Annotated in this window: 57 protein-coding genes and 3 tRNA genes (2 of these 60 running past the window's edge); 22 read left to right on the forward strand and 38 right to left on the reverse strand. The window is 68.3% G+C overall.

All coding sequences use genetic code 11. The features are described 5' to 3' along the window. The 6 genes from FB464_RS10375 to FB464_RS10400 all read right to left on the reverse strand — a co-directional run. Positions 1-469, reverse strand: partial view of an ABC transporter ATP-binding protein gene (locus FB464_RS10375; RefSeq protein ID WP_116413926.1) — the 5' portion only. It extends 290 nt beyond the left edge of the window; only the first 469 of its 759 coding nucleotides appear in the window; its start codon is at positions 467-469; its stop codon lies beyond the left edge, outside the window. After that, positions 466-1,233: an ABC transporter ATP-binding protein gene (locus FB464_RS10380; protein ID WP_116413925.1), complete on the reverse strand. Its 768-nt coding sequence runs from the start codon at positions 1,231-1,233 to the stop codon at positions 466-468. The genes FB464_RS10375 and FB464_RS10380 overlap by 4 nt, the downstream gene beginning before the upstream one ends. Further along, positions 1,230-2,204: a branched-chain amino acid ABC transporter permease gene (locus FB464_RS10385; protein ID WP_116413924.1), complete on the reverse strand. Its 975-nt coding sequence runs from the start codon at positions 2,202-2,204 to the stop codon at positions 1,230-1,232. Before FB464_RS10385 ends, FB464_RS10380 begins: the two co-directional genes overlap by 4 nt. Then, a complete protein-coding gene (locus FB464_RS10390; protein WP_116413923.1) occupies positions 2,201-3,076 on the reverse strand; it encodes a branched-chain amino acid ABC transporter permease in 876 nt (291 codons plus the stop codon). The genes FB464_RS10385 and FB464_RS10390 overlap by 4 nt, the downstream gene beginning before the upstream one ends. Positions 3,077-3,097: 21 nt before the next feature. Continuing rightward, positions 3,098-4,321, reverse strand: coding sequence for an ABC transporter substrate-binding protein (locus FB464_RS10395; RefSeq protein ID WP_116413922.1), 1,224 nt, complete (start codon positions 4,319-4,321; stop codon positions 3,098-3,100). A gap of 81 nt (positions 4,322-4,402) precedes the next feature. After that, a complete protein-coding gene (locus FB464_RS10400) occupies positions 4,403-5,473 on the reverse strand; it encodes an LLM class flavin-dependent oxidoreductase (protein WP_116413921.1) in 1,071 nt (356 codons plus the stop codon). Between the two features lie 225 nt (positions 5,474-5,698). On the opposite strand from FB464_RS10400, the gene FB464_RS10405 reads away from it, so the two are divergent. The 3 genes from FB464_RS10405 (at position 5,699) to FB464_RS10415 (ending at position 9,485) form a co-directional block, all read left to right on the forward strand. Continuing rightward, a complete protein-coding gene (locus FB464_RS10405; RefSeq protein WP_142206664.1) occupies positions 5,699-6,688 on the forward strand; it encodes an LLM class flavin-dependent oxidoreductase in 990 nt (329 codons plus the stop codon). Then, positions 6,685-7,158: a MaoC/PaaZ C-terminal domain-containing protein gene (locus tag FB464_RS10410; RefSeq protein ID WP_211327307.1), complete on the forward strand. Its 474-nt coding sequence runs from the start codon at positions 6,685-6,687 to the stop codon at positions 7,156-7,158. The genes FB464_RS10405 and FB464_RS10410 overlap by 4 nt, the downstream gene beginning before the upstream one ends. A gap of 707 nt (positions 7,159-7,865) precedes the next feature. Then, entirely contained in the window at positions 7,866-9,485 is a 1,620-nt protein-coding gene (locus tag FB464_RS10415; protein WP_116413919.1) for a hypothetical protein, read from the forward strand. 110 nt (positions 9,486-9,595) lie between these two features. Here the strand turns inward: FB464_RS10415 and FB464_RS10420 are convergent. Continuing rightward, positions 9,596-9,668: transfer RNA gene (locus FB464_RS10420), tRNA-Glu, on the reverse strand. Between the two features lie 36 nt (positions 9,669-9,704). Between FB464_RS10420 and FB464_RS10425 the strand changes: the two genes are divergently transcribed. Then, positions 9,705-10,193, forward strand: a complete 489-nt coding sequence (locus FB464_RS10425) for a hypothetical protein (RefSeq protein WP_116413918.1) — start codon at positions 9,705-9,707, stop codon at positions 10,191-10,193. 33 nt (positions 10,194-10,226) lie between these two features. Here FB464_RS10425 and FB464_RS10430 read toward each other — a convergent pair whose 3' ends face one another. Further along, a complete protein-coding gene (locus tag FB464_RS10430; RefSeq protein ID WP_116413917.1) occupies positions 10,227-11,699 on the reverse strand; it encodes a CitMHS family transporter in 1,473 nt (490 codons plus the stop codon). A gap of 120 nt (positions 11,700-11,819) precedes the next feature. Here FB464_RS10430 and FB464_RS10435 point away from each other — a divergent pair, with 120 nt between their 5' ends. Genes FB464_RS10435 through FB464_RS10450 form a run of 4 tightly spaced genes read left to right on the forward strand, consistent with a single transcriptional unit; the run spans position 11,820 to position 15,425 of the window. Then, positions 11,820-13,688, forward strand: coding sequence for a sensor histidine kinase (locus FB464_RS10435; RefSeq protein WP_116413916.1), 1,869 nt, complete (start codon positions 11,820-11,822; stop codon positions 13,686-13,688). After that, entirely contained in the window at positions 13,685-14,353 is a 669-nt protein-coding gene (locus FB464_RS10440; protein WP_116413915.1) for a response regulator, read from the forward strand. Before FB464_RS10435 ends, FB464_RS10440 begins: the two co-directional genes overlap by 4 nt. A 28-nt stretch (positions 14,354-14,381) precedes the next feature. Beyond that, positions 14,382-14,972 carry a DoxX family membrane protein gene (locus FB464_RS10445; RefSeq protein ID WP_116413914.1) on the forward strand — a complete coding sequence of 197 codons (591 nt, stop codon included), beginning with the start codon at positions 14,382-14,384 and terminating at the stop codon, positions 14,970-14,972. Between the two features lie 6 nt (positions 14,973-14,978). Then, positions 14,979-15,425, forward strand: coding sequence for an EVE domain-containing protein (locus FB464_RS10450; RefSeq protein WP_116413913.1), 447 nt, complete (start codon positions 14,979-14,981; stop codon positions 15,423-15,425). A 25-nt stretch (positions 15,426-15,450) separates the two neighbouring features. On the opposite strand, the gene FB464_RS10455 is transcribed toward FB464_RS10450, so the two are convergent. Beyond that, positions 15,451-16,359 (reverse strand): diacylglycerol/lipid kinase family protein, encoded by a 909-nt coding sequence (locus FB464_RS10455; protein WP_246093015.1) that lies wholly within the window; start codon positions 16,357-16,359, stop codon positions 15,451-15,453. Positions 16,360-16,468: 109 nt separating this feature from the next. On the opposite strand from FB464_RS10455, the gene FB464_RS10460 reads away from it, so the two are divergent. From FB464_RS10460 to FB464_RS20230, 4 genes are all read left to right on the forward strand, one after another. Next, a complete protein-coding gene (locus FB464_RS10460; protein WP_116413911.1) occupies positions 16,469-17,104 on the forward strand; it encodes an MBL fold metallo-hydrolase in 636 nt (211 codons plus the stop codon). Between the two features lie 96 nt (positions 17,105-17,200). After that, positions 17,201-17,524, forward strand: a complete 324-nt coding sequence (locus FB464_RS10465) for a DUF4190 domain-containing protein (protein ID WP_211327305.1) — start codon at positions 17,201-17,203, stop codon at positions 17,522-17,524. 65 nt (positions 17,525-17,589) lie between these two features. Further along, the gene (locus tag FB464_RS10470; protein ID WP_142206665.1) at positions 17,590-18,426 is read left to right on the forward strand and encodes an META domain-containing protein; all 837 of its coding nucleotides are present in this window, start codon (positions 17,590-17,592) and stop codon (positions 18,424-18,426) included. A 76-nt stretch (positions 18,427-18,502) separates the two neighbouring features. Next, positions 18,503-19,186: an aggregation-promoting factor C-terminal-like domain-containing protein gene (locus tag FB464_RS20230; RefSeq protein ID WP_246093016.1), complete on the forward strand. Its 684-nt coding sequence runs from the start codon at positions 18,503-18,505 to the stop codon at positions 19,184-19,186. A gap of 83 nt (positions 19,187-19,269) precedes the next feature. Here FB464_RS20230 and FB464_RS10480 read toward each other — a convergent pair whose 3' ends face one another. The 7 genes from FB464_RS10480 to FB464_RS10510 form a co-directional block, all read right to left on the reverse strand. Further along, positions 19,270-19,932 carry a histidine phosphatase family protein gene (locus tag FB464_RS10480; protein ID WP_116413909.1) on the reverse strand — a complete coding sequence of 221 codons (663 nt, stop codon included), beginning with the start codon at positions 19,930-19,932 and terminating at the stop codon, positions 19,270-19,272. A gap of 81 nt (positions 19,933-20,013) precedes the next feature. Continuing rightward, on the reverse strand, positions 20,014-20,961 hold the full coding sequence (gene bsh, locus FB464_RS10485) for a choloylglycine hydrolase (protein WP_116413908.1): 948 nt from the start codon (positions 20,959-20,961) through the stop codon (positions 20,014-20,016). Positions 20,962-21,127: 166 nt separating this feature from the next. Next, positions 21,128-21,199 (reverse strand) — tRNA-Gln (locus FB464_RS10490). Positions 21,200-21,291: 92 nt separating this feature from the next. Beyond that, a complete protein-coding gene (locus FB464_RS10495; RefSeq protein ID WP_116413907.1) occupies positions 21,292-21,708 on the reverse strand; it encodes a VOC family protein in 417 nt (138 codons plus the stop codon). 284 nt (positions 21,709-21,992) lie between these two features. Continuing rightward, positions 21,993-23,471, reverse strand: a complete 1,479-nt coding sequence (locus FB464_RS10500; RefSeq protein ID WP_342780687.1) for an NAD(P)/FAD-dependent oxidoreductase — start codon at positions 23,469-23,471, stop codon at positions 21,993-21,995. Positions 23,472-23,473: 2 nt separating this feature from the next. Continuing rightward, positions 23,474-25,063, reverse strand: a complete 1,590-nt coding sequence (gltX, locus tag FB464_RS10505) for a glutamate--tRNA ligase (RefSeq protein WP_116413906.1) — start codon at positions 25,061-25,063, stop codon at positions 23,474-23,476. A gap of 104 nt (positions 25,064-25,167) precedes the next feature. After that, the gene (locus FB464_RS10510) at positions 25,168-25,821 is read right to left on the reverse strand and encodes a TetR/AcrR family transcriptional regulator (RefSeq protein ID WP_116413905.1); all 654 of its coding nucleotides are present in this window, start codon (positions 25,819-25,821) and stop codon (positions 25,168-25,170) included. Positions 25,822-25,899: 78 nt separating this feature from the next. Here FB464_RS10510 and FB464_RS10515 point away from each other — a divergent pair, with 78 nt between their 5' ends. Then, entirely contained in the window at positions 25,900-26,277 is a 378-nt protein-coding gene (locus FB464_RS10515) for a VOC family protein (RefSeq protein WP_116413904.1), read from the forward strand. A 104-nt stretch (positions 26,278-26,381) separates the two neighbouring features. Continuing rightward, on the forward strand, positions 26,382-28,019 hold the full coding sequence (locus tag FB464_RS20235; RefSeq protein ID WP_116413903.1) for an MFS transporter: 1,638 nt from the start codon (positions 26,382-26,384) through the stop codon (positions 28,017-28,019). A 282-nt stretch (positions 28,020-28,301) separates the two neighbouring features. Here FB464_RS20235 and FB464_RS10525 read toward each other — a convergent pair whose 3' ends face one another. From FB464_RS10525 to FB464_RS10545, 4 genes are all read right to left on the reverse strand, one after another. Further along, positions 28,302-29,060, reverse strand: a complete 759-nt coding sequence (locus tag FB464_RS10525; RefSeq protein ID WP_116413902.1) for a fumarylacetoacetate hydrolase family protein — start codon at positions 29,058-29,060, stop codon at positions 28,302-28,304. Positions 29,061-29,177: 117 nt separating this feature from the next. Beyond that, positions 29,178-30,284 (reverse strand): branched-chain amino acid aminotransferase, encoded by a 1,107-nt coding sequence (locus tag FB464_RS10530; RefSeq protein WP_116413901.1) that lies wholly within the window; start codon positions 30,282-30,284, stop codon positions 29,178-29,180. After that, on the reverse strand, positions 30,281-31,369 hold the full coding sequence (locus FB464_RS10535; protein ID WP_116413900.1) for a 3-isopropylmalate dehydrogenase: 1,089 nt from the start codon (positions 31,367-31,369) through the stop codon (positions 30,281-30,283). Before FB464_RS10535 ends, FB464_RS10530 begins: the two co-directional genes overlap by 4 nt. Before the next feature lie 217 nt (positions 31,370-31,586). After that, a complete protein-coding gene (locus FB464_RS10545; RefSeq protein ID WP_116413899.1) occupies positions 31,587-33,152 on the reverse strand; it encodes an MFS transporter in 1,566 nt (521 codons plus the stop codon). A gap of 110 nt (positions 33,153-33,262) precedes the next feature. Between FB464_RS10545 and FB464_RS10550 the strand changes: the two genes are divergently transcribed. Continuing rightward, positions 33,263-33,817 carry a TetR/AcrR family transcriptional regulator gene (locus FB464_RS10550; protein WP_116413898.1) on the forward strand — a complete coding sequence of 185 codons (555 nt, stop codon included), beginning with the start codon at positions 33,263-33,265 and terminating at the stop codon, positions 33,815-33,817. A gap of 169 nt (positions 33,818-33,986) precedes the next feature. Here FB464_RS10550 and serA read toward each other — a convergent pair whose 3' ends face one another. Further along, entirely contained in the window at positions 33,987-35,576 is a 1,590-nt protein-coding gene (gene serA, locus FB464_RS10555) for a phosphoglycerate dehydrogenase (protein ID WP_116413897.1), read from the reverse strand. Positions 35,577-35,659: 83 nt separating this feature from the next. Between serA and FB464_RS10560 the strand changes: the two genes are divergently transcribed. Further along, positions 35,660-36,058 carry a DoxX family protein gene (locus FB464_RS10560; RefSeq protein WP_116413896.1) on the forward strand — a complete coding sequence of 133 codons (399 nt, stop codon included), beginning with the start codon at positions 35,660-35,662 and terminating at the stop codon, positions 36,056-36,058. An 89-nt stretch (positions 36,059-36,147) separates the two neighbouring features. Here the strand turns inward: FB464_RS10560 and FB464_RS10565 are convergent, their stop codons facing one another. Beyond that, positions 36,148-36,576 (reverse strand): hypothetical protein, encoded by a 429-nt coding sequence (locus tag FB464_RS10565; protein ID WP_116413895.1) that lies wholly within the window; start codon positions 36,574-36,576, stop codon positions 36,148-36,150. Between the two features lie 2 nt (positions 36,577-36,578). Next, complete coding sequence (locus tag FB464_RS10570; protein ID WP_116413894.1) at positions 36,579-37,289, reverse strand: hypothetical protein; 711 nt, start codon at positions 37,287-37,289, stop codon at positions 36,579-36,581. Positions 37,290-37,408: 119 nt separating this feature from the next. On the opposite strand from FB464_RS10570, the gene FB464_RS10575 reads away from it, so the two are divergent. After that, a complete protein-coding gene (locus FB464_RS10575) occupies positions 37,409-37,786 on the forward strand; it encodes a hypothetical protein (RefSeq protein ID WP_142206666.1) in 378 nt (125 codons plus the stop codon). A 197-nt stretch (positions 37,787-37,983) separates the two neighbouring features. Here FB464_RS10575 and ilvC read toward each other — a convergent pair whose 3' ends face one another. The 7 genes from ilvC to FB464_RS10610 form a co-directional block, all read right to left on the reverse strand. Further along, complete coding sequence (gene ilvC / locus FB464_RS10580; RefSeq protein WP_116413892.1) at positions 37,984-39,009, reverse strand: ketol-acid reductoisomerase; 1,026 nt, start codon at positions 39,007-39,009, stop codon at positions 37,984-37,986. 55 nt (positions 39,010-39,064) lie between these two features. Further along, complete coding sequence (gene ilvN / locus FB464_RS10585) at positions 39,065-39,571, reverse strand: acetolactate synthase small subunit (protein ID WP_116413891.1); 507 nt, start codon at positions 39,569-39,571, stop codon at positions 39,065-39,067. 4 nt (positions 39,572-39,575) lie between these two features. Then, the gene (locus FB464_RS10590; protein WP_116413890.1) at positions 39,576-41,411 is read right to left on the reverse strand and encodes an acetolactate synthase large subunit; all 1,836 of its coding nucleotides are present in this window, start codon (positions 41,409-41,411) and stop codon (positions 39,576-39,578) included. A gap of 70 nt (positions 41,412-41,481) precedes the next feature. Further along, positions 41,482-43,176: a dihydroxy-acid dehydratase gene (ilvD, locus tag FB464_RS10595; RefSeq protein ID WP_116413889.1), complete on the reverse strand. Its 1,695-nt coding sequence runs from the start codon at positions 43,174-43,176 to the stop codon at positions 41,482-41,484. Between the two features lie 45 nt (positions 43,177-43,221). After that, on the reverse strand, positions 43,222-44,217 hold the full coding sequence (locus FB464_RS10600) for a MauE/DoxX family redox-associated membrane protein (protein WP_116413888.1): 996 nt from the start codon (positions 44,215-44,217) through the stop codon (positions 43,222-43,224). Positions 44,218-44,254: 37 nt separating this feature from the next. Beyond that, a complete protein-coding gene (gene otsB / locus FB464_RS10605; RefSeq protein WP_116413887.1) occupies positions 44,255-45,049 on the reverse strand; it encodes a trehalose-phosphatase in 795 nt (264 codons plus the stop codon). Then, a complete protein-coding gene (locus tag FB464_RS10610; protein ID WP_116413886.1) occupies positions 45,046-46,620 on the reverse strand; it encodes an alpha,alpha-trehalose-phosphate synthase (UDP-forming) in 1,575 nt (524 codons plus the stop codon). Before FB464_RS10610 ends, otsB begins: the two co-directional genes overlap by 4 nt. Before the next feature lie 85 nt (positions 46,621-46,705). On the opposite strand from FB464_RS10610, the gene FB464_RS10615 reads away from it, so the two are divergent. Then, positions 46,706-47,584 (forward strand): sugar phosphate isomerase/epimerase family protein, encoded by an 879-nt coding sequence (locus FB464_RS10615; RefSeq protein ID WP_116413885.1) that lies wholly within the window; start codon positions 46,706-46,708, stop codon positions 47,582-47,584. Between the two features lie 9 nt (positions 47,585-47,593). Continuing rightward, complete coding sequence (locus FB464_RS10620; RefSeq protein WP_116413884.1) at positions 47,594-47,788, forward strand: hypothetical protein; 195 nt, start codon at positions 47,594-47,596, stop codon at positions 47,786-47,788. A 36-nt stretch (positions 47,789-47,824) separates the two neighbouring features. Here FB464_RS10620 and FB464_RS10625 read toward each other — a convergent pair whose 3' ends face one another. Then, complete coding sequence (locus tag FB464_RS10625; protein WP_116413883.1) at positions 47,825-48,625, reverse strand: gamma-glutamyl-gamma-aminobutyrate hydrolase family protein; 801 nt, start codon at positions 48,623-48,625, stop codon at positions 47,825-47,827. Between the two features lie 152 nt (positions 48,626-48,777). Here FB464_RS10625 and FB464_RS10630 point away from each other — a divergent pair, with 152 nt between their 5' ends. Further along, positions 48,778-49,422, forward strand: a complete 645-nt coding sequence (locus FB464_RS10630) for a hypothetical protein (protein WP_116413882.1) — start codon at positions 48,778-48,780, stop codon at positions 49,420-49,422. Between the two features lie 173 nt (positions 49,423-49,595). Here FB464_RS10630 and FB464_RS10635 read toward each other — a convergent pair whose 3' ends face one another. The 5 genes from FB464_RS10635 to FB464_RS10650 all read right to left on the reverse strand — a co-directional run bounded on the left by FB464_RS10635 (position 49,596) and on the right by FB464_RS10650 (position 53,833). Further along, complete coding sequence (locus FB464_RS10635; RefSeq protein WP_116413881.1) at positions 49,596-50,969, reverse strand: glucose-6-phosphate dehydrogenase; 1,374 nt, start codon at positions 50,967-50,969, stop codon at positions 49,596-49,598. Between the two features lie 110 nt (positions 50,970-51,079). Continuing rightward, on the reverse strand, positions 51,080-51,979 hold the full coding sequence (locus tag FB464_RS10640; protein ID WP_116413880.1) for a hypothetical protein: 900 nt from the start codon (positions 51,977-51,979) through the stop codon (positions 51,080-51,082). A gap of 73 nt (positions 51,980-52,052) precedes the next feature. After that, entirely contained in the window at positions 52,053-53,504 is a 1,452-nt protein-coding gene (locus FB464_RS10645; protein WP_425472411.1) for a GH1 family beta-glucosidase, read from the reverse strand. A gap of 14 nt (positions 53,505-53,518) precedes the next feature. Further along, on the reverse strand, positions 53,519-53,647 hold the full coding sequence (locus FB464_RS20440) for a hypothetical protein (RefSeq protein ID WP_281279760.1): 129 nt from the start codon (positions 53,645-53,647) through the stop codon (positions 53,519-53,521). A 110-nt stretch (positions 53,648-53,757) separates the two neighbouring features. Beyond that, positions 53,758-53,833, reverse strand: a tRNA-Lys gene (locus FB464_RS10650). Positions 53,834-53,950: 117 nt separating this feature from the next. Between FB464_RS10650 and bcp the strand changes: the two genes are divergently transcribed. Beyond that, positions 53,951-54,433: a thioredoxin-dependent thiol peroxidase gene (bcp, locus tag FB464_RS10655; protein WP_116413879.1), complete on the forward strand. Its 483-nt coding sequence runs from the start codon at positions 53,951-53,953 to the stop codon at positions 54,431-54,433. Between the two features lie 17 nt (positions 54,434-54,450). Here bcp and FB464_RS10660 read toward each other — a convergent pair whose 3' ends face one another. After that, entirely contained in the window at positions 54,451-54,900 is a 450-nt protein-coding gene (locus FB464_RS10660) for a hypothetical protein (RefSeq protein WP_142206668.1), read from the reverse strand. A gap of 233 nt (positions 54,901-55,133) precedes the next feature. Between FB464_RS10660 and FB464_RS10665 the strand changes: the two genes are divergently transcribed. Next, complete coding sequence (locus tag FB464_RS10665) at positions 55,134-55,382, forward strand: WhiB family transcriptional regulator (protein WP_077055322.1); 249 nt, start codon at positions 55,134-55,136, stop codon at positions 55,380-55,382. A 33-nt stretch (positions 55,383-55,415) separates the two neighbouring features. Here FB464_RS10665 and FB464_RS10670 read toward each other — a convergent pair whose 3' ends face one another. Then, positions 55,416-55,816, reverse strand: the 3' end of a protein-coding gene (locus FB464_RS10670; RefSeq protein ID WP_116413877.1) for a sensor histidine kinase. Its footprint extends 1,093 nt past the window's final position; only the last 401 of its 1,494 coding nucleotides appear in the window; the start codon falls outside the window, past its right edge; its stop codon occupies positions 55,416-55,418.

Raw genomic sequence — 55,816 nt, forward strand, 5'->3', positions numbered from 1 at the left:
CAGGTCGGCCCATCAGCGCTCGGGCGACCACCATCATCTGCTGCTCGCCGCCGCTCATCACGCCCGCCAGGGCCTTCGACCGGGTTCTGAGCACAGGGAAGCGGTCCAGCGCGTGATCGACGGCGGTGCGCTCCAGCGAGAGCATGTCGGCCATGATCTGCAGGTTCTCGCGAACGGTCATGCTCGGGAACAGCTGACGCCCCTGGGGGACGATGGCGATCTGCCGGGCGCGCTTCCGGGCGGTGACGCCGGCCAGCGCCACGCCACCGAGCCCGACCTCACCCGATGCCTGCACACTGCCGTAGATCCCCAGCAGCAGGCTGCTCTTGCCCGCTCCGTTCGGCCCGGCGATCGCCGTCACGGTGCCCGGGGGCGCTGAGAACGAGATGTTCCGGAGCGCCTGGGCCTTTCCGTACTGCACGCTCAGGCCGCTGACAGTCAGGCCGGGATCCGCAACCTGCGTTGTCATGAATGCTCCTCCCCGAAGTAGACGAGCTTCATCTGCGGGCTCGCGAGACACTCGATCGGGTTGCCGTCGAAGACGACCTCGCCCTGCTGCATGAGAATGATCCTGTCCACGATCTCGCTGACGAGGTCGACATTGTGGTCGATGAGAATGACGGCGTGGCCCCTGCTCTTCACGATGCGGATGGCCTCAGCGATACTGGCGATCCCGCTCGAGTCCGCCCCGGCGAAGGGCTCGTCGAGGATCAGCACCAGTGGCTTCTGGCCGAGGGCCCGCACCACTTCGACGAGTCGCTGCTCGCCGAGCGAGAGATCCTTCACCGGTCGATCGAGCCCGTTCAGGCCGATCTCCGCAGCAAGAGCCTCGACCTCGGCCCGCCCCTCGGAGTTGCCGCCTCGGACGACTCCCGAGAAGAACCCGGCGACCATCTGCCAGATCGTCGCGTGCCTGACGCCCGCCGTTCCCACGACCAGGTTCTCGCGCACAGTGAGCGAACTCGCCAGCAGTGGATGCTGGTAGGTGCGTGCCAGCCCGGCCCTGGCACGCTTCGAAGGAGGCCCCGAGAGATCCTGACCGCTGAGGGTGAGCGTGCCACTGTTCGCGACCTGGGTTCCGTAGATCAGGTCGACGAGGGTGGTCTTGCCTGCACCATTCGGCCCGACCAGGCCCAGGACCTCCCCCGCAGCCAGGGAGATGTCGACGTTCGTGACCGCCCTCACCCCGCCGTACTGCTTGGTCAGATTCCGTCCGGCGAGGAGCTCTGTCACGGTGTCCTCCTCGAGAGTGAGCGCATTCGGCCGAACAACGACCGTGCGTTGGCGAAGTACCCCAGAACGCCCTGGGGTGCAAGCACGAGGATGGCGAGAACCGCGATCGACAGCACGAAGGACCCGTTGCCACTGAAGAGGGAGGAGTTCACCGTGAGTTCGACCACGATCGCCGCACCCACGATCGCCCCCCAAGGCGTGGCCAGCCCGCCGATGAGCGGCATGAACAACACGAGGAAGACGATCTGCACCGTGAAGGTCTCCGGCGTGATGCCCCGCACGGAGGTGGCGAAGGCCGCGCCGCCGAGCGATGCGATCGCCGCACCGAGCGCCAGGATGACGATAGTGATGCGGGGCACGCGAGTACCCGATCCCTCGACGGCGACCGGCGTCTCGCCGAGCGCTCGCACGAGGATTCCGAAGTCGCTCCGGCGCACCCTGTCGATCGCGAAGCCGATCACCAGCACGACGATGACGCCGCCGATCGTGAGCACGAGTGCGGAGGGCTTCCAGCCGAACACCGACAGGGGCGGGACTCCGCCGATGCCGTTCGGGCCGCCCAGCGCGTCAGAACTGATCAGCCAGGTCTGGAATGCCGTCGCGAAGAGCAGCGTGACCGCCGCGAGGTGGTCGGAGCTCAGGCGGGACGTGACCAGTCCGAGCACGATCGCCAGCGCAGCAGCGACGATCGGGCCGAGGATCCAGCCCAACCAGCCGGGAAGTCCCAGGCTTGCAGCCAGGTACGCCGTTCCGTAGGCACCGATCGCCGCATAGGCGCCGTAGGCGAGGGAGAGCGATCCGCCCCAGGCCAGCGGCATGTACATGCCGAGTGCGATCAGCGAGTAGCTGACGCCGAGCGTGATCACGCCGAGCCGGTAGTCGGATCCGCCGCCCCAGACGAAGAGTGCGATGGCGAGCACGGTGGCCACGACGAGGGCGCCCCAGCCCTGGGAGAGCTTTCTGGGCTTCATATTCTCACCTGCCGGGTTATCAGGCCCCGGGGTCTGAAGGCGAAGAAGATCAAGGCGATCGCCAGAATGGCGTAGTCGGCGAACTGGCCGGACAGATAGAACGGAACGAACACCTGCAGCAGGGCGAGGATCAGGCCTCCCAGGAGCGGCGCCCACCACGAACCCGATCCGCCGATCACCAGAGCGAGAAAGCCGAGGAGCGCCCAGCCGAGGCCGCGGTCCCAGGAGACTCCTCCCTTGGCCGCGTACGACACCCCGGCGAAGGCGGCGATCACGCCTGCGATCACGAAAGCCGTGATGCGCACTCGGCCGGTGGGCAGTCCCAGCAGTTGGGCTGCCGGCCGGTTGTCACCGACCGCCCTCAGCATCCGCCCCGTTCCGGTGACCCGCACCCACACGGTGACGCCGACGAACGACACCACCGTCAGCGCCATCGTGATGATCATCGGGCCGGAGACGTAGGCGCCCGCGACCTCGAGGGGATCGATCACCAGCAGCTGCTGGCCCGGCAACTGCTTGCGGCCGAAGAGCAGGCCCGCCGTCTGGGTGATGGCGAAGAGCATCGCGATCACCGCCACGAGGGCCGGCAGTCTGGCACCTCCCGAGCGGCGCTGGATCGGCCTGACCACCCCGACCTCCGTGAATGCGGCCAGCAGGCCCGCGAGCGCCAGCGCCGCGACCACCGCGAGCCACACCGGCAGGTGCATCGTCTTGGCGAACGAGGCCGCCGCCACACCGCCGATCATGGCGTAGGCGCCGATCGCGAAATTGAAGAAGCCGGCCCCTTCCAGAATGAGCATGTAGGCGAGGCCGAGCAGGCCGAAGAAACAGGCCTGCTCGACAACGGAGTACCAGAGTTGAACGTGATCCACGAGTGGGCGACGATCCGTTCGTCAGCACGCCGGCTGGAAGGTCGACCATTTTCCAGCAGGTGTGTTGTCGGAACCGAAGTCGAACAGAGCGAGACCGCAGAGGCTGTCTGCCCCGACGTGCTTGGTCGGGGTGTATGAGATGCGGAAACCCTCCTGGCCGACGTGCGGCTGGTAGTCGGTGGTGGCATCCATTGCGGCCTTGATGGCTGCAGGATCGTCCGTGCCGCCAGCGGTCTTGATCGCATCGAGCAGCACCATCAGGCCGTCATAGCCCTGCGCAGCGAAATAGCTCATCGTGAAGTCCGAGCCGAGCGCTGTGGTGAGCTTCGCCTGCAGGTCTTCGGTTCGCGGATTCGTCAGGTCGAGCTGTTGCATGAACACGAGGCCGTCGAGCGCGCCGGGGGTGGCGAGAGCCCACGAATCACTCTGGCTGCCGAACGATCCCTGGCTGAACCGGGGCACATCGGGCATTGCCTGGTAGAGCGCCGAATGGGCGAGCGCCTCGAACTGGCCACCGACACTCTGCACGAAGATCGCGTCGGGGTCGGAGTCCTTGATGCGGGTGGCCTGGGCCACGAGGTCGGTGGAGGCGACAGGCGCGACCTCGTCGGCGACGATGGTCACACATTTTCCGAAAGCGTCCTTCAGCGGTCCGGCGAGGGACTTGATGGCCGGTGAGTCATCCTGCAGGTAGGCGAGTTTCTTGATGCCGGCTTTCTCGAAGGCCCCGCAGAAGACGCTGCCGTAGTCGGTGACAGGGTTGACCAGCGTGTAGACGTAGTCGGCGTCGGGCTGGTCGGTGAGCGTCGGCAGCACGGCGACGGGTGCGATGGTGACGACCTTCGCCTGCTCGATGATCGGCTTGACCTGTGCCACGACCGATGCGGTCGAGAGCCCCAGAATTCCGACGGCCCCCTGCTCGATGAGCGACTGGTAGACAGCCGGCCCCTTGGCGGGGTCGCTCTCGGTACTCTCCTCGATCAGCTTCACCGGCCGGCCGAGGATGCCTCCGTTGGCGTTGACTTCGGCGACACCCGCCACGACGGCGGCGCCGGCCAGCGGGTTGTACGAACTGCCCGGCCCCGTCTTGTCGAGGTCCATTCCGATCAGGATCGGGTCACCGGTCGGGGCTGCGCTCGCTGCCCCGGGCAGGATGCTGGTGCCGCCGCCGTCATCCGAGCATCCGCTCAGTGCCAGCGCCACGGTCACCGCTGCGGCTGCGAACAGCGCTGCTTTCTTTTTCATCGGATTCTCCTCATTGAGAGTGGTGCAGGGTTGTCTTGCGGAGTGCTGTGCTGTGCTGTGCTGCTGTGCGCCGACCTGCGTCTATGCAGGGTCGACGATCTTCGGCGTCACTTCTGCGGCGAAGCGTGCCAGCGACTCGCGCCACGGGCTGGGGTCGGCGGTGTAGTCGTAGTCGGTGATGAGAAGAGTGCCGATGCCGCCCACGTTGTCGACAAAGCTCTGGATCTTCTCGGTGACGGTCTCGGGGCTGCCGACGAGCCAGACATTGTCGACGAGGTAGTCGAGGTCGACATCGGATGCCTCGACATCGAGGCCCTTGACGATCCACTCGGTGAGACCGGCGGCCTGGTAGATCGGCAGGATCCGCTCCGCCCAGACCTTCGCCAGGGTTCCGTTCAGGGCCTGCTCACGGGCCTCCTTGTCGGTGTCGGCGATGTACAGCTCCCGGCAGACGCGCACCTTGCTGCGTTCTGCTGTGCGGCCGGCCTCGCGGGCGGAGGTGTCATACGTCTCCCAATGGTTCTTCAGGAGCTCGTCTCCCGCATAGAAAGAGATGGGCGAATACCCTCGCGCACCAGCCAACTTGACCGATTTCGAGTTCGGGCTGAGGCTCGTCATCGCGATGTCGATGTGGCCACCCCACGGGCGCACGTCCCGGAGCGATCCGGCGGGCTCGTCCTCGGGGAACCCGGCGCGGAAGTACTTGCCCTCGAACTGAAACGGCTTGGCCTCCCAGATGCGCTCCATGATTCCGATGGCCTCCTCCTGCATGGCCGCGTTCTCAGACAGGTCGGTGTGGCCGTGCACGAGTCCGTCGTTCGGGAACGCACCAGGCCCGATTCCGAGCATGTAACGTCCCTGCAGCACATTGCTGAGGAAGGCCGTCTGGATGGCCAGCGTCGCCGGGTTGTGGTACGGCAGCAGGTGGGCGCCCGGGGCGAGCATGATGTTCGTGGTCTCCCGCGCGGCCGCCGCAATGACCAGCTCCGGGCTCGGGATCTCTTCCAGCGTCACGGTGGAGTGCTCAGCGATCCAGTATTCGTGAAAACCTGCCTTGTCGGCGAAGATGGCCTGATCGACGGCCCAGTCGAAGCTTCGGCGCGGCGTGTTCGGCGCGAGCATGTACGGCGACTGAAAGATTCCGGACTTCATTGTGGCTCCTTTGCCAACGTGATGCTCGGGCGACGGGGGAGAGAACTTTCCCGATGCACGTCTGATAAACAACCAACTGATCGTTTGATTGGATACTACGACAAACCCTTCGCCGCCCTCAAGAGTAAAGACACTATCGTTGTAAGCAACCATCCAATTGGTTGACTTTAACGCTTCTCAGGTCGAAGCTGGCTGCCACATCATTCATCACACAAAGGCGTGACCATGAAGATCTCCTGCGCATTCGGACCCTCACGAACAACTCCCGGTGACATCAGGCTGGCCGAAGAGCTCGGCTACGACGGAGCATGGATCTACGACTCCCCCGCCGTCTACCTCGACCCGTGGATGACGCTCGCCCTGGCGGCGTCGCTCACAGAACGGATCGATCTCGGCGTCGGGATGCTGACTCCGGCGCTGCGCCACCCCCTTGTCACCGCCTCTGCGATGGCGACGGCCTACGAACTGGCGCCCGGCCGCATCGTCATCGGCGTCGGAGCGGGCGCGAGCTCGCGCTGGCTGCTGGACGAGAAACCCATGCGCTGGGCCGAGATCGGCGACTACCTCGGAACGCTCAAGGCACTCCTCCGCGGGGAGGTCGCCGAGTGGAACGGTCATGTGCTGCAGATGAAGCACCCGGACGGCTGGGGGCCGGAACGGCCGATCCACATTCCCGTCCTCGTGGGGGCAGAGGGACCCAAAGGGCTTGCGGTCGCACGAGAGCACGGCGACGGCGTCTCGACCTTCGTGCAGACGGCCCCGCAGGAGTTCGATTGGATCATGCGCCTCGTCTTCGGCACCGAACTCGAACCGGGCGAAGACCTCGACTCCGACCGCATCCACGAGGCGGTCGGACCGATCGCCGGGCTCGGCTACCATGCCGCCTACGCCTGGTCGGGCCGGGACGCCGTGCTGGGCCTGCCCAACGGCGAGGCGTGGATCGAAGCCGTCGAGGCCATCCCGGAGCGCGAACGGCACCTGTTCGTGCACGCCGGGCACGGCGTCGTGGTGAACGACATCGATGAGGGCATCGTGCCCCGGGAGGTCGCCGTCGCCGGAACCTGGGTGGGGAGCGCAGACGAGATACGCCGCCACATCGAAGACCTGGCCGATGTCGGCGTCACAGAAGTCACCTACCAGCCCGGCGGGCCGGACCTCGCGCGCGAGCTCGAGACGTTCGCCGCCCTCGCAAAGGAATTCCAATCGACGACGTGACCACGCCCCGCGGATTGACGGCAGAAGACCTCACCATCGGAGAACGCACGGACATCGGGAGCTACACCCCCTCGATGGCCGAGATCATCCAGTTCGCCGAGCAGTGGGATCCACAGCTCTTCCACATCGACGTCGAGGTCGCTGAGGCCGGTTACTTCGGCGGGATCATCGGCAGCGGACTCCACTCCCTGTCGATCTTCCAGCGGCTGTCTGTGCTGAACCTCTACCGGGAATGGGAGGTCATTGCCGGGCGGAGGATCCACGACATCCAGTTCACGACGCCCCTCCGCCCCGGTGTCACCGTGCAGGGATCCGTCACCGTCGAGGCCGTCGTCGCAACGCACCCCGAGCGCGCCCTGGTGACGACCCGGGGTGAGCTCCACACGGCTGACGGGGGCTCGATCCTCACGATCGTCGCCGACTCCTACGTCAGGCGCCGTCAGGCGGCGCCGGCACCACTGGGGCGTTGAGTGCCAACGCCCCACGAGCAGACATCCCGACCCGACGGCATCAGAACAGCGCGACGGACAGCGCACATCGACACGCCCAGCCCGTGTCGGCATCCGGGGCGCGCTGACCGCACCGAGAAGGCTGACCGCACCGTGCGCGATCGCCGGGCACAGATCCGGATCGGGAGACTGGCTCATTCGCTCTCCACCGCCGGGCAGCGCAAGCTCGCTCGGCGATGAGCGGGCTTGTTCGTCAGGTCGTCTCGGACTCCCCCTTCTGGGGGTTGCGACGCCAAGACAAAGGCAACATTCTCGCACTAGAGAATATCGGGCCTCGTCCCGGCTCGAAGTGCAAACACGTGGCCTCTATCGTCGGCGGGGAAATGAGCAGACGCTTCACGATGACCTTGATGGCATTGGTTTTTGTCCTGCCCATCGCCGGGTGCTCAGCTTCAGGCTTTGGAGCTTTGCCAACCGTTGACCAAATCAGTAGCCAGCTACCCAGCGCGTCCCCACTACCGCCAGCATATTCACCCATTCCAGCCAACCAGGTCTCCCCGAGCAACGTGTGTACGCAAGCCCAGGCCCTGACTGACTCCGGCCGCCCAGATCTGGCCCTCGCTCTGATCGCGTCATACCGTGGCTCAATTCCGACTCCGTCACCGACCGCCTCTGAACGGGGAAACCCCCCTCAATCCGACGACGATTCACAGTGCGAAGCCGAGCGTTTGAGCGCGCTCGCTGCTTCCGGCCAGCTTCAGGGCCACGACCAAACCTCAGACAGCCAGCCCCTGGCGTTCAAGAGCGCCTGGGACTTATTCGTTCTGCAGTACGTAGTGCCGTCGCAACAACCCCTGCTCGTAGCGAGTTTGACTCTTCTTGCTTTTCTGATCCTCGCTCGTTTGCTGGTTTTTGCGATAAAGCTTCCGCTTCGATGGCTGAAAGATCGTGTCACCCGCACACTCGCCGGAACCGTTGGGCTCATAGTCATGATCGCTAGCGCGATCACGTTCACGCTTGCACTTGGACTCTCCAATTTCATAACAGCGTCGATCGTGCTCGTGGCCGGAGTGGTTGGGGCATTCTGTTTTGCCACAGCAATGGGAAGCCGCTTAAGGCTCCTAATAGACGTCAGCTCGGAGGGCGCACCCGACGCGTCGGAGAGTGCACACATCGTGGCGCTGATTGCTGATCTCGGCGCCGCTCCCGCAAGAGGTCTCGAAGCTCCGGTTGGATCAGACGTCACAGCACTGAAAGACACGGCACTCTCTGTGCCTTCGGCGAACGCGTTTGTCAACGTGGTGATGTGGATCCTCAATACTCTTTTCACGACCACACCATGGCATGTAACTGTGGACATTGGTAAGGATGCAGACGTTTCCGTATTGCTGACGAGAAATACGCGTGCTCGTGCCGCATTCATCATCTCGGCAGACCGAATCATGCCTCCAGACGAAAACCGCCCGGTAGGTCAGGCCAACGCCCTGGCAGACCATCTGTTGGCATTCGTCGCGTCAGCAATCATCGTGACATTGGCGGAGGACTACCGGGGTTTCGAAGGATTGGGCGGTGCTCGAAACTGGCAAAGCGTAGGACTCCAGTACGTCGCCAGTGTCAACTACCTCGATAAGCCTGATATCCAGGAGGCGCTGCTGACGAGGGCGCTGGATCTGGACCCGGGCAACCTACCGGCAGACGTCATCTATCAGTTTGATAGGTATGAGGGAACTCACACTCTGGCTGACATGTCGACTTACCGCGAATGGCTGAAGGCCCAGATCGAGAAAGTGCGCATCGGTCCAAAGTGGTACAAGCATGTTCCTCACGGTCAACGAGACCTATACCGCAGGATGTTGCTGAACATACTTGTGCAGAGCCTGAATCTCCAGTCGATGACGTCGGGCAACGAGAAAAACATACTCATAGTTGAAGCGCAGGACGAGGCGAAAGCTTTGCGCCGTGCCTTGACGACGCGACTCAACGTGACGACCCCCCTCACTGTGAGAATGCGTCCAGCAGCTGGACTGATGTACGCGAAAGCACGCCCATCACCCTTCGACATCGGACAACCCCCTAAAACCGACCACAGGACTACGACTAGATGGCTGCGAGAAGCTCTTCTCATCTCGTCGCCGAACACCGCTTACAACGCTGCGTGCTTTTACGCTGAGCTATGGAATGCGACGTTATCGGTTGAGGAAGAGGAATACCTGGAATCAAGAATTCGCGGCCGCTTCGATCTCATTGCGCAACGGAGCAACCTGATGAAGAGCGCTCAGACCGATCCGACCTTCGCGACGATTCGCAATGATTCTCGTTTCAGAGATCTCTTTGATCAATCTGCTTGACGAAGCTAAGAAGTCGCATGCTGCAAAGGCAGTACATGGCGCCGACGTAGAGTGACAAAAGCCCCCGAGCCTGTGACGTACAGGAACTCGGGGGGCTTTCAATCGTGTTGTGACCCCAACCGGATTCGAACCGGTGTTACCGCCGTGAGAGGGCGATGTCCTAGGCCGCTAAACGATGGGGCCGAATAGACAACTCAATGAGTATGCCATACGTTCAGGGTGGCTGCCAATTCGGCGCCGTTCGGCGAGGGAGTCGGCATGCGCATCCACCATTCGAGACTCCTCCGAACCGCTCTGATCGTCGCCGTGGCCGGGCTTGCTGTGACCGGATGCACGTTCACTGGCAGTTCTGACGGCGACAACGGCCGCACGGGCGGGCAGACCGGCGACCAGGGCGGGAACGGCAACGCCGGCGGCAACAACGCCGTCATCGCCCCGGTCATCGCCGACCTCGCGTCGATCGACGGATCGACGGTCACGGTTCCGCTCGACAACGTGGTGGTGCTCGAGAGCGGGGATGTGAAGGTGACCGTCTGGACGGGGTCGGTCTCCGACCCGAAAGTGGCGGAGTTCGTCGCCGGGAAGGATGACGGCAGCGCGACGTTCAATCCGGGCATCCAACCGCTCGCGGTCGGCGGAACGAGCGTGAGCGTGACCGACTCCGACACGGGCGAGGTGCTGACCTTCGACCTCGAGGTCACGCCGTAGGAGGCCGGACACCGCCAGCGAGGCCAGCGCCGATCAGGCCGACCATGGGATCGCAGCGAACAGCACCCCGACGAACAGCATTGCCAGCGACACGACGACCGCCCGCCAGAGCACCTTCTTGTGGTGGTCGCCGAGGTTCACGTTCGCGAGCGAGACGAGCAGCAGGATGGCCGGCACGAGCGGGCTCTGCAGGTGCACCGGCTGGCCGACGACGGATGCCCGGGCCATCTCGACGGGCGAGATGCCGAAGTTCGCGGCGCTCTCGGTGAGCACGGGCAGGATGCCGAAGTAGAACGCGTCGTTGCTCATGAAGAAGGTCATCGGAATGCTGAGCACGCCGGTGATGACGGCCAGCGAGCCGCCGATCGAGGAGGGGATGATCGAGACGAGCCAGGTGGCCATGGCGTCGACCATGCCGGTTCCGCTCAGCACGCCGATGAGCACGGCAGCGGCCAGCACCATCGAGATGACGGCCACGATGCTGGAGGCGTGCGCGACGATGCGGTCGGACTGCTGCTTCAGCTTCGGGAAGTTGACGATCAGGGCCACGGCCGAGCCGACCATGAACACGTAGGCCAGGGGCACCAGGTCGAGCACCAGGAGCACCAGCACGACGCCGGTCAGGGCGAGGTTGAACCAGAACAGCTTCGGCCGGAGGGTCGCTCGGTTCGGGTCGAGCATCGTGTCGGTGAGGTTCACCGGGGCATCCTGCAGCACCTTCACGGTACCGGTGAGGGTGGAGGTGACGCCGACGCCGGAGCCCGCGCCGCCGCCGTTGCCGCCCTGCGCACCGCCGAACGCCGCGAGGCCCCGGAGCCCGCGGGCCCGGCCGAAGAGGCCGCTGCCGGGTGTGGCAGCAGGCTTGCTGCCGTTGCCGTCGTAGGCCGCGACCGCCGCGAGCCGGTTGCGCTCCCCCACGCCGAGGAACCAGGCGAACGCCAGCACGATCAGCAGACCGACGATCAGGGAGGGCACCAGCGGCACGAAGATGTCGGTCGGCGAGACGCCCAGCGCGGCTGCGGCGCGGGCGGTCGGGCCTCCCCACGGCACGATGTTCAGAGTGCCGTTCGCCAGTCCCGCCACGCAGGTCAGCACGACGGGGCTCATGCCGAGCTTGAGGTAGAGCGGCAGCATGGCCGCCGTGGTGATGATGAAGGTCGTCGAGCCGTCGCCGTCGAGCGACACGGCCCCGGCGAGCACGGCCGTGCCGACGACGATCTTGGCCGGGTCGCCGCCGGCCAGCTTCTGGATGCCCCGCACCAGCGGGTCGAAGAGCCCGACGTCGATCATCAGCCCGAAGTAGATGATGGCGAACATCAGCAGCGCGACGGTAGGCGCGAGGTCCTTGAGCGAGTCCATCACCATGTCGCCGATACCGAGGCCGGCGCCGGCGAACAGGCCGAAGATGGTGGGAACGGTGATGAGGGCGACCGCTGGGGTGAGCCGTTTGGTCATGATGAGCACCATGAAGACGATCACCATGGCGAATCCGAGGAAGACGAGCATCCGTGACTCCTTTGTCGTTGGGAATCTGAAACTATTTCCGATCGGATGCACGACCACCGTTTTGTCACATTCCTGCGCAGAAGTGGTCAAAAGAATGGTTCTGCGCATTATTCTCATGAGATGGCCCGATTCCTTCGACGCCGGCCTCCTTTCGCCCGGCACACCTTCGCCCGGCAGATGCTGCTCGTGCAGGTGGGCGTCGTCGTGGCTGTGGTCGTGCTGATCACGGTGACCTGCGGCGTGATCGCCACGCTCTCCAGCCGCGACAACGCGCAGCAGACGGCGCTCGGCATCGCGCGCAGCACCGCCTCGGACGCCGAACTCATCGCCGCCGTCGACACCGAGTCACAGCAACCCGGGATGCCCGACCGCACCACCATCGAACGCGGGGCCGTGCAGTCGATCGCCGAGTCGGTGCGGCTCCGCACGGGCGCGCTCTTCGTTGTGGTGACGGATGACCGGGGACTCCGCCTGGCACATCCCAACCCACTCCTGCTCGGCGAGCGGGTCAGCACCGACCCGAGTGCGGCCCTTGCGGGCGAGGAGTCGACGTCGTGGCAGGCCGGCACGCTCGGCGACTCGGCCCGGGCGAAGGTGCCGGTGCGCACTGCAGACGGCCGGATCGTCGGTGAGGTGAGCGTCGGAATCGGCGCGGACAGCGTCTTCCGCGCCAGCGTCGCCGATGTGACGGCCATCGCCGTGGCTGCGGCGATCGCGCTGGCCATCGGCGCCACCGCCTCGATCCTGCTCAGCCGGAGACTCCGCCGGCAGACCCTGGGCCTCCAGCCCTCCGAGCTCGCAGGAATGGTGCTCGACCAGTCTGCGGTGATCAGCGGAATCGGCGAGGGCGTGGTGGGGATCACCGCGGGCGGTGTCGTCTCGGTGTGCAACGGCCGGGCATCCACTCTGCTGCAGCTGACCGATGCCGTCGGGCGCCCGTTCGACGACCTCGACCTGCCCGGGGAGCTGCGGGCGGCCGTTCGCGCGAGGCAGCTGCCGGCTTCGCCGGCGGGTTCCCGAACGCGGCCACGGCGCGTTCCCACCGATGCCGGGCAACAGCAGGGCGAGTCGACAGAGCTCCGCCTCGCCGTCGACGATCGACTGCTCTACCTCGACGTGGCCCGGGTCAGCCGCGCCGAGGTCGCGCTCGGCGTCGTCGTGGTCGTGCGCGACGAGACCGACCTCGCGTCGCTCAGCCAGCGCCTGGAAGTCGTCGAAGCGTCGTCGCGGGCGCTGCGGGTGCAGCGGCACGAGTTCTCGAACCGCCTGCACGTCATCTCGGGGCTGATCGAGGCGGGGCGGCCGGGCGATGCGCGCGACTACCTCAGCACGGTTCTGGATCGCGGTTCCCCCGACCGTCCGTTCGCCGATGCCGACCTCCTGACGGAGCCGTTTCTCCGAGCCTTTCTGGGCGCGAAGGCGATCGAGGCCGCCGAACGCGGCGTCAGCCTCCGCATCGGCCCGGAGACCGCGGTCGGCTCGACGCTGTCGCGCCCCGAGAAAGCGACCACGGTGCTCGGCAACCTCGTCGACAACGCCATCACCGCCGCCGCGCTCTCGGCCCGCGAGCCCCGGTGGGTGCAGGTCGACGCGCTCGACGACGGGCGCGACCTGCACCTCGTCGTGAGCGACTCCGGCGACGGACTCGGGGACGATGCGGTGCGGATGCTCTTCCAGCCGGTGGCGCACGAGCGAGGTCACGGTGGCGGCGGCGGTGCTCTCGGCGGCGGCGGCGCCGGTGGTGTCGCCGACGGAGGGGCCGGGCCGGTGCACGGCCTCGGCGTGGGGCTGCCCCTCATCCGCGACCTCGCCCGACGGAACGGGGGTGACGTCTGGCTCGCCACGGCGCACTCCTCCGACGCGGGCGCGGTGTTCTGCGCGCGGCTCGTCGAGGTGCTGAGCGGTGCCGCCGGGCATCGTGGCGACGGGCACGGCGCCGACGCGCATCCACACCCCGCCGGGCATCCACAACCGAAGGACGACGAATGACCGACCTCACCGTGCTCGTCATCGACGACGACTTCCACATCGCCGACCTGCACGCCCACCTGGTGGCCGAGACCCCGGGGTTCCGCTCGATCGGAACCGTGGGAACCGCCCGCGGAGCCCTCTCGGTGATCGAGTCGACCGCCCCCGACCTCGTGCTGCTCGACGCCTACCTGCCCGACGGCAGCGGAATGGAACTGATCAGGCGCATCCCCTCCGACGTCATCGCCATCACCGCAGCGAACGACCCCTCGATGGTGCGGCAGGCCATCCGCGCGGGAGCTTTCGGCTACCTCATCAAGCCGTTCGAGCGGCGGCTGCTCAGCGAGCTGCTGCTCTCGTACGCGGCCTACGCCGAGGCCGCGAGCTCCGATCGCCCCCTCGACCAGCGGGGCGTCGACCGGCTGTTCGGGCTGCTGCGCCCGGGCACGAAGGCGCGGGCGCGCACCGCCACCGAGCAGGCGGTGCTGACCTGCGTCGCAGAATCGGGCACGGAGCTCTCCGCTCCGGAGATCGCCGAACGGATCGGTGTCTCGCGTGCGACAGCGCAGCGCTACCTCGGCGCGCTCGCCACAGAGCGCCTCATCGTGGTGCAGCTGAAGTACGGCAGCACGGGACGGCCGGAACACCGCTACCAGTTGGCTGCCGCGCAGGGCCACCGGCCCTGACGCCCGGGCGCATCCGGTAGCGTGAAGTATGCCCACCTCCTCCCCCACCCCGGCCGCCGTCATCGCCCAGACCGTCTTCCGCGTCGGGCTCGGCGCCGTCCTGGTCGCTCATGGCTCGCAGAAACTCTTCGGCTGGTTCGGCGGCGGCGGAGTCGAAGGAACGGCCAAGGGCATGCACTCGATGGGCTTCCGCCCGGGACGACGGAACGCTGTCCTGGCGGGCCTCGGCGAGGCAGGCGCGGGAGCCGCTCTCGCGCTTGGGCTCGCGACCCCCGCCGCTGGCGCTGCCGCCGCGACCACGATGGGCGTCGCCGCGAGCGTGCACGTGCCCAACGGCTTCTTCGCGACCAAGGGAGGCCTCGAGTACCCCGCTGTGCTCGCGCTCGCTGCGGCCGCCTTCAGCCAGGCCGGCCCCGGGCCCGTCTCACTCGACGCCGCGACGCGCAACGTCTTCAACCGGCCCTGGATGCGCGTGGTCGCCCTGCTCGCCATCCCGGTCGCCATCGGGTCGCAGGTGTACCTCCGCCGGAAGGAGCTCGCGGCCGACGCCGCAGCCTCCGACGAACTCGACTCGGTCGGGGATGCCGCCGCTCTGGCCACGCCCGACAAGGCCGAGTAGCCGCGCATGCCTGACCGCGGCACTCCGCGCGAGCCGCGGTTCTGGATCAACACCGTGAGCCTCGACCATGTGCTGAGCGCGGTGCAGCAGGGCTTCACGCAGGCCGATCATGGAGCGAACACGAGGCTTCGACAGTTGGCGCCGGGCGACGGGATGATCTTCTATTCCCCCCGCACCGAGCTCCGTGGCGGGGATCCGGTGCAGCAGTTCACGGCCATCGCCGAGGTGACAGGCGACGAGCCGTACCAGGTGACCGTGAGCGAGGAGTTCCGGCCATGGCGGCTGGCGGTGCGGTTCCGCACCTGCACGCCGGCCGACGCGAAGCCGCTGGTCGGCGGGCTGTCGTTCATCGCCGACCCGGCGCGCTGGGGCTACCCGTTCCGGAGGGGACTGTTCCCGGTGCCCGAAGCCGACTTCGAGACCATCGCCCGCGCGCTCGCCGCCGGGCCCTGAGTCGGGTCGCGGGCGGGCCGACGCGCTACGCCAGCACGCGCAGCGCGCCGGGGCGCACCGACACCGTCACAGGGAGCGGCCCGACCCGCTCGCCGTCGGCGTACGCCACGATGTCGCCCGAGTCGACGGCGACCGTCACGGACGAGACCCGCGACAGCGACACGACCGGCAGTCCGGCGTGCGTCCCCTTGAAGACCTTCGGGAACAACCTCAGGAAGCGGAACCGCGAGAGCGGCGCCACGATGAACAGGTCGAGCCGGCCGTCGTCGAGCTGGGCATCCGGAGCGATCAGCATTCCGCCGCCGATCGAGCGGTTGTTCGCGACCGCCAGCAGCACAGAGTCGACCGTGCGCGTCTCGCCGTCCACCACGAGCGTGTAGCGCCGGGAGCGCAGCCGCAACAGCTCCACGAGCAGCGCGATCGTGTAGCGGGAGGCACCGCGCGGGCGTTTCATGCGGTTCGCCCGCTCGTTCACCCGCGCGTCGAAGCCGGCGGAGAGCGCGGAGGCGAACCAGAGCTCGCCGCCCGCGTGGCTGAGGTAACCGAGGTCGATCGTGCGCGGCTCCCGCGTCAACGCGGCTCGGAGCGCAGCCAGGGCGGCGTCGAACTCGAAGGGGATGCCGAGCCCCAGCGCCGAGTCGTTTCCGGTTCCGGTGGGCACGATGCCGAGCGGCGTTGCGGTGCCGCCGACGAGGTTCACGCCGAGGCTCACCATTCCGTCGCCGCCGACGACGATCAGGGCGTCCGGATGATCGGCGAGCGCCGCGCGGGCCGCCACCGTCAGCTCCTCGAAGCTCTGTGCCCGCAACTCGGTGATGTCGTGGCCGTCGCGCCGCAGTTCCTCCACGACGCGCGCGCCGAGGCCGCTCGTGCTTCCGAACGACGCTGTCGGGTTGATCGCGACCACGAGTCGCCGGCTCTGGGATTCGGACACCCCCCGATTATCGCCCACCCCGGGCATCCGTACCGCCGATCCGCGGACGACGCGCCAGCCGTCGCGCCCCGACTTGCAGCGGCGCCGCCGGAGGTGTTGGCTACGGATCATGAGACTCACGAAGCTGGAACACGCCACCCTTGTCCTCGAGAAGTCCGGCCGACGGCTGGTCGTCGATCCCGGCGGGTTCACCGCCCCGCTCGCCGACGCGTCGAACACCGTGGCCATCGTGATCACCCACGAGCACGGCGACCACTGGAGCCCCGACCAGCTGAACCGGATCCTCTCGCTGAACCCGGGCATCCCGGTGTTCGCGCCGTCGGGCGTCGCGGCGGCCGCAACCGACTTCGACATCACGGTCGTGAAGGCCGGCGACGAGGTCACCGTGGAACCGTTCACACTCCGGTTCTTCGGTGAGAAGCACGCCGTCATCCACGAGACGCTGCCGGTCGTCGACAACGTCGGCGTGCTCATCAACGACACGCTGTACTACCCGGGCGACTCGTACACGGTGCCCGGTGTCGACGTCGACGTGCTCGCCGCACCGATCGGCGCACCGTGGCTGAAGATCGGCGACGCGATGGACTTCGTGCTCGAGGTGGCCCCGAAGCGCGCCTTCCCGACGCACGAGATGACGCTGTCGGCGGCCGGCAAGGGCATCGGCGGCGAACGCCTGCAGTGGGCGACCGAGCAGGGCGGCGGCGAGTACTTCCCGCTCACCCCCGGCGACACGCTCGACCTGTAGGGCACCGGGCGGCCGTGGGGCACCGGGGGGCACCGGGGGGCTCCAGGGCACCGGATGTCGCGGCGGGCGTTCACCCCGAACCGCTAGGGTCTCTGCGTGACCCCCGCCGCCGCATCCGTTCTCGTCTTCGTGCTCTGCCTCGCCGTGTTGGCGCCGCTCGCGGTGCTCGGCTACCGGCAGACCCGGCGCGCGATCGCCGCCACCGACCCGCGCCTCGGCTCGAACTTCTTCGCCGGGGTGGCTTTTCTCTTCGCCTTCCTCGCGTCGCCGATCGGTATCCTGTTCGCGCACCTGTCGCTCCGCCAGATCGCACGCACGGGGGCCTCCGGCGTGGGCCTTGCGATCGCGGGGTTCTACATCTCCTATACGCTGACCGTCGTACAGCTTGCGCTGCTGCTCGGGATCTCGCTCGCGACGTGACGGAAGCCCGGCCATCCGGCGCCGTGGTTGAGTATCGTGGAAGCTGACCGAAACGAAAGAGAACTGTGCCGACCATCCGAATGATCGCTGTGGCGGCCGCGGGCATCGTCGCCCTCGCGCTGGCAGGGTGTTCGTCTGCCGCGCCGCCGGCTCCGGATGCTCCGCAGTACACCCCCGCATCGACCAGTACCCTCCCCGGCACCTGGATCGTCGCCGACACCTACTCGTCGCCCGACCAGCCCTTCCTGGCCTTCGAGCGGGACGGCACGTGGACGGGCTCCGACGGCTGCAACGACGCCGCCGGCACCTGGTCGATGGACACGGCGGGCGTGCTCACCACCACCTCCGGCCCGCAGACGCAGATCTACTGCGACGGCACGCACCTCCCGCTCTTCCTGATCGACTCCGCCTCCGCCCGCTTCGACGGCACCGACCTCACGCTGGTGGGGCACGATGGCGACGAGCTGGCGAAGGTGCACAAGCGCGTCATGACCGAGAAGGCCGTCGCTCGGGGCACCAGCGTGGTCGTCGGTCTCTGGACGAACGTGGAACCGGGCCGCGACCGCCTGCTGCGGCTGACGATGAATGACGACGGCACCGTGGAGGGCAACGACGGCTGCAACAACTTCACGACGACCTGGCGGTTCGCAGAAGACGGTTCGGTCTCGTTCGGCAAGCTCGCGATCCTGGGCCGCTCCTGCGAAGGCGTCGTGACCTGGCTGAACCTCGCCTCCTCGGCGGTGCTCGACGGCACCACCATGGTGATCCGGTCGATGTACGGCGCCCAGCTCGGCACTCTGACCTACCTGCAGGCCCTGCCGGGATCGACTGCCGACCCTCTCGGCGGGGCGACGGCAACGCCCGTACCGACAGCCGCTCCCACGCCCACAACCACTCCCTGACCCCCCGCGCATTGAGTTGTGCGGAAAGGCAAGGTAGGGTCGTTACGCATTCGTGATCGAAACAGAGGACAACTGGATGAGTTTGCTGAACGGAAACGTGCGTCGCCGCCTTGTGCAGGCCCTCGCCGTGAGTTGCGCACTGGGCCTTGCCGGCACGGTCGCCATCCCCTTCGCAAACGCCTCCACCATGAAGAACGCCTCGTTCGCCTTCACGCCCACCCAGAACGCGATGGCCGTGGGCCAGAGCTTCGACGGGCAGTCGGCCGGAGCCATCGTCGCCCAGCGTGACGACTACGTCGCCACCGACCCGGCCGTGCTTGCTGCGCAGAAGGCCGCTGCTGCCGCCAAGGCAGCCGCTGACCTTGCTGCGAAGACTGCCGCCCAGAATGCCGCAGCCTCCTCCTCGTCTTCCTCGTCATCGTCAGGTTCGGGTGCTCCTGCCGCCGCGACACCGAACCCCGGTTCGGCCCAGGCCATCGCCAAGGCGATGCTCGCCGACCGCGGCATGGGCGACGACCAGTACTCCTGCCTCGTCTCCCTCTGGAACCGAGAGTCGGGATGGCGCGTGAACGCCTACAACGCCGGATCGGGCGCCACGGGCATCCCGCAGGCCCTCCCCGGCAGCAAGATGGCCAGTGCGGGTGCCGACTGGGCAACCAACCCGGCTACGCAGATCACCTGGGGACTGGGCTACATCGCGGGTCGCTACGGCACGCCGTGCGGCGCCTGGGCTCACAGCCAGTCAGCCGGCTGGTACTAGGCCTCAGGCCCGACCGGCGCCAGTTCTGACCGACGTCAGGCCTGACCGGCCTCAGTCCTGACCGGCCTCAGTCCTGACCGGCCTCAGTCGCCGAGCGCGTCGGCCGTCGGGTCCGGAGCGGTTGCATCCTCGAGATCGGCGCCGCCCATCGGCTCGCCGGCCCAGTACGTCGCCGCCCAGCCGTCGGCGGGTGAGCCCTCCAGCACCACGACTGCGGTGTTGTGGAGCGGATGGCTGCGGCTGAACTCCGGGTCGATGTTCTCTGCGGCGTAGGAGCTCCACGCGCGGATCGCCGCGCCGTGGCTGAACACCGCAACAGTGGAGTCCGGATGCTCGGCAGCGATCGTCTCGATGGCCGCCGTGTAGCGGCGGTAGAACTCGTGGCCGTCCTCGCCGCCCGGGATCCGCCCGTCGAGGCTCGTCCACCACGAGAAGATGGTGCTCATGTAGATTCCGATGGCCTCTTCGTCGCTCCGCTGCTCGAGGTCGCCTGAGGTGACCTCCTCGAGCCCGTCGATCTGCTGCGCCACGAGCCCCCGCTCGTTCGCGAGCGGCAGTGCGGTCTCATGCGTGCGTTTCATCGTCGACACGTAGATGGCCGCCAGGCGTTCGCCCGACAGCGCTTCGGGAATCGCCGCAGCCTGCTTCTGCCCAAGGGCGGTCAGTCCAGGCCCCGGCACGATGGCACCGATGGCCCCGTTCAGATTGTCGATGGTCTGGCCGTGTCTGATCAGTAGAAGTCGCATCCCCACCAGTTTACGAGATGCCGTACTTCGGGAGGACTGCCCGGCAGGACCGCGAGTTCGTGCGGGTGCGCGCGGGTTTCCTTACAGGACGATCAGCTCAGTGCCGCCGGGCTGGTGCTCAGACAGCGTTTCGCTGCGGAGCATGACGTCGTCATAGGTGTTCCAGTAGTAGCTCCCCGTGCGCGACGAGAAGAGCCCCGTGTAGATGGTCTTCTCGAACTCACCCGAGCCCATCTTCGCCGCGCCATCCACCATGGCCACTTGCTGCAGGGTGTGGAAGGCACGGCTCACGTTCTCCTCTTCGCTTGCCTTCTCGGGGTAGTGCGCGTTGACGTAGGTCGCGCGCACGAACCGCGACGGCGAGTAGTAGTCGCCGGGAACGCCGCGCATGTGCGACCCCGAGCCGAACGGGGTCAGGCGCGCTCGGCCGATCACACTCTCCTCGGGGAACTCGGGTGAGGTGTTGAGGTAGTTGCGCAGGTTCTCGTGGTGCCAGGCGAAGCCGGGTTGATTCGCCAGAACGTCGACGTCGTCATCGAAGATGTGCAGTCCGTCCGCCGTGTGCTCCACGACGATTGCCCGGGTCTTGTCGCCGATGATCCAGTGCAACAGGGAGCTCGGGTACTTCTCATTGATCGGCCGGTCGACGATCACCACGTTTCTGAGCGCCGCCTCGGCCTCGTCGACGCTACTGAACTGTGAGGCGACCCAGAGCGGGAACTCGAACGCGGCGACGTTCGTTGCGCCGTCGACGGGCTCCGACGCATACTGGGCGTATCCCGGAAAGTTCAGCCCCGCGACCGCCAGGCCGGCGTCGTTGCCGCAGTCGAAGTAGAGGGGCGTGCCCTCCTCCACGATGCCCATGCCGATGACGGCATGAGGGATGCTGGCCACGGCCCCGAACGGCGACGGGGCAGCGAAACCGGTGGGAGTGATGACGACTCCTTCACCGTATCCGGAGGTCCAGTCGAGATTGCGCGCCAGGTACAGGTGGCCGCTTCCGTCGGAGAATCTGATCGCTGTGCACATGAGATACCCTCCCCTGCGATCCGCTCCATCGCGGTGCCGCATGCCACAGTATGCTCTCCGCGCCAGCTGAAAACCAGAGTCTTCGGCGTCTGGTGCGCTGATCCGTCCCGATCTGATGCGAGCATCGACCACAAACGAAAAGGCCCCGGAATCCGGGGCCTTATTGCTGGGGTACCTGGACTCGAACCAAGAACAAAAGAATCAGAATCTTCCGTGTTGCCAATTACACCATACCCCAAGGGCGTGACCCCACGATCTCGGGCCGACGGTCTACTTTAGCCCACGTTCGGGCTCTGCCCAAACCGGGGGGCCGCGACATCCACCGGCCGGTCACTCCCCGGCGATGTTCACCAGCCAGTTCACGCCGAAACGGTCGGCGCACATGCCGAACTGGTCGCCCCAGGGCGCCTTCATCAGCGGCACGGTCACGCTGCCGCCGTTGCCCGAGAGCGCCTCCCAGAAGGCGGTGAGCTCGGCCTCGTCGGACGGTCCACCGCTCAGCGACACGGAGATGGTGTCACCGGGGTTGTACGACATCCTGCCGGGGGTGTCGGAGGCCATCAGGTTCAGCCCGCCGGGAGTCGTCAGCTGGGAGTGCATGACCAGGTCGACCTCGGCCGGATCCTCGCTCGCGTGCATCTCCCCGAAGGTGCTCCGGATGATCTCCCCACCGAAAACGCTCTGGTAGAAGTCGAGCGCCGCACGGGCGTCGCCCCTGAAGCCGAGGTACGGGTTGAGAATGGTCACGGCGGGTCTCCTGTCGGGTGGCGGGCTCCCCCGGGCCTCGCGACCATTGTGGCGGAGGCGCGCCCCCGCGGCAAGAGGCGCTGCTCCCCGCCGCGCCCGCCCCGGCCCGCCCCCGCGCGCCCGGCCGCGCCCGCCCCGCCGCACCCCCGCCCGCCCCGCCGCGCCCGGGCGCTACGAACGGGCGAGGATCAGCTGACGCGGCCGCCTATACGGTGCCGTGCCGGCCCACCTTCGTCGATTCGTGCGGGAGTTGGCGGGGCGGCAGCTTGCGGAGGGGCGTGCGGCTAGAGCACGCCGATGAGGTGGCGGTTGATCGTCGCGGCGACCCGGGCACCGTCGCCGGCCGCGACCACGAGCTGTTGCGCGCCGGGCGGGGTCGAGTCCCCGGCCGCGAAGACGCCCGGAACCGAGGTGCGGCCGAGCGCATCCGTCACGAGGAGGGCGTCGTCGTCAGTGTCGACGCCGAGGAGGGCGCCGTAGTCGAGCGCCGGCGTCCACACCGGGCGGAGGAAGCCTCCGCTCCGCAGGATGACGGTCCCGTCCGTGAGTGCGACGCCAGTCATCCCGGTGCGATCACCTTCGATGCTCGCGATCGGGCGTCGCTCGACGCCGATTCCCCGGGCATCCAGAGCCGCTTCGTCGTGCGCGGTGAGCTCGGCGACCCCGTTCGTGAACACGATCAGGTCGTTCGACCACTGCGAGAGCAGCAGCGCGCGCTCGGCGAGGTCGTCGGTCTCGCCGATGAGGGCAAGCGGCTCGTCGGACTTCTCGTACCCGTCGCACTCGGTGCAGCTGTGCAGATCGGTGCCGTAGAAGGTGCGGATGCCCGGCAGGGCGGGAAGCGTCTCGGTGAGGCCGGTGGCGATGAGCACGGCGCGGGTCGTGGCGGTGCGGTCACCCGATCCGCGGATGCCCTTCGAGCGCACGACGAAGAGCTCGCCGGCGGGGGCAGGGCGGACGGCGGGGGTGGCCGGGGTGGCGGCGGTGGCGGCGTTGGCGGCGGGCTCCGTTGCGGTGGCGGGGGGCTCCTCGACGCGCTCGATGCCCGTGACGAGGGCCTGGTGGAAGGTGGCCTCGGGGTAGTGCTCGAATTCCTCGCGGCCGAGCTTCCGGAGTTCGAGCGGCGAGACGCCGTCGCGCGTCAGGAAACCGTGCGACTTCAGCGTGGCCGAGTGGCGCGGACGGTTGCTGTCGAGCATCAGCACGCGTCGCCGGGCGCGCACGAGGTTCAGCCCGGCACTCAGGCCCGCGGGGCCGGCGCCGATGATGACCACGTCGAAGACGTCGTCCGGATCGGGTGCGCCCGCTGCCCGGCCGTTCGGCGAGGGCGACGTACCTCCGGCTCTGGATGCCCGTTCCGGCAGCAGCCCCGACGCCGGTCCGTGCCGGCGGGCGCTCTTTGCCGGCCCGAAGGTGATGACGGGCGCCTTTGCGGGCGGTTCGGCGGGGGCATCGGCGGCTGTCGCGGACTCCGGCGCGGCCGCGGATGTGGCCGTTGCGGACACCGACGCGGCCGCGGACTCGGTGGAAGGCGCGTCAGCGGTGGTCGCGCCAGCCGGCGCCACGTCTGTCGGCGTCGTATCTGCCGGCGCCACGTCTGTCGGCGCCGCGTCAGCCGGCGCCGCGTCAGCCGGCGCCGCGTCAGCCGGCGCCGCGGGGTCCTGGGCGGCGGCAGCCGCGCGGGCGCGGGCGGCCGCGAGCGCGGCGGAGGTCATGTCACCGACGGCGGCCGCGACCGCGTCGGAACGGATCAGTCGTCCCATCGTTACGAGGTCGGCCCCGCAGCATCCGGAGCCGACGGCGAACCAGCCGCAGCATCCGAGCCCGCGGTACCAGCGCCCGCGTGCAGCGCCGCCAGGCGTGCGAGGCGCGCGACCGTCTCCGCCCTGCCGAGGATCTGCATCGACTCGAACAGCGGCGGCGAGATCTTCCGCCCGGAGAGCGCGACCCGCAGCGGGCCGTAGGCGACGCGGGGCTTCAGCCCGAGTCCCTCGATCAGGGCGGCGGCGAGGTCGTCCTTGATGCGCTCGTGGGTGAACTCCGAGAGCTCGATCAGCTCGAGCGCGCCGACGGCCGCAGCGAGGATGACGCCAGTGTTCTCGGGCAGCGTGGCCAGGGCATCCGCCTGGTAGTCGACCTCGTCGGCCGTCTGGAAGAGGAACCCGAGCATCGCGGGCGCCTCGCCGAGCAGCGCCATGCGCTCCTGCACGAGCGGGGCGGCCTCGGCGAGGGTGGCGAGCTGGTCATCCGTCGCTGGCAGCGTCAGGATGCCCGCTGTCTCCAGGTACGGGAGGGTTCGCCGCGCGAAGTCGTCGACCGCGAGGAGCCGGATGTGGTCGCCGTTGATCGACTCGGCCTTCTTCAGGTCGAACCGTGCCGGGTTCGGGTTCACGTTCACGACGTCGAAGGCGGCGACCATCTCGTCGATCGAGAACACGTCGCGGTCGTGGGTGAGCGACCAGCCGAGCAGCGCCAGGTAGTTGACGAGGCCCTCGGGGATGAACCCGCGGTCGCGGTGGTGGAACAGGTTCGCCTCGGGGTCGCGCTTGCTGAGCTTCTTGTTGCCCTCGCCCATCACATAGGGCAGGTGCCCGAAGCGCGGGATGAACGTGGTGACGCCGATCTCGACCAGTGCGGAATACAGCGCGATCTGACGGGGTGTGGAGGAGAGGAGGTCTTCGCCCCGCAGCACGTGCGTCACACCCATCAGCGCATCGTCGACCGGGTTCACGAAGGTGTAGAGGGGCGCGCCGTTGGGGCGCACGACCACGAAGTCGACGAAGGATCCGGCGGGGAAGGTGATCTCGCCGCGCACCAGGTCATCGAAGCTGAGATCGCTGTCGGGAACGCGCAGACGTAAGGCCGGCAGGCGCCCCTCGTCGCGGAACGACTGCCGCTGGTCATCCGTCAGCGATCGGTCGAAGTTGTCGTAACCGAGCTGCTTCGGGCGGCCGGCCGCCTCATTGCGGGCGTCGATCTCCTCGGCGGTGGAGTAGCTCTCGTAGAGGTGACCGCTGGCCTTCAGCTTCTCGATGAGGTCGAGGTAGATGCTGGTGCGCTCGGACTGGCGGTAGGGGCCGTGCGGGCCGCCGACGTCGATGCCCTCGTCCCAGTCGATCCGCAGCCAGCGGAGGGCGTCGAGCAGCTGCCCGTAGCTCTCTTCGGAGTCACGGGCGGCGTCGGTGTCCTCGATGCGGAAGACCATCTTCCCGCCGTTGTGCCGCGCATACGCCCAGTTGAAGAGGGCGGTGCGGATCAGCCCGACGTGCGGGGTGCCGGTCGGCGAGGGGCAGAACCGCACGCGGATGTCGCTGCCGGTGGCCGTAGAGAAAGGGGGGAGCTCTGTGGATGACATACTGCCGCCAATTGTACGACGCCCGGGAAGGCGGCGCTGAGGGTGGGTGCGGTCCGGGGCGCCGGCGCCCGGGGGCGACGCCCGGGGGCGGCGCCCCCGGTCGGTCAGAGCCCGCGTTCGACCATGTCGAGCACGCGCACGGTCGCGCCGTCGATCATCTGCGCGCTGAGGCCACGGAGCGGGCCGTCGATCACGAGCATCCCGAGTCCGTGCACGGCAGACCACGCGTAGAACTCGGCGTTCGCGCGCCGTTCGGGCGGGAGGATGCCCGCCTCGGCCCACGCGTCGAGCGCCGCGCCGAGGATCTGGAACGGGGTGCGCCCCGCCGCCCCTGCCTTGGCGGCATCGAAGCTGTTGGCGAGGTGGTCGGGCACCGAGAAGGCGGTGCGGAACAGTCCGGGTTCGTCGCGGGCGAAGGCGAGGTAGCCGGTACCGACCGCGCGGAGTGTGGCCCGGGCATCCGTCGCCGCATCGCCGGTGCCGCGCGCGCCGGTGACCGCGCTCACCTCGGCCTCCATCGCGTCGGCCGCGCGCGCCTGGGCGACGTCGGAGACAGCCCGGAGCAGGGCGCCCCTGTCGGCGAAGTGACGGTACGCGGCGTTGGGCGTCACCCCGGCGCGGCGGGTCGCCTCGCGCAGCACGACGGCATCGGGGCCTCCCGCCTCGGCCATCTCGACCCCGGCGGCGAGCAGAGCGCCCCGCAGGTCTCCGTGGCGGTAGGTCGTTCGGCCGGGTGGCACCTCCAGCTGACCACTCATCGGCCACTCCCCTAGACAACACCACGTTCGCGTGCAATTGTTGACATTGTACACATGCAGATTGAGCGAAGGAGCACAATGTTCACCACGACAGGCGCGTTCAGTGGATTCTCCGTCGACGACATTCCCGCAGCACGCAGATTCTACGGCGAAACCCTCGGACTCACGGTGACCGACAACGAGATGGGTTTCATCGAGCTGCACCTGCCGAGCGGCGGCACCGTGCTCGCCTACCCCAAGCCGAACCACGAGCCGGCGTCGTACACGATGCTGAACTTCCCCGTCGAGAACATCGATACGGCGGTGGATGACCTGCGGAGCCGCGGCGTCGACACCAACATCTACGCGGGGGGCGGCATGCCTGTGGACGAGAAGGGCATCATGCGGGGCAACGGGCCCGACATCGCGTGGTTCCGCGACCCGGCGGGCAACGTGATCGCGGTCATCCAGGTCTGACGCTCTGGCAGCGCCGGGCCGCCATACAGCGGGTACTCTTCACTGTCGGTCGTGCGTGCGAGACTGCCGCGAAGACGTAGCGACCCGGACCGAGGAGGTGTGACATGGGTGCCCTGACCCAGGCGCGGGCCCTCCGCCCCTTCCGGGTTCCGCAGTACCGGCTGCTCGTGGCGGCCCTCACGTTCTCGCTCTTCGGCTCGGGCATGTGGCTCGTCGCGGTCGTCTGGCAGGTCATCGCGCTCGGCGGCGGGCCGACCGACCTGTCCCTGGTGGCAGCCGGGGCGAGCGTGGGGCTGGTCGCAGCGGTGCTCGTCGGCGGAGTTGCAGCCGATCGCGTGCCGCAGCGCGCCATCCTGATCTCGACCGAGTCCGTCAAGACGGCCACCGTCGCCGTCGTCGCCGCGCTCGCCCTCAGCGGGACCCTGTCCCTCTGGCACCTGGTCGTCGCCTCGACGCTGCTCGGGGTGGTCGACGGCTTCTTCTACCCGGCGTACTCGGCCCTGTTGCCGTCAGTGCTGCCACCGGATGACCTGCTCGCCGCGAACGGAGTCGAGGGCATGCTGCGGCCGGCCCTGATGTCCGCAGCGGGTCCAGCCGTGGCGAGCGCGGCCATCGCGGCCCTCTCCCCCGGGCTGGCGTTCGCGCTCGTGGCGGTGTCGCAGGCGGTCGGGGTGGGGGTGCTCGTCGCGATGCGCCGGGCGAACGCGGTGGGGGTGGCGTCGTCGGCGTCGGCGGGTACCGTGGCAGTCCCGGCAGGGGCGAGGGCGTCGGCGTCGCCGTCGTCGGGTGCCGTGGCGGCCCCGGGTGGGGCCAGGGAGGCGGCGGGTACCGTGGCGGTCCCGGGTCGGGCTGGGGCGTCGGTGGAAGCCGGAGTAGCCCAGGCTACGGCGGGTGGCACGGAGGTCGCCGGCACGACGGAAGACGTCTGCGCGGCGGGGCTCGCCAGCACGGCGGTCAGCGCCGGCTCGGATGCAGGCGCCGGCACGGGGGCCAGCACGGCAGGAGTCACCGGTGCGGCGGACGGCAAGGGCGAGCGGTCCGCGCATCCACTCCGCGGAGCGTTCGGTGACCTCGTCGGCGGGTTCCGCTACATGGTGACCACCCCGTGGCTGCTGGCCACGCTGCTGTTCGCGAGCCTGCTCGTGCTCGTCGTCATGGGGCCCATCGAGGTTCTGTTGCCCTTCGCCGTACGCGACCAGACGGGCGGCGGAGCGGGCTCGTTCGCGCTGGTGCTCACCGCGTACGGGGTGGGCGGCATCCTCGGCTCCCTCACCGTCGCCTCGCTGCGGCTCCCCCGCCGCTACCTGACGATCATGACGTTGCTCTGGGGTGCAGGCGTCATCCCGCTCGCTGTCGTCGGCTTCTCCAGCGAGCTGTGGATGATGATCGTGGCCCTGTTCGTCGTCGGCTTCACCTTCTCGGCCGCCACCGTGATCTGGGGCACCCTCCTGCAACGCCGGGTGCCGAGCCACATGCTCGGCCGGGTCTCGAGCCTCGACTTCTTCGTGTCGCTGCTCTTCATGCCGATCTCGATGGCATTCGCAGGTCCCATCGGGGAAGCCGTCGGCCTGCAGCCTGCCTTCCTCGTGGCGGGACTCGCCCCGGTGTTCCTCGCCGTCATCGCGATCGTGGCGGCGCGGATGCCACGCGACGAGGTCGCGCACCCCCTCGACGACTACGCGGGCGGCGAACTCACCCCGCCCGCGGCCACGGCCACGCCCGCTCCCGCCCTCGACCGCTAGTCGAGCGCCGCTCCCACCCCGCCCCCTCGCGGCCCTCGCGCCATCCGACCCGGATTGTCGCTTCCGCGCCTGCCTCGCGCCCCGTGCGTCTCTCGCCATCCGCCGCACCGCAGCGGCGCTCCCCCGCCACCCCTACCGCGCTATCCGCCGCGGATTGTCGCTTCCGCGCATGCGCGCGCAGGCGCGAAAGCGACAAAGGGGCACGGGAACCACCTTCGCGGCGATGCCTACGGCACGCGAGCCGCGGCCGCGCTGGCGGAACCCGGCGCGGCCCGCGCCCGCTCAGCGAGCGCGGTTGGAGAGCGTGCCGAGGCCCGCGATAGAGATGTCGACCGTCTGGCCGGAGCTGAACGGCGAGACGCCCGCGGGCGTTCCCGTCAGGATCACGTCGCCGGGCAGCAGGGTGAACGCCCGCGAAGCGTAGGCGACGATCTCGGGAATCGTGAAGATCATCTCCGAGAGATTGCCCTCCTGCCGGAGCTCCCCGTCGACCCGGGCCTCGATGAGGGCATCGCGCCAGTCGAACTCGGTCTCGATGTACGGTCCGAGCGGGCAGAACGTGTCGAACCCCTTTGCCCTGGCCCACTGCCCGTCGAGCTTCTGCAGGTCACGCGCCGTCACGTCGTTCGCGATCGTGTAGCCGAAGATCACGTCGGCGTAGTCTTCCGCCCGCACGTTCTTCGCCACGCTGCCGATCACGATCGCCAGCTCCGCCTCGTGCTCCACCTGCCGGCTGTCGGGTGGCAGAACGATCGCGTCTCCCGTTCCGATCACCGACGTGTTCGGCTTGAGGAACAGCAGCGGCCGCTCGGGCACCACCCCACCCATCTCCGCAGCATGGTCGGCATAATTCTTGCCGACCGCCACCACTTTGGAACGCGGGATGACCGGGGCCAGCAGTTTCACCGAGGCGAGCCCAACGCGCTCCTCGGTCGTGACGAACCCCTGGAACATCGGGTCGCCCTGCAGCACCACGATCTCGTCACCGTCGATGATGCCGTACTGGGGATCTTCGCCTGAGCTGAATCGCGCTATCTTCACGCATCAACCCTACTCGCGCGACATCCACCGCCCATCGAGTGGGCGCTTTGGGCCCCATCCGACCGGATTTGGGGCCCAAACTGCCCACTCGATGGAGGTGGGCCGGCGGGGCGGGGGTCAGGCGTCGAGGCGGGTCAGCCAGTTGTGCGTGTCGGGGATGCGGCCGTACTGGATGTCGGTCAGCTCCTGCCGGAGCGACATCGTGAGCTCACCGGCGGGGGCGTCCGCCGAACCGAGCGCAAAGTCGTCGGCGAGCAGCTGGGCGACGGGCGTGATGACCGCCGCGGTGCCGCAGGCGAACACTTCGACGATGTCACCGGATGCCGAACCGGCCTTCCACTCCTCGATCTCCACCTTGCGGATCTCCACGTTGTGTCCGCGGTCGCGCGCCAGCGTCATGATGCTGTCGCGCGTGATGCCCGAGAGGATGCTGTCGGATTCGGGGGTGACCAGCGTGCCGTCCTTGTAGACGAGGAAGAGGTTCATGCCGCCGAGCTCTTCGAGATACTTGCCCTCCTGCGAGTCGAGGAAAAGCACCTGCGCGCAGCCCTTCTCGTAGGCGAGCTCCTGCGGCAGGAGCGATGAGGCGTAGTTGCCGCCCGTCTTGGCGGCGCCCATCCCGCCCCGGCCGGCGCGGTTGTAGTCGGTCGAGAGCCAGATGTTGACAGGCGACACACCATTGGAGAAGTAGGCGCCGGCGGGCGAAGCGATGAGGTAGTAGCCGACCTTCTGCGCCGAGCGCACACCGAGGAAGCTCTCGGTGGCGAACATGAAGGGCCGGAGGTAGAGGCTCGTCTCGGGCGCGTCGGGCACCCAGGAACCGTCGACCGCGACGAGCTGCCGGAGCGATTCGATGAAGTCCTCGGTCGACAGTTCGGGCAGCGCGAGCCGCTGGGCCGAGCGCTGCAGGCGGGCCGCATTCGCCTCGGGGCGGAAGGTGTGGATCGACCCGTCGGCGTGCCTATACGCCTTCAGCCCCTCGAAGATCTCCTGTGCGTAGTGCAGCACGGAGGCCGCGGGGTCGAGCGAGATAGGTCCGTACGGCAGCACCTGGGCGTCGTGCCAGCCGCCGTCGAGCGTCCACTCGACGGAGACCATGTGGTCGGTGAAGTGCTTGCCGAAACCGGGGTCGGCGAGGATCGCCTCGCGCTCGGCCTCGGCACGGGCATCCGTCGACGGGGTGAGCGAGAACGAGAGCGGGAAGGATGTGGCGGTGCTGGTCATGATGGTGTCTCCTCGGAAACGAGCTCGGAGCTGAGCAGAGTGACGATGGCGTCGCCGACCTCGGCGGTTGTGCGGCTGCCGGAGGCGGCGGTTCGGCCGGCGAGGTCGCCGGTGACGGCGGTGCGGATCCTCGTCGCCGCCTCAGGCAGACCCTGCTGGTCGAGGAGGAGGGCGACGGAGAGGATCGCGGCTGTCGGGTCGGCGATCTGCTGGCCTGCGATGTCGGGAGCGGAACCGTGAACCGGCTCGAACATGCTGGGGAAGGCGCCCGTCGGGTTGATGTTTCCCGAGGAGGCCAAGCCGATGCCACCGCTGATTGCGCCGGCCAGATCGGTCAGGATGTCGCCGAAGAGGTTGTCCGTGACGATGATGTCAAACTTAGCAGGGTTCGTCACGAAGAAGATCGTCGCGGCATCCACGTGCAGGTAGTCGACGGCCACGTCGGGGTACTCGGTGGCCACGGCGTTGACCGTGCGCATCCAGAGGTTGCCACTGAAGACGAGCACGTTGTTCTTGTGCACCAGCGTGAGCTTCTTGCGCGGCCTGCTGTTCGCCAGGTCGAAGGCGAATCTCACGACGCGTTCGACACCGAAGGCGGTGTTGACCGATACTTCGTTCGCGATCTCATGCGGGGTGCCGACACGGATCGCGCCGCCGTTGCCGACGTACGGGCCCTCTGTACCCTCACGCACGACGACGAAGTCGACCTCCCCGGGGTTCGCGAGCGGACTCGTGACACCGGGGAAGATCGTGGTCGGCCGCAGGTTGACGTAGTGGTCGAGAGCGAAACGCAGTTTCAACAGCAGCCCGCGCTCGATGTTCGCGTCTTTCAGGCGCGGGTCGCCGGGCACCCCGCCGACGGCTCCGAGCAGGATCGCGTCGTGCGAGGCGATCGACGCGAGGTCGTCGTCGGTCAGCACGTCACCGGTGGCGAGGAATCGCGCCGCGCCGAGCTCGAACGGCGTCTTCTCGAACGTCACGTCGGCGCCCGGAGCGACCGCGTCGAGCACCTTCAGCGCCTCGGCGACGACCTCGGGGCCGATCCCGTCCCCGGGAATGACGGCAAGACGAATGACGCGAGACATGGCGGCTCCAGCACTGGATCGGGATTGTTCCCTCCACAGTACAACCCGCCGCTCACGGCTGGCGCGCCGCCAGATCGAGTGGGCAGAAGGGGCCCGAAAGCAGGGTCTTTTGGGGCCCGAACTGCCCACTCGATCACGTGGCGAGGAGCCGGGGGGCGGGGGGTGGGGAGCCGGGGGGGGGCGCGGGGCGGGGCGGAGGGCGGGGAGCCGGCGGGGGCTAGCCGCGGGCCTTGCGGAGGGTGACGAGCGCGAGCACGGTGGCCGCCACCATCAGGGCCGCACCGATGCCACTGGTCACGACCACTCCGCTGTCGAAGGCCTCGCGGGCCGAGTGCAGCAGCGCCTGGCCGAGGCTGTACGGCAGATCCCCGGCCACGCTCACCGCGCCGCCGAGGGTCTCCGTCGAGGCCGAGGCCTGCGACTCGGAGAGTCCGACCGGCAGCACCAGGCTCGACCGGTAGAAGGCGGTGAGGATGCTCCCCAGCACGGCGGTGCCGAGCACCGCACCGAGCTCGTAGGCGGTCTCGGAGACAGCGGAGGCCGCCCCGGCCTTGTGCTCCGGAACCACGGAGATGATCAGGTCGTTCGAGATCGTCTCGGCCGCCCCGATCCCGATGGCGAGCACGACGAACGCGATCGTGAGGGTGGCCGCCGTTGCGCTCTGGCCGGTGAGCATCACGATGGTGTACGCGATCGCGGAGAGCACGAGGCCGCCCGCCACGACGATGTTCGGACGTACCCAGCGCACCAGCGGAACGACGGCGAGGCCCGCCACGACCATCACGATGAGGCCGGGGACGAGGGCGAGCGCAGCATCCATCGGCTGCATCGCCAGCACCAGCTGAAGGTGCTGCGAGACGAAGAACAGGAAGCCGACGAGCGCGATGACGCTGAGCAGATTCACCAGCACTGCACCGCTGAAGGCGCCCACCCGGAACAGCCGCATGTCGAGCATGGGGTTCGGCGAGGCCAGCTGGCGGCGCACGAACAGGATGCCCGCCAGCACGCTGAGCGCGAGCAGACCGAGATCGCTCCAGGCCGCACCCTCCGTCGCGACCGACTTGATGGCGAAGACCACAGGCACGAGCATCACCATGGAAAGGCCGATGCTGATGAAGTCGAGGCGGCCGGGGTTCGGATCCTTCGACTCGGGGATGAGGAACGGGCCGAGCACCAGCAGCGGGATCAGCACGGGCACGGCGATGAGGAACACGCTGCCCCACCAGAAGTGCTGCAGCAGCACCCCGCCGACGATCGGGCCGAGAGCCGCACCCGCGGCGAAGCCGGCCGACCAGATGGCGATCGCCAGGCGGCGCTGGCGGCGGTCCGCGAAGATACTGCGGAGAAGCGACAGGGTCGACGGCATCAGCATCGCACCGAAGAACGCGAGGGCGCCGCGGCAGGCGATGAGAGCCTCCGCGGTCGGTGCGAACGCCGCGACGATGGAGAGCAGGCCGAAGCCGGTGGCACCGATCATGAGCAGCTTGCGACGGCCGACACGGTCACCGAGGTTGCCCATCGCGACCAGGAGGCCGGCGAGCACGAGCGGGTAGGTGTCGATGATCCAGAGCTGGGCGGTGGCCGTCGGCTGCAGGGTCTCGGAGATAATCGGCAGGGCGAAGCTCAGCACGGTGTTGTCGACGGAGATGAGCAGCACCGGCAGCATGAGCACGGCGAGGGCGAGCCAGCCGCGGGGCCCGACGCGCAGGTCGGTGGGTTCGGCTGCGCCGAGGACCTTGCCGGAGTGGCTGGGAAGGGTGATGGGGCGGGTGTAGCTGGTCATGATTCGTTTCTGGCTGAAGGCTGTGCCCGGGCATCCAGAGTCGGAGCGTTCGGGTTGTGCTCTCAGTATACCGTCCAGCCGGTACAGTGGCAAGCCGATACGATAGGGCTATGACTTCAGTGCCAGCCCGTGACCGGGTGCTCGATGCGTTCGAGAGCATCCTGATCTCGCAGGGCGAACGGGCGGCGACGCTCGAGGCGACAGCGACAGAGGCCGGGGTGAGCAAGGGCGGGCTGCTCTACCACTTCGGATCGAAGGATGCGCTGGTCGAGGGGCTGCTGGCACGGCTGGTGGAGCTCGTCGATGTCGACGTCGAGCGCATCCGCACGGCGGAGACCGGGCCGATCGACTACTTCCTCCGGAGCTCACTGAACCTCGAAAGCGACCTCGACCGCGCGATCATCGCCACGACACGCCTGGCACAGGGGTCGCACCCGCAGGCCCGCGACGCGCTCAAGGCGATGCAGGTGGCCTGGTTCGACGTGATCGTCGAGGTGGTGGGCGACAGGGCCCTCGCCCGCACCATCATGCTGATCGGTGACGGGCTGTACTACAACTCGGCGCTGCTGCCCGGCGGGCTCGGCGAGCTCGATCCGAAGAGCGACGACATGGACGAGGTCATCGCTCTCGTCAACACCCTCGTGGCGGCCCGCGCCCGCGCCTGACCCCTCACCCGCCCGGCTCCCGCCGAGGCGGCAACGAGTGGGCAGTTTGGGCCCCAAATCCGCGGACATAGGGCCCAAACTGCCCACTCGTTGGGTCGCTGGCGCGCCGGGGCTCGCCGGGGCCCCAGTCGTCGGGTCGCTGGCTCGCCAGGGCCCGCCGGGGCCGGGGTCAGTCGGTGATGTCGATCTCGGTCAGCACGTCGGCCGCGATGGCGGCGCGCACGCGCTCGATGAGCTCCTCGGGGGCCGGCGAGTCGATCGTCAGCACGCTGAGGGCCTTGCCGCCCGCGGCCGTGCGGGCGATCTGCATGCCGGCGATGTTGATGGATGCGTCGCCGAACTCCTTGCCGTAGACCGCGACGATGCCGGGGCGGTCGTCGTAGATCATCACGAGGAGGTGCTCCGCGAACGGAACCTCGACGTCGTACCCGTTGATCTCGACGATCTTCTCGATCTGCTTGGTGCCGGTGAGCGTGCCCGAGACCGAGATCTGCGATCCGTCGCTCAGGGCGCCTGTGAGCGAGATGACGTTGCGGTACTCCTCGGAGACCGCATCGGTGATCAGCCGCACGGTCACCCCGCGCTGCTCGGCGAGCAACGGCGCGTTCACGTACGACACGGTCTCGCTGACCACGTTGGTGAAGATGCCCTTGAGTGCGGCGAGCTTCAGCACGCTCACGTCGAAGGCGGCGATCTCGCCACGGATGACGACGTCCACCGAGGTGAGCGGGCTGCCCGCGAGCCCCGCGAACACCTGGCCGAGCTTCTCGACGAGTGCGATGCCCGGTCGCACCGAAGGGTCGATCACTCCGCCGGCGACGTTCACGGCATCCGGAACCAGCTCACCCGAGAGCGCGAGACGCACGGACTTGGCGACAGAGACGCCCGCCTTCTCCTGCGCCTCGTCGGTCGACGCGCCGAGGTGAGGCGTGACGACGACGTTCTCGAGGCCGAGCAGCTTGTGGTCGGTGGGCGGCTCGCTGACGAACACGTCGAGACCGGCACCCGCGATCACACCGGAGGTCAGCGCGCGGAACAGCGCGTCTTCGTCGATGAGCCCGCCGCGCGCGACGTTCACGATGTAGGCGGTCGGCTTCATCAGGGCGAGCTGCTCGTCGGAGATCATCCCGGTGGTCTCGGGCGTCTTCGGCATGTGGATCGTGATGAAGTCGCTCTGGGCGAGCAGTTCATCCAGAGTCAGCAGGGTCACGCCGAGCTGCTGCGCTCGGGCCGACGTGATGTAGGGGTCGTAGGCGACCACATTCGTGCCGAACGCCTGCATGCGGGCCGTGATGAGCGCGCCGATGCGCCCGAGGCCGATGATGCCGACCGTCTTCTCGTAGACCTCGGTGCCGGTGTACTTCGACCGCTTCCACTGCCCCTGGGCGAGCGCACTGTGCGCCGCGGGAATGTGGCGGGCGAGGCTCAGGATGTGGCCGACCGTCAGTTCGGCGGCCGAGATGATGTTCGACGTGGGGGCGTTGACGACCATCACACCGGCACTGGTCGCGGCCTTGATGTCGACGTTGTCGAGGCCGACGCCCGCGCGGGCGATGACCTTCAGTTTCGGCGCGGCCGCGATGGCCTCCTGGTCGACCTTGGTCGCCGAGCGCACGAGGATCGCGTCTGCCGTGGCGAGCGCCGACAGCAGGGCCGGGCGGTCGGTGCCGTCGACGTTGACCACGTCGAAGTCAGGGCCGAGGGCCTCGACGGTGGCAGGGGAAAGTTCTTCTGCGATCAGCACGACCGGTTTTGACACGAAGGGATTCCTTACGATGAAGCGCCGGCGGCGGGCTCGCGGGCGACGTAGCCCCTCAACTTTAGTGCCTGCAGAATGGGAGCATGGAATCAGGGACTCAGAGCGTCATACACCTCGTCGTGACGATCGCACTGGCGGCCGTGTTCCTGCTGATGGGGGTGAACCATTTCGTTCCGTCGTCGGTGCGCACGATGGCCGCGATGATCCCGCCGGCGCTGCGGAGGCCGGGCATCCTGAACCCCCGGAACCTCGTGTACCTGACCGGGCTCTGCGAGGTGGCCGGGGGCATCGGGCTGCTGGTGCCCGCGCTGCGGCTGCCGGCGGCGGTGGCGCTGGTCGTTTTCCTGGTGGCGGTGTTCCCGGCGAACGCGTACGCGGCGGGGCAGCGGGAACGGTTCGGGGCGCTGGCGATCCCGCTGGTGCCGCGGGCCATCGGGCAGGTGGTGCTGATCGCGCTGGTGCTGTTCGCCGGGCTGGGCTGACGGGCGGTGCTGTCGCGGGCGGGTTCCGGGTGCCCGGGGCCGGCGTTGCAGGCGGGTTCCGGATGCTCGGGGGCCGGCGTTCAGCGGGGTCAGATGACGAACGGCACGATGCTGCGGTAGAGGCTCTGCAGGTCGAGGGTGAACACCGCCACGACGGCGAAGCCGACGAGGAACACCAGCAACGCCGAGCCGGCCCGCAGCCGCCGGGTGCCCCAGAGGATGAGCGCATAGACGAGGATCGGCACGACGATCAGCCCGACGAGGGTGAAGACGGCGTTTCCGGGCATGGCGACGTCCACGCTGGCGAAGGACTGGCTGAGTCCGATCAGGTTCGACAGGCCCTGGAAGGCGTCGAGGGCGTAGAGGAACGCGAAGACGATGGCGACGATCCAGCCGGCGCGGCCGCGCACACGCTTGGCGGGCCGCTCGGCTCGCCCGGCCCGGGTCTGCTTGGCGGAACGCGCCGGCTTGGCGGGCCGCTCCGACTTCGCGGACGGAGGCAGTGCTTCGGAGGTCACGATCAGTATCCCGTCAGAAAGGGCCACGGCAGCAGAACGACGACGCCGATGAGGAGCCAGACCACCCGTACGGGCACCCGTCGTTTCGCGCCGACCAGCAGCGTCACGATGAACCAGAGCGCGGGCGCGGCGATCGCGAGCACGCCCTGGGCGTTCTGCACGATGCCGGCCAGCGAGGAGTCGGCCACCGGAGTGCGGATGAACGTCACCAACCAGCCCACGGTGTAGAGCAGGAAGATTCCGCCGAAGACACCGAACGCGATGAGCCCGGCGGAGCTGAGCGGCGCGGCTTCCTTCTCGGCGTCGGCGAGGTCGCGTTCGGCGGCCGCGTCTTCGGCGATGTCTGCCTCCTCCTCGACCGTCGGGGTGGCATTGGCGGTTGCGGAGGTTGCAGCGGCAGCCGTGCCGGTGGCGGTGGCCGTGGTGGTGGCGGCTGCCGAGGTGGCTGCGGCTGTTGCCGAGCTGGCCGACGGCGGTGTGGATGTCGCGGCGGTACCCGGTGCGACGGGGGTGGGTGCGACGGCGTCCGCGGGGGTCGCGGCCGGGGCCTGGGGCGGCAGAGGCAGCGCGGGTGCCGCGGAGCTGAACGCGTCGACGACCGGAACGTCTTCTTCGAGATCGTCCTCGTCGAGGGCGGCGGGGTGGGCGGCAGCGTACGTCGGGTCGTTCTCGTCGCCCCAGCTGAGGGCGTCGTCGTCGGGATCGCGTGCCATGGCTACAGAATACCGGCCCCGCCCCTCGCGGCCGGCCCGCGACACCGCGCCGCACCTGCCGCCGCGCACCCCGATGGACACCCGTGGCCGGGGCCGGTCCGGTTCAGTACGATGACGACATGAGCGCTGTGGACTACTTCATCACGGGCGACCACGACGCGTCCCGCCAGGTGCTGGCCGACGCGCTGCGGTCACAGGGGTTCGAGCTGGCGTCGTCGCCGCTCGGAGGCTGGGACGTGACGCGGGGCAACGCCACGACGACGGCCCTGCTCGGGGCGTTCGCCGGACGCGAGAAGCAGCGCCTCGAGTACCGCATGGAGTTCTTCGAGCAGGATGGCCAACTGATCGCGCGCCTCGGCCGGTCATCCGGAGCCGGGATGCTCGGCGGAGCCATCGGCGTGGCCCGCTCCGCCGACGTCTTCGCCGAACTCGACCAGGCCGTCGGCACGGCACTCACGAACGCCGGCACCCTCGCGAACGCGGTGCACCACCCCTGACCCGTGGATGCCCGGCCCCCCGCAGCGCCGCAGAAGACGCACTGGGCGGAGGTCGCCGCGCCCGGTCCGGAAACGACGGATGCCCCGCCACACAGAGTGGCGGGGCATCCGGAGCCGTTCAAACGGACGCACCTCAGCGAACACGACCCCCGCAGGGCCCGCGTCCCGCCTCAGCGACGTCCGTTCGCACCGAAGGGTCAGCGCGCAGCGCTGCCCTCGGTGTAGTCCGCGTCGGTCTGCTTCCAGGCGAAGAGCGCGCGGAGCTCGCGGCCGGTCTCCTCGATGGGGTGCTTCGCACCCTTCTCGCGGAGGGCGAGGAACTCGGGGGCTCCGGCGTCCTGGTCGGCGATGAAGCGGGCGGCGAACGCACCGGACTGGATGTCGGCGAGAACGGCCTTCATGTTCTCTTTCACGTCGGGCGTGATGACGCGCGGGCCGGAGACGTAGTCGCCGTATTCGGCGGTGTCGGAGATGCTCCAGCGCTGCTTGGCGATGCCACCCTCCCACATCAGGTCGACGATGAGCTTCAGCTCGTGCAGAACCTCGAAGTACGCGATCTGCGGCTGGTAGCCGGCCTCGATCAGGGTCTCAAAGCCGTACTGCACCAGCTGCGAGGTTCCGCCGCAGAGAACGGCCTGCTCACCGAACAGGTCGGTCTCGGTCTCCTCGGTGAACGTCGTCTTGATGCCGCCGGCGCGGAGGCCACCGATGGCGCGGGCGTACGACCAGGCGAGCGCCCAGGCGGAACCCGAGGCATCCTCTTCGACGGCGACGATGACGGGAACGCCACGCCCCGCCTCGAACTCGCGGCGCACGGTGTGGCCCGGGCCCTTGGGTGCGACGAGCAGGATGTCGGTGCCCTCCGGTGCCTGGATGTAGCCGAAGCGGATGTTGAAGCCGTGGCCGAAGACCAGCGCGGTGCCGGGCTTCAGGTTCGGGGCGATGTCGTTCTTGTAGATGCCGCGCTGGTGCTGGTCGGGTGCGAGGATCACGACGACGTCGGCCCACGAGGTGGCGTCGGCGACGGAGAGCACCTGGAAGCCGGCCTCTTCAGCCTTGGCCTTGGATGACGAGCCCTCCTTGAGGGCGACGACGACCTCGACACCGGAGTCGCGGAGGTTCAGCGCGTGGGCGTGGCCCTGCGAGCCATAACCGACGACGGCCACCTTCTTCGCCTGGATGAGCGACAGGTCGGCGTCTGCGTCGTAGAAGATTTCAGTCACGTGTTTCTAGCTCCTTGTTTGTTGACGGGTACAGCGAAAAGAAGGGGGGAAGGTGTCAATTTTTGTAGACGCGCTCGGTGATCGACTTGCTGCCACGGCCGATCGCGAGGAGGCCCGACTGGGCCATCTCCTTGATGCCGTACGGCTCGAGCACCCGGAGGAACGCGTTCGTCTTGCCGCTGTCGCCGGTGACCTCGATGACGAGGGCGTCGGTCGCGACATCCACGACCCGCGCACGGAACAGCGTGACGGCTTCGAGCACCTGCGACCGGGTGGAGTTGTCGACCTTGACCTTGATGAGCAGGTGTTCCCGCTGCACGGACTGGTTCGGGTCGAGTTCGACGATCTTGATCACATTGACGAGCTTGTTGAGCTGCTTGGTGACCTGCTCGAGCGGCAGTTCTTCGACGTCGACGACGACAGTGATGCGGGAGAGACCCTCGATCTCGCTCGCACCGACCGCCAGCGACTCGATGTTGAAGCCGCGGCGGGCGAACAGCCCGGCGACGCGGGTCAGCAACCCTGGCTTGTCTTCGACAAGCAGGGACAGGACGTGGCTCACGGGTCTACTCCTCTTCCCACTCGGGGGCGTGCTCGCGGGCGTACTGCACCGACGAGTTGCCGACTCCCTGGGGAACCATCGGCCAGACCATCGAGTCGCGGCTGACCACGAAGTCGATGACCACAGGCCGGTCGTTGGTCTCGATCGCCAGCTTGATCGCTGCGTCGACATCTTCTTTCTTCGTGACCCGGATGCCGAGGGCACCGTAGGCGTCGGCCAGCTTCACGAAGTCCGGGATCATGACGGTGCCGTCGCCCGTGTTCAGGTCGGTGAACGAGTGGCGGCCGTCGTAGAAGAGGGACTGCCACTGGCGCACCATGCCGAGCGAGGAGTTGTTGATGATCGCGACCTTGATCGGGATGTTGTTGATCGTGCAGGTCGCGAGTTCCTGGTTGGTCATCTGGAAGCAGCCGTCGCCGTCGATCGCCCAGACCGTGCGGTCGGGGTTCGCGACCTTGGCACCCATGGCCGCGGGCACGCCGTAGCCCATCGTGCCGGCACCGCCCGAGTTCAGCCAGGCGTTGGGGCGTTCGTATTTGATGAACTGAGCCGCCCACATCTGGTGCTGCCCGACGCCCGAGGCGAAGACACCCTCCGGCCCGGTGATCTGGCCGATGCGCTCGATGACGTACTGCGGTGCGAGCAGGCCGTCGTCGGGCTCGTCGTAGCCGAGCGGGTACTGCACCTTCAGGTCGTTGAGGCGTGCCCACCACTCGGAGATGTCCGGATCGCCGGCACCCACCTCGGCGGCGGTCGCAACGGCGTCGGCGTAGGCGGCCGTGAGGTCGATGATCACGTCGCGGGCGTCACCCACGATCGGCACGTCGGCGAGACGGATCTTGGAGATCTCCGCAGGGTCGATGTCGACGTGCACAACCTTGGCGCCCGGCGCGAACTCGCTCACCTTGCCGGTGACACGGTCGTCGAACCGCGCTCCGAGCGAGATCAGCAGGTCGCTCTCCTGGAGCGCCAGCACCGCGGGAACGGTGCCGTGCATGCCGGGCATCCCGAGCGCCTGCGGGTGCGAGTCGGGGAACGCCCCCCGCGCCATCAGCGTGGTGACGACCGGCGCACCGGTGAGTTCGGCGAGCTTCAGCAGTTCTGCCGATGCGGATGCCCGGATCACTCCGCCTCCGACGTAGAACACGGGGCGCTTCGCAACCGCCAGGAGCGCGGCGGCGGCCTGGATCTGCTTGCCGTGCGCCTTCAGCACGGGGCGGTATCCGGGCAGCTCGACCTTCGACGGCCAGACGAACGGCGCGGAGTTCTGCTGCGCGTCTTTTGTGATGTCGACGAGCACGGGGCCGGGGCGGCCGGTCGAGGCGATGAGGTAGGCCGCGGCGAGGGTCTCGGGGATGTCCTCCGCCCGGCGCACGAGGAAGGAGTGCTTCGTGATCGGCATCGTGATGCCGACGATGTCGACCTCCTGGAAGCCGTCGGTGCCGATCAGGTGCGAGAAGATCTGGCCGGTGATGAACAGGGTCGGAACCGAGTCCATGTAGGCGTCGGCGATCGCGGTCACGAGGTTCGTGGCGCCGGGGCCCGAGGTCGCGATGGCGACGCCGACCTTTCCGGTCGAGGAGGCGTACCCCTCGGCGGCGTGGCCGGCACCCTGCTCGTGGCGCACGAGGATGTGACGGATGGCGGTCGACGCCATCAGCTCGTCGTAGAACGGGATGATCGCCCCGCCCGGCAGTCCGAAGACGTCTTTCACCCCCAGCTTCTCGAGCGAGCGGAGGATGGCGCCCGAGCCGGTGAGGATCTCGGGGGCGGGTTGCGACGCCGGCGGCCTCGCAGGCGAGCGGAGGCTGGACGGCACGGGAAGTGATTCCGTGGACATAAGAGGGGATCCTTTGACGATGGTGACCGGCCCGTGCGCCGAGAGCTTCGGCTGGGCCGGACGGAGGTGCCTACCCGGTGATCGCGCCTTCTGCAGCAGAGTGCACGAGCTTCGAGTATTTGGCCAGGACGCCACGGGTATAGCGCGGGGGGAGCGGAGCCCAGCCGTCACGGCGGGCTGCGAGCTCAGCGGGTTCGACGAGTAGGTCGAGCGAGCGAGCTGCGATATCGACCCGAATCAGATCACCATCGCGCACGAAGGCGATCGGACCTGCGTCGACCGCTTCGGGTGCTATGTGGCCGATACACAGGCCGGTTGTGCCGCCTGAGAATCTGCCGTCTGTCAAGAGTAGTACATCTTTGCCGAGCCCGGCGCCCTTGATGGCCGCGGTGATCGCGAGCATCTCCCGCATGCCGGGCCCACCCTTCGGGCCTTCGTAGCGGATGACGACCACGTCGCCGTGCTGGATCTCACCGTTGGTGAGGGCATCCATCGCCGCGCGCTCCCGCTCGAAGACCTTCGCAGGGCCCTCGAACACCGAAGCGTCGAAGCCCGCCGTCTTCACGACGCCGCCCTCGGGTGCGAGCGTGCCCTTCAGCACGGTGAGGCCGCCGGTCGGGTGGATCGGATTGTCGAGCGTGCGGAGCACCTTGCCGTCGAGTGCGGGCGGGTCGATCTCCGCGAGGTTCTCGGCGAGGGTCTTGCCCGTGACCGTGAGCGCATCGCCGTGCAGCAGTCCGGCATCCAGCAGCGCCTTCATCAGCACCGGCAGGCCGCCGCGCCGGTCGAGGTCGTTCATCACGTACTGACCGAACGGCTTCATGTCGGCGAGGTGCGGGATGGTGTCGCCGATGCGGTTGAAGTCGTCGATCGTCAGGTCGACCTCGGCCTCGTAGGCGATCGCGAGCAGGTGCAGGATGACGTTGGTCGATCCGCCGAGGGCCATGGCGACGGCGATGGCGTTCTCGAACGCGTCTTTGGTGAGGATGTCGCGGGTGGTGATGCCGAGGCGCAGCATGTTCACGACGGCCTCACCCGAACGGTGAGCGAAGTAGTCGCGGCGGCGGTCGGCGCTGGCCGGGGAGGCCGAACCGGGCAGGCTCATGCCGAGCGCCTCGGCCACGGAGGCCATCGTGTTGGCGGTGTACATGCCGCCGCAGGCGCCCTCGCCCGGGGCGAAGGCGCACTCGATGCGCTTGGCGTCCTCGACGCTCATCGTGCCGGCCTTGACACCGCCGACCGCCTCGAACGAGTCGATGATCGTGATGTCCTTCTCGGTACCGTCGCTGAGCTTCACCCAGCCCGGCGCGATCGAGCCCGCGTAGAGGAACACGCTGGCCAGGTCGAGGCGGGCAGCGGCCATCAGCATGCCGGGCAGCGACTTGTCGCAGCCGGCCAGCAGCACGGAGCCGTCGAGGCGCTCGGCCTGCATGACGGTCTCGACGCTGTCGGCGATGACCTCGCGCGAGACGAGCGAGAAGTGCATGCCCTCATGGCCCATCGAGATGCCGTCGGAGACGGAGATGGTGCCGAACTGCAGGGGGTAGCCGCCACCCGAGTGCACACCCTCCTTCGAGGCCTGGGCCAGCCTGTCGAGGGACAGGTTGCAGGGGGTGATCTCGTTCCATGAGCTCGCAATGCCGATCTGCGGCTTGTCCCAGTCGGCGTCGCCCATGCCGACCGCACGGAGCATTCCGCGTGAGGTTGTGGCTTCGATTCCGTCGGTGACGACGCGCGAACGCGGCTTCATGTCTATTTCGGGCATGTTACGAGTTTAGAACCACAGAAGGGCACTTTCTTCGCCCACGGCCTAGCCGTTCTGCGCCAGGGCCTCACCGATGCCGTCGACCAGGGCTTCGATCTCGTCGGGCCCGAGCACAGGGCCCGCGGCGACCGTCAGATCGGTGCCGAGCAGCACCGCGGCGGGAAGCAGGTCGATGCCGAGCGCCCGGCGGAGGCCGCGTGCCCCGTAGAAGGCTTCGGCGGCAACCTCCGGGTGGGCGTCCCGGAGTTCCCGGGGCGTGGCCGAGGTCGCGATCCGCACCGCCACCGCGGGTTCGAGCGTGGCCGTCCACTCCGGGAGGCGGCCCAGCACGAGGCTGCAGGGGTGGCAGTCCGCCTGCACGAAGAGCAGCAGCAGGGCGCGGCCGTCGGACAGGTGCCGGATGCGCCGGACCTCCCCCTCAGGGGTGACGAGCTCTTCGTCGGAGGCGTCGAAGCCGGTGGCGTCGGGTCCCGTGGCGTCGTCGGCTCCGGATGCCCGGCGGGGCTGCCCGGCCGGGGAATGCCCGCGGAACCAGAGCAGCGCGAACGCCGCGGCCCCCGCCGTGAGGGTGACCAGCCAGGTGACCGACTGCCGGTCGAGCCCCCTGACCTCGGCGACGAAACCGTCGGTCCCGCTGACGCCGAGGGCGACGAGCACCGCTGCAGCGGTCAGCGCGAGGTTGCGGAGCACGGTCATCCAGCCGACCGGCTCCCGGCTCCGGGCGCCGAAACAGTTGCAGTGCACGTCGTCGGGTCGGAGCGCTGCGCGCCAGACGAGCACGGTGAGGGCGGCGAAGAACAGGGCGGCGACCCAGCCGGCGGCCAGTGCCCCCCAGCCCGGCAGGGCGAGCAGCGCCACTCCGAGAGCGATCTCGAGCCAGGGCTGCCAGGCGGCGAACCAGCCCAGCCGGCCTGCGAACGGCACCCGCAGGTCGACCATGCTGGCCGCAGTGTTCGTGCGATCACCGATCTTCAGAACACCACTCAGCAGCAGCACCCCGGCGAGCACCACCGGCAGAGCTGCGAGCGCACCGGGATCCATACCGCCAGTATCGCGGATCAGGAGGCAGGAACTGAGGTCAGGCCTTCGAACGGAGGTCCGCCAGCAGCGCCAGCACCCCGGCGACCTCGCGCGGATCCGCCACCCGGAACTCGGCGATGGTCTTGCCGGGGCCGCTCTTCAGCCCGACGTCGCGGGAGCCCAGCACGGCGAACGCATCCTCATCGGTCACGTCGTCGCCCGCGTACAACACTGCCGTTGCCTTCGCGTACTCCTTCAGGTGCAGGAGCGCCTCGCCCTTCGTGGCACTGCGCACGGAGAACTCGAGCACGTTCTTGCCCTCGCGCACCGTCAGCCCGGCGATCTCCGCGCGGGTCTCGCTGAGGGCCTGCAGGTGGGCGATCCGCGAATCCCGTTCCGTCGCGAGCCGGGTGTGCAGGGCGAACCCGGCCGGCTTCGGCTCGATCCAGACCTGGTCGAGCCCGGCCGCGACATCCTCCAGGAGTTCGCTCAGAACGTCGACCTGCTCGAGCTCCGCCGTGTCGAGGTTCACGGTCGCGTCAGGGGTGTCGAGCCGGAACTCGACGCCGTGCGAGCCGACCAGCAGCACGGAGTCCGGCAGGTTCGCGACGTGTTCGAGGCTGTCCATGGCGCGGCCCGAGATGAGGGCGACCCGCGTGCCGGGCAGGGCGAGGAGCTTCAGCACGGCGGCACGGGCCTCCGGCAGCGCGCGGGCGTGCTGGGGATCATCCACTTCGGGAGCGAGCGTGCCGTCGAAGTCGAGCGCGACGAGCAACTGTTCCGTGGCGGCGAGCTCTGTCAGCTTCGCGACCAGCGCCTGGGCTTCGTCGACCTCGTCGAGGATGTCGCTCACTGCTGCGGGTCACCGGCCTCGGTGTCGACCGGCGCGGCCTGCGCCTCCGGCTCGGCCTGCGCATCTGCCGCCTCCGACGCTTCATTCGCACTCTGGGCGTGCGTCAGGGCGGCCAGTTCGTCGAGGAACGACTTCGACCAGCGCGCGACGTCATATTCGATCACGCGCTTGCGGAGGGCCCGCATGCGGCGCGAACGCTCGCTCTGCGGCATCGCGATCGCCCGCACGATGGCTTCTTTCAGACCCTCGATGTCGTGCGGGTTGACGAGCAGCGCCTGTTTGAGTTCATCGGCAGCTCCCGCGAACTCGCTGAGCACCAGCACGCCATCGTTGTCGAAGCGGGAGGCGACGTACTCCTTGGCGACCAGGTTCATGCCGTCGCGGAGGGCCGTCACGAGCATGATGTCGGCCGCGAGGTAGAGAGCCGCCATCTCCTCGCGCGGGCGACCCTGGTGCAGGTAGCTGATCGCCGAGTGGCTGATGGTCGAGAAGTCGCCGTTGATGCGGCCGACCGTGAGCTCGATCTCGTCGCGGAGCTGCATGTACGTCTTGACGCGTTCGCGGCTCGGGCTCGCAACCTGGATCAGGCTGGCATGCCCGACGTCGATCTTGCCGTCTTCGAGCAGTTCGCCGTACGCCTTCAGCCGGTGGCCGATGCCCTTCGTGTAGTCCAGCCGGTCGACGCCGAGCATGACGACATCGGGGTCGCCGAGCTCGTGCCGGATCTCCGCGGCGCGGGCCTGGATGTCGGGCCGATGGGCGAGCTCGATGAAGCTCTCGGTGTCGATGGAGATCGGGAAGGCGCGGGCCGTCACGGTGCGCACCTGCTGTCCGCGGCGGGAGACCCGGGTGCGGTGCGGTCGGCCGTCGACCTCGGCGGCATCCTCGATCGGAACCTCGATGGTGGTGCCCTTGGTGGTGAACCCGAGGAGCCGGCGCACCGCGCGGCTGAAGTTGCCGGCATCCGCCACCCGCTGGAAGCCGATCACGTCAGCGCCGAGCAGGCCTTCGATGATCTGTGTGCGCCACGGCAGCTGCGAGAAGATGCCATATGCCGGAAACGGAATGTGGTTGAAGAAGCCGATGACGAGGTCTGGCCTGATCTCCCGGAGCATCTTCGGAACCAGCTGCAGCTGATAGTCCTGCACCCAGACCGTCGCACCCTGGGCTGCGTTCGCCGCCGCCGAGTCGGCGAAGCGCTGGTTCACCTCGAGGTACGAGTCCCACCAGTCCCGGTGGTACGTGGGAGGCGCGATCACGTCGTGGTAGAGCGGCCAGAGCGTGTCGTTCGAAAAACCCTCGTAGTAGAGCTCGACCTCCTCGGCGCTGAGCGCAACCGGAACGATCGAGATACCGTCGTGCTCGAATGGCTCGGAACGATCATCCGGAACCCCGGCCCAGCCGACCCAGGCGCCCTCGCTCGCCCGCATGATCGGTTCGAGTGCCGTCACGAGGCCACCCGGCGACCCGCGCCAGCTCTCGGAACCGTCGTCGGCGATCACCTTGTCGACCGGGAGTCTGTTGGAGACGACAACAAGGTCGTACTGGCCTGTACTCGGTTTCGAAGACATCACCCACCACGGTACCAGCAGAGCCTGATGCGCGGATGGGACAGATTCCACCCGTCGTTCACATCGGCGGACTATCGTCACACCCATGATGCGTATCGGCATGAGCACTTCGTGCGTCTATCCGCTCGGAGTCGAAGAGGGCTTCCGCTATGCCAGCATGGCGGGCTACGACGGCGTCGAAGTCATGGTGACGAGGGATGAGGTGACCCAGTCGGCCGAGACGCTGCTCGCCCTCTGCGAGAAGTACGGGATGCCGATCCTCTCGATCCACGCTCCGGTGCTGCTGCTCACGCACTTCGTCTGGGGGCGGGACCCCCAGGTCAAGCTCGAGAAGTCGGCCGACCTCGCGAAAGCGGTCGGGGCCACGGCGGTGGTGGTGCATCCGCCGTTCCGCTGGCAGTCGGGCTACGCCGAGAACTTCCTCCGCATCGTGCAGGAGACCACCGACACCTACGGGGTGGAGATCGCGGTCGAGAACATGTTCCCGTGGAAGGTGAAGGGGTCGAGCCTCAAGGCATACTCCCCCGGTTGGGACCCCGTGGTGATGGACTGCGCGGCCGTCACGCTCGACTTCTCGCACGCCGCCCTGTCGGGTCGCGACTCGCTCGAGATGGCGGAGGCCCTGGGGCCCCGGCTCCGGCACGTGCACCTCTGCGACGGATCGGGTTCGCTCGACGAGGGCCGTGTCTTCGACGAGCACCTTCTGCCGGGGTACGGCGGCCAGCCGGTGCGCGAGGTGCTCGCCCACCTCGCCGCGAACGACTGGGACGGCAGCGTCGTGGCCGAGGTCAACACCCGGAAGGCCAAGACAGAGGAAGAACGGCTGCGCCTGCTGAAGGAGACGCTCGCCTTCGGCCGCCAGACCGAATGGGAGCAGACACCCCTGCCGCTGAAGAAGCGCACACAGAAGAAGGCTGCGAAGAAGGCTGTCAAGGCTGCGGCGAGGGAAGCCTCGAACAAGTAGGTTGGTGTCATGCGCAAGTTCATCTTCAACAGCAGCATCATCGGCGCGATCGCCAGCGGTTTCGCCGTGATCCAGACCACTCGCCGCGGCCCCCGTGACTGGCGCCTCGTGCTCATGTGGGCCAGCTGGGCCCTGACCGTGGCACTCGCCGTCGGCAGCGTGCAGCAGGATGACCGCGAAGCGCGCGAGCTGAACGAGAAGTAGGTCGGGTCGGCCGATCCCTGTGGAGCGGCCCCCAGCTCAGCGGTTCGCCGCGTAGTCGCGGGCAGCGTCGACCAGTCCGGCGAACAGGCTGAGGTCCTCCGGCGTCTGTTCCGGGTGCCACTGCACGCCGAGTGCGAAAGCGGTGCCGTCGACCTCGAGCGCCTCGACAATGCGATCACCGGTAGCGGCCACCACCCGGAGCCCCTCGCCCAGTCGGTCGACCGCCTGGTGGTGGTAGACCGGCACGTCGAGGGTGAGCGGGGCCGCCGGGTTGGCCGGACTCGCCGTCGTCTCCGGAGTCGCCAGCGTCTCCGGCGTGACCGGATGCCCGGCCGCCGCCATGAGACCGGCGAGCTTCGACGTGGGGTCGATGTCCACCACGACCGACCCGAAACGAGCATCTCCGGGCTGGTAGCGCGCGTCGCCGACGATGTCGGGCAGATGCTGGTGAAGGGTGCCGCCGAGGGCGACGTTCAGCAGCTGTGCACCACGGCAGATGCCGAGGAACGGGATGCCGCGTTCCAGCGCGGAGGTCAGCAGCGCCGTCTCCCAGGCGTCACGGTCGGGCCGGGGCGCGTCGGTCTCGCTGTGGGGTTCCTGGCCGTAGCGGCCGGGTGCGACATCCATGCCGCCGGTGACGATCAGGCCGTCGAGGCCGTCGAGCACGCGGCCGGCGACCGCCGTATCCACGGGCTGCGGCGGCAGCAGCACGGCGATGCCGCCCGCGCGGTTCACGGCGTCGAAGTAGACGTGCGGGAGGAACGCCGCAGGCACGTCCCAGATGCCCGATTTCGCCTGTTCGAGGTAGGTCGTGAGGCCGATGACAGGCAGAGGCATGCGACCAGTTTATCGAGACGGGCGGGGCCGCTCCGGCGTGTCAGGACGGCGATGTCGGTCGCATGATACACACTGGCAGGAACGGTGCGTGAGAAGGGCTCATGATGATTGGTTGGCGACGTAAGGCTCGGGCGGAACGAGCGCGTCTTGAGATGCTCGAGAACCCGATGTCGGCGGAACACCTGTACGAGCTCGTGAACCAGACCCTGCTGGCGAACTTCGGGCCACTGGGGTCCTATGCCATCCTGCGTCGTGCCCAGGGTGACAGCGACGACATCTTCCACACCATGCTCGCGTCGTCGGTCGCCCATGACATCGTCGGCGCCCTGGTCAACCGCAATGCAGTTCCGCTGCTGCCGGCCGCCCCCGTCGGTGGTTCGTTCGTGGCCGCGACGTCGGCGTTCACCGCGACTCGCGCGCTGCCCGCCGAGCCGCTCGTGGCCCCGGCGGAGGCTGCTGCGCCCGTTCGCATCGGAACCCACGCCGCGGTGGCCCTCGCCGCAGCGCCCGATGCTGCTCTGGATGTCGCGGCAGTGGATGTCGCGGCAGCGGTTTCCGCATCCGCGCCCGCCGACGCTGCAACCGCCGCACCCGAGGCCGCAGCCGCCCCGGTTGATGTCACCCCCGTTGATGTCACCCCGGTCGATGCCACCCCCGCACCGCTGGCGCCCGTCGTGGCCGTTCCGGTCTCGGCCGACCTCGCCGCCGCTCTCACGGTGCTCGACGAGACCGGCGAGATCGCCCTTCCGGCCCCCGTCGCCGCCACGCGCAGCCACCTCGTCGAAGCCGGCCGCTGACCCACCCCGTCTGAACCTGGTCGTCTGAACCCGTTCCGTCTGAACCCGGTCAATTGAACCCGTTCCGTCCGAACCCGTTCGTCCAAACCAGGTCGTCTGAACCCGATCATCTGAACCGGTCAGCTGAAACCGGTCGGCTCCTGCCACGGCAGGGCCGAGCGGGTTCGGAGGCGTCAGATCCGCGGCCAGAAGGCCGGGCCGGACGTGCCGGCGCGGTAGTCGTCGATCGGGACCTCGTCGTGCTGCCATGCCTCCACGACGGGTGCCACGATCCGCCAGCCCTCCACCGCGGAGTCGCCCCGCACCGACAGCGACGAGTCCCCGTCGAGGATGCCCGCGAGAACCTCCCGGTAGGCCAGCAGCTGTCCGTCGCCGAAGTGCGCGTCGAGGCTGATCCGCTCCAGTTCGTAGGGGTCCCCGGGGCCGTTGACGTTGATCTCGAGTGACATCTCATCCGGTGCCAGGTACACGCGGAGCACCGTGGGATCGTTGTGCCCCTTCAGCCCCACCGGCAGCTGCCGGGCTGGACGGAAGGTGATCACGATCTCACGCCGCCGCTCCGCCAGCGCCTTGCCCGAACGGAGCGTGAACGGGATGCCCGCCCACCGCCACGTGTTGACCTCGAACGTCACCTCGGCGAGCGTCTCCGTCTCGCGGCTCGGGTCGACGCCACTCTCGTCCGCGTACGACGGCAGCTGCCGCCCCTGCACTTCGCCCGCGGTGTACCGGGCCCGCCGCGATGCCGCGATCGGGTCGCCCTGCCAGACCTGTGTCGCCCGCAGCACGAGCTGTTTCGCATCCCGCAGGTCGGTCGAGCGGAGCGTCGACGGCGGCTCCATGGCCACGACCGCCATCACCTGCAGAAGATGGCTCTGGATCATGTCGACCAGCGCCCCCGCCTTGTCGTAGTAGCGCGCGCGACCCTCGAGGGCGAGCTGCTCGTCGTAGATGATCTCGATCTTCTCGATGTGTTCGGCATTCCAGACCGGCTCGAAGATACGGTTCGCGAACCGCAGACCGAGCAGGTTCAGCACTGTCGACCGGCCGAGGAAGTGGTCGACCCGGTGGATCTGCTCCTCGGGCACCAGCTTCAGCAGCAGTTCGTTCAGAGCGATCGCGCTCTTCTCGTCGGTGCCGAAGGGCTTCTCGAGGGCGAGGGTGAGCCCCTCGGGACGATTCACCGACTGCAGCGCCTCGCAGGCGGCTGCCGCGACGGCCGGCGGCAGCGCGAAGTAGATCGCCGGCACGCCGTCGCTCGCATCGAGCAGCTTCTGCAGGTCATCCGGTTTCGTGACGTCGGCCTGGTAGTAGTGCGAATCCTTCAGGATGCCCGCAACCGTGTCGCCGGAGGCGTTCACCTCGGCGAACGAGGTGGCGAGCACCTTCCGCCAGTCGTCGTCGGTCCAGGCTTCGACACCCGCGCCGATGAGGGTCAACGTGCGGTCAGGTTCCGAGGTGAGCAGCTGCGCGAGACCCGGCAGCAGCAGCCTGGCCGAGAGGTCTCCGGATGCTCCGAGAATGACGAGGGTGCCGATCGACTGACTCATGTGCTCACCCTAGATCACGGCGCGGCGATGGCGCGTGAGGCGGCCCGGGATCGGTGGGGAGAGAGTGGCCCGGGCGTGGCCGGGCGGTGAGGTCCGTCGGGCTCGGCGGGTCAGGCCGTGGGATCCGCCGGAGCAGGGTCGGCCGGGGCGGCGACGATCGGAGAGGGGTCGGATGTCGGATCGGTGGGTGCCGGGCTGGCAGAGGCCGGGTCGGTGGGGGTGGGGTCTGCCGGGGCGGGGTCAGCCGGGGCGGGGTCGGCCGGGGCGGGGTCTGCCGGAGCAGGGTCTGCCGGAGCAGGGTCTGCGGGAGAAGGGTCGGTCTGCACGGGATCCGTCGGAACGGTCGGCGCGGGGTCGATCGGGGCAGGGACGCCGGGGGCCGGATCGATGGGGGCAGGGACGCCGGGGAGAGGGTCAGAGGGCACAGGCTCTGAGGGAGCCGGGTCCGAGGGCACAGGATCGGCCGGAACCGGATCAGAGGGGACGGGATCTGCCGGAACCGGGTCCGACGGGGCGGGGACTGACGAGGCAGGGTCGGCTGTGACCGGCGCGGGGTCTGCCGCGGCGGGAGCGGCAGGTTCTCCGGAATCCCCTGAGCCCATCACCCCCGCACCGCCCACCGATCCACCGCCGCTGTCACCATTGCCGCTGCCGCCGCTGAAGTCGATCGTGGAGAACCCGAACGGAGCTCCCGATGCGGAGTCGGCGGCCGCGTCATCCTGGGCAGCACTCGCATCGGCTTGGGCCGCGACATCCGGAACCGCAGCCGACAGCGCCGACGCCGCGACCTCCGCCACAGGCGCCGCCGCGGCCGTCGACGGGGTCTCTGCGGGCGTGGTGGCCGGCGCCCCGACAGCCAGCGGGTGCGGCGCCGTGCGATCGAGCGCCAGGCCGCTGAGGGCCGCCGTTCCCACTGCAGCGACGAGGAGGCAGGCGAACACCGGAACACTCCGCGGGATGCGGCGGCGGGCGCGGCGCAACTTCGTCGCCACTCCCCCGAGGATTCCCATGGCTGGAGCCTACGTCGCGGAGGCCGAACCGGCCAGAGACGAACCCCGCAGAGCCGAAGAGTTTACCCAGGCGTTACGCAGGGATCGTGTTCGTGCCCGCCAGTGCCGCGTACCAGTGCGCGCTGTCCTTCGGCAGACGCTCGAGCGTGTCGTAGTCGACGCGCACGATGCCGAACCGTTTGGAGTAGCCGAGGCTCCACTCGAAGTTGTCCATCAGCGACCAGACGAAGTAGCCGCGGAGGTCCACTCCGGCTTCGATCGCCCGGTGGGCCGCGGTGATGTGCCGGCGCAGGTAGTCGGTGCGCTCGACGTCGTGCACCGCGCCATCCGTCACCGTGTCGGCGAAGGCCGCGCCGTTCTCGGTGATCATCAAGGCCTGGTCGGGGAACTCGTCGCGGAGCGACACGAGCAGGTCGAGGAGCCCGGACGGGTCGATGTTCCAGCCCATCTCGGTGTACGGCCCCGGCTGCACCAGGAACTCGATGCGATCGGCTCCGGGCCAGGGTGACCCGCCGACGTTCTGGTGTCCGTCGGCGTTCTCCCGCGGGCTCACGCCGTCCCACACCTGCACGGTCACCGTCGAGTAGTAGTTCACACCGAGCACGTCGATCGGCTGGTTGATGGTGACGAGGTCGCCGGGTTCGACGAACGACCAGTCGGTCACGTCTTTGGTGTCGTCGAGGAGGTCTTCGGGGTACGCGCCCTTCAGCAGCGGCCCGGTGAAGGCACGGTTCGCGAGGGCGCTGACCTGCCGCGCCGCCTCCGCGCCCGTGGGGCCCGCGCCGCGGATGCTGTGGAGGTTCAACGTGATCGAGAACTGCGGGTCGTTCGTCACGACCTCACGGAGCGCGAGCACGGCGAGCCCGTGGGCGAGGTTCAGATGGTGCACCGCCTTCAGCGCGCCCTCCGCCGACATGATGCCCGGGGCGTGCGCGCCGGACCCGTAGCCGAGGTACGCCGAGCACCACGGTTCGTTCATGGTGGTCCAGGTGTGCACGCGGTCGCCGAACGCGTCGCCGACGATGCGCGCATAGTCGGCGAAGGCGAGGGCGGTGGATCGCGACATCCACCCGCCCTCGTCTTCGAGGGCCTGCGGCAGGTCCCAGTGGTACAGGGTCGCGACGGGCTTGATGCCGCGCGCGATCAGGCCGTCGATGAGGCGGCCGTAGAAGTCCAGGCCGGCCTGGTTCGCGGGGCCGCGGCCGGTCGGCTGGATGCGCGGCCAGGCGATGGAGAAGCGGTACGCCTGCAGGTTCAGCGACGCCATCAGGTCGAGGTCTTCTTCGAGCCGGTGGTAGTGGTCGTCGGCGACGTCGCCGGTGTCCCCGTTCAGGACTTTGCCGGGGGTCTTGCTGAAGGTGTCCCAGATGGACGGGCCGCGGCCGTCTTCGTCGAATGCCCCCTCGATCTGGTACGACGCGGTCGCGGATCCGAAGGTGAAATCGGCCGGGAACTGCAGCCCGCTGTCGCGGTAGTCGGCGTTTCCGATGGTCGGGGGCAGGTTGGTGGGAGCGCTCTCAGTCACGGGACCAAACTACCTCATCGCACGGAGGCGATGACAACCAGCACGGTGGTGGCAGCGGTGAGGAGCGAGAGGCCGCCGACGGTCAGCGCCCGCTTCAGGCCGGCGTGGGGATCGGTCGCGCGGAGGATCTCTGTCTGTGTCATAGCGGTCTCCTTTGACCGTCGGGGTGCCTCTGAAATGGCAGCGATCCCACTATAGAACGATCATGCCGAGCGGTGGTGCTTCCCACCCGGGTGTCGGAGCAGTCAGGAGATGGTGCACCCCCCGGGACTTGAACCCGGAACCCACTGATTAAGAGTCAGTTGCTCTGCCAATTGAGCTAGAGGTGCATGGCTGGCCGGTGTGAACCCGGCCGAGGATAAACACTAGCATGAGTCTGGCGGGCCTGCGAACGGGGCCCGTGACGATGAGTACGACGACGAATACGACGACGAGAGAGACGCACCGTGAGCGACACTTCAGAACGACTGACAGCCGGCCTCGAGGCTCCCGACTTCACGCTGCAGGACGAGAACGGGGCGGATGTCTCGCTCTCCGGTCACCGCGGCGAGAAAGTCGTCGTCTACTTCTACCCGGCGGCGAACACCCCGGGCTGCACGACCGAGGCCTGCGACTTCCGCGACAACATCAACTCGTTGAAGAGCGCGGGCTACCAGGTGCTCGGAGTCTCGAAGGACTCCCCCGACGTGCTCAAGGGGTTCGCCGAGGCGCAGGGGCTCAACTTCCCGCTGCTCTCCGACCCCGACCTCGCCGTGCACAAGGCCTACGGCGCTTATGGCGAGAAGTCGCTGTACGGCAAGACCGTCACGGGCGTGATCCGCTCGACGTTCGTGATCGACGAGGAGGGTGCCGTCAGTCTGCCGCTCTACAACGTCAAGGCGACGGGGCACGTCGCGTCACTCGGCAAGAAGCTGAAGATCGACGCCTGAAGCACGACGCGGGCGGCTCAGACCTCGCGACGGGTGGCTGCCACGACAGAGGGTGACATCAGCAGCCCGATGCCGAGCAGCGACACCACCAGCACCGGCCATCCGTCGACGACATCGAGCAGCAACCCCTGGAAGATGCAGATCGCGACGATGACCTGCAACACCTGCCAGGTGAGCACGGCTCCGCGGGTCCACCCGCGCATCCGCACGAGGCAGACGCCGATGGCCAGCACCCAGACGCCCGCGGCGAGCACGATCACGATGAGAGCGACGGCCGTGGCGTACGACTCCGGTTCCTCGAGGCTCAGTTGGGCGATCAACCAGGCGCCGATGCCGAGCACGACGAGGGCCTCGGCGAACACCAGAACGGTGAGCAGGACGAGGAGCACGGGGCGTCGGAAAGGGGGCTCCGGATGCTCGGTCGGGCCGGTTCCGTGCACGTCAGCCTGATCGTCCATTATCTCCACAACCCAGAAAATCCTTGATTTGCCACTACCAGTATGCGACCATATTTGAGGTCGATTGTTGCTCACAATGTCGTGGGGGTGCGACGTGAGAGTAATCCCTATGCACCCGATGCTGGTCTTGATGTTTCCTGTTTCCACACAGGCAGAACGTCGTTTCCCGCTGCTCGTCGTCTGAACCCGAATCTTAGGTCGCTCGACCGAGGCATACGCATTACCCCAAAGGAGTACCCCGCATGGATTGGCGCGACAAGGCCGCCTGCCTGACTGCAGACCCCGAGCTCTTCTTCCCCGTCGGCAACACCGGCCCGGCAGTAGACCAGATCGACAAGGCGAAAGCCGTCTGCGCCCGATGCTCCGTCACCGAGGTCTGTCTGCAGTACGCCCTCGAGACCGGCCAAGACTCCGGCGTCTGGGGTGGTCTCAGCGAAGACGAGCGCCGCGCCCTCAAGCGCCGCGCCGCCCGCGCCCGCCGCGCCTCGTAGTCGCCCGCCTGACGCTGGCCGCGCCTCGCGCGGTCAGCGCTTCTTCAGCCAGCGGAACGGAATCTCGATCGTCACGACCGTGCCGCTCCCGACCATGGTGTGCCAGTCGATGGTTCCGCCCAGTTCGCCCTGGATGAGGGTGCGAACGATTTGAGTGCCGAGCCCCGAACCGACCTTGCCTTCCGGCAGACCGGATCCGGTGTCCCGCACTTCGACCGTGAGCGTCTCCTCGGAGTGCGAGGCAACGATCTCGACCTGGCCCTCCTGGCCGGCGAGACCGTGTTCGACGGCGTTGGTGACGAGTTCCGTGAGCGCGAGCGCGAGCGGGGTGGCATACTCGCTCGGCAGCACGCCGAAGCTTCCGCTGAACTTCGGATGCACGGTCGTGTTGTGAGCCGAGGCGACCTCGGTGACGAGCATCAGCACCCGCTCGA

Source organism: Subtercola boreus (assembly GCF_006716115.1).
Classification (GTDB): domain Bacteria; phylum Actinomycetota; class Actinomycetes; order Actinomycetales; family Microbacteriaceae; genus Subtercola; species Subtercola boreus.

Excerpts from the sequence above, each read along its gene's own strand:
- FB464_RS10640 (WP_116413880.1), bottom strand. The coding sequence starts at position 51,979 with ATGGGAATCCTCGGGGGAGTGGCGACGAAGTTGCGCCGCGCCCGCCGC.
- ilvD (WP_116413889.1), bottom strand. The coding sequence starts at position 43,176 with ATGCCCGAAATAGACATGAAGCCGCGTTCGCGCGTCGTCACCGACGGA.
- FB464_RS10515 (WP_116413904.1), top strand. The coding sequence starts at position 25,900 with ATGTTCACCACGACAGGCGCGTTCAGTGGATTCTCCGTCGACGACATT.
- FB464_RS10385 (WP_116413924.1), bottom strand. The coding sequence starts at position 2,204 with ATGAAGCCCAGAAAGCTCTCCCAGGGCTGGGGCGCCCTCGTCGTGGCC.
- FB464_RS20230 (WP_246093016.1), top strand. The coding sequence starts at position 18,503 with ATGAGTTTGCTGAACGGAAACGTGCGTCGCCGCCTTGTGCAGGCCCTC.
- FB464_RS10500 (WP_342780687.1), bottom strand. The coding sequence starts at position 23,471 with ATGGGACGACTGATCCGTTCCGACGCGGTCGCGGCCGCCGTCGGTGAC.
- FB464_RS10575 (WP_142206666.1), top strand. The coding sequence starts at position 37,409 with ATGAGCGCTGTGGACTACTTCATCACGGGCGACCACGACGCGTCCCGC.
- FB464_RS10450 (WP_116413913.1), top strand. The coding sequence starts at position 14,979 with ATGCCTGACCGCGGCACTCCGCGCGAGCCGCGGTTCTGGATCAACACC.
- FB464_RS10395 (WP_116413922.1), bottom strand. The coding sequence starts at position 4,321 with ATGAAAAAGAAAGCAGCGCTGTTCGCAGCCGCAGCGGTGACCGTGGCG.
- FB464_RS10440 (WP_116413915.1), top strand. The coding sequence starts at position 13,685 with ATGACCGACCTCACCGTGCTCGTCATCGACGACGACTTCCACATCGCC.
- FB464_RS20235 (WP_116413903.1), top strand. The coding sequence starts at position 26,382 with ATGGGTGCCCTGACCCAGGCGCGGGCCCTCCGCCCCTTCCGGGTTCCG.
- FB464_RS10400 (WP_116413921.1), bottom strand. The coding sequence starts at position 5,473 with ATGAAGTCCGGAATCTTTCAGTCGCCGTACATGCTCGCGCCGAACACG.
- FB464_RS10435 (WP_116413916.1), top strand. The coding sequence starts at position 11,820 with ATGGCCCGATTCCTTCGACGCCGGCCTCCTTTCGCCCGGCACACCTTC.
- FB464_RS10430 (WP_116413917.1), bottom strand. The coding sequence starts at position 11,699 with ATGCTCGTCTTCCTCGGATTCGCCATGGTGATCGTCTTCATGGTGCTC.
- FB464_RS10550 (WP_116413898.1), top strand. The coding sequence starts at position 33,263 with ATGACTTCAGTGCCAGCCCGTGACCGGGTGCTCGATGCGTTCGAGAGC.
- FB464_RS10665 (WP_077055322.1), top strand. The coding sequence starts at position 55,134 with ATGGATTGGCGCGACAAGGCCGCCTGCCTGACTGCAGACCCCGAGCTC.
- bsh (WP_116413908.1), bottom strand. The coding sequence starts at position 20,961 with ATGTGCACAGCGATCAGATTCTCCGACGGAAGCGGCCACCTGTACCTG.
- gltX (WP_116413906.1), bottom strand. The coding sequence starts at position 25,063 with ATGTCATCCACAGAGCTCCCCCCTTTCTCTACGGCCACCGGCAGCGAC.
- FB464_RS10615 (WP_116413885.1), top strand. The coding sequence starts at position 46,706 with ATGATGCGTATCGGCATGAGCACTTCGTGCGTCTATCCGCTCGGAGTC.
- FB464_RS10530 (WP_116413901.1), bottom strand. The coding sequence starts at position 30,284 with ATGACCAGCACCGCCACATCCTTCCCGCTCTCGTTCTCGCTCACCCCG.
- FB464_RS10570 (WP_116413894.1), bottom strand. The coding sequence starts at position 37,289 with ATGGCACGCGATCCCGACGACGACGCCCTCAGCTGGGGCGACGAGAAC.
- FB464_RS10625 (WP_116413883.1), bottom strand. The coding sequence starts at position 48,625 with ATGCCTCTGCCTGTCATCGGCCTCACGACCTACCTCGAACAGGCGAAA.
- FB464_RS10590 (WP_116413890.1), bottom strand. The coding sequence starts at position 41,411 with ATGTCCACGGAATCACTTCCCGTGCCGTCCAGCCTCCGCTCGCCTGCG.
- FB464_RS10535 (WP_116413900.1), bottom strand. The coding sequence starts at position 31,369 with ATGTCTCGCGTCATTCGTCTTGCCGTCATTCCCGGGGACGGGATCGGC.
- FB464_RS10510 (WP_116413905.1), bottom strand. The coding sequence starts at position 25,821 with ATGAGTGGTCAGCTGGAGGTGCCACCCGGCCGAACGACCTACCGCCAC.
- FB464_RS10630 (WP_116413882.1), top strand. The coding sequence starts at position 48,778 with ATGCTCGAGAACCCGATGTCGGCGGAACACCTGTACGAGCTCGTGAAC.
- FB464_RS20440 (WP_281279760.1), bottom strand. The coding sequence starts at position 53,647 with ATGACACAGACAGAGATCCTCCGCGCGACCGATCCCCACGCCGGCCTG.
- FB464_RS10635 (WP_116413881.1), bottom strand. The coding sequence starts at position 50,969 with ATGAGTCAGTCGATCGGCACCCTCGTCATTCTCGGAGCATCCGGAGAC.
- FB464_RS10405 (WP_142206664.1), top strand. The coding sequence starts at position 5,699 with ATGAAGATCTCCTGCGCATTCGGACCCTCACGAACAACTCCCGGTGAC.
- FB464_RS10600 (WP_116413888.1), bottom strand. The coding sequence starts at position 44,217 with ATGGATCCCGGTGCGCTCGCAGCTCTGCCGGTGGTGCTCGCCGGGGTG.
- FB464_RS10460 (WP_116413911.1), top strand. The coding sequence starts at position 16,469 with ATGAGACTCACGAAGCTGGAACACGCCACCCTTGTCCTCGAGAAGTCC.
- FB464_RS10620 (WP_116413884.1), top strand. The coding sequence starts at position 47,594 with ATGCGCAAGTTCATCTTCAACAGCAGCATCATCGGCGCGATCGCCAGC.
- FB464_RS10545 (WP_116413899.1), bottom strand. The coding sequence starts at position 33,152 with ATGACCAGCTACACCCGCCCCATCACCCTTCCCAGCCACTCCGGCAAG.
- FB464_RS10560 (WP_116413896.1), top strand. The coding sequence starts at position 35,660 with ATGGAATCAGGGACTCAGAGCGTCATACACCTCGTCGTGACGATCGCA.
- FB464_RS10480 (WP_116413909.1), bottom strand. The coding sequence starts at position 19,932 with ATGCGACTTCTACTGATCAGACACGGCCAGACCATCGACAATCTGAAC.
- FB464_RS10610 (WP_116413886.1), bottom strand. The coding sequence starts at position 46,620 with ATGTCTTCGAAACCGAGTACAGGCCAGTACGACCTTGTTGTCGTCTCC.
- FB464_RS10445 (WP_116413914.1), top strand. The coding sequence starts at position 14,382 with ATGCCCACCTCCTCCCCCACCCCGGCCGCCGTCATCGCCCAGACCGTC.